Below are 57,671 nucleotides of genomic sequence, written 5' to 3'. Positions count from 1 at the left end.
GGCCTGCCGCAGCAGCTCGCCGAAGGACGCCGCCAGCTCGATCCTGGCCAGCGGTGCGCCGAGACAGAAGTGGATGCCAGCGCCGAAGGTGATGTGCGCGTTGTCGGTACGGGCGAGGTCGAGCCGGTCCGCGTCCGGGAAGCGCTGCGGGTCCCGGTTGGCCGAGCCGAACAGCAGCGCCAGTTCGGAGCCGCGGGGAAGGACCGTGCCGTCGATCTCGATGTCGTCCAGCACCCAGCGCTCGAACATCTGGAGCGGGGTGTCGTACCGCATCAGCTCCTCGATGGCGGTGGGCACCAAGGAGTGGTCGGCCCGGAGCCGGGCCAGCTGCTCGGGGTGCCGCAGCAGGGTCCACCAGCCGTTCGCCGTGGTGTTGACGGTGGCTTCGTGCCCGGCGTTAAGCAGCAGCACACAGGTGGAGATCATCTCCTGTTCGCTGAGCCGGTCGCCCTCTTCGTGGGCGGCGATCAGCGCGGAGATCAGATCGTCGCCGGGCTCCTTGCGGCGCTCGGCGATCAGCTCCCGCAGATAGGCCGAGAACTCCACCGACGCCCTCACCGCACGCTCCGCGGTCTCCGTCGAGGGACTGAGCTCGAACATGCCGCAGATATCGGCCGACCAGGGGCGCAACAGTGCCCGATCGGCTTCGGGGACACCCAGCATCTCGGCGATCACCGCCACCGGCAGCGGTTCTGCGACCCGGGCCAGCAGATCGCCGCCGCCGTCCCGGACGAAGTCCGTGACCAACTCGGCGGCCAGCCGCTGCACGGTCGGCTCCAGCCGGGCCACGGTCCGCGGGGTGAACGCCTTGGTGATCAGTCGGCGGATGCGGGTGTGGTCCGGTGCCTCCAGATCGAGGATGCCGTTGTCGTTGAGCGTGTGGAACGGCTCGTGTTCGACGGGCGGCGCGGTGCGGCCGAACTCCTCATGGGTGAAGCGGTGCAGATACGTCCGCCCCAGGCGCCGGTCGCGCAGCAGTGCGGAGACGTCCTCGTAGTGCGGTACGAGCCACTGCCGCGTGGGTTCGAACCAGTGCACGCGCCCCTGCGCCCGCAGCTCCTCGTACGCGGGGTACGGATCAGCGACGAAGGAGGGTGACCAAGGTTCGAAAAGTGCGCTCATAGCGGGACGTTAACCCCGTCGACCCCATGGGGGCCAGTGTCCGCGAGAAGGCTCAACCCGTTTGTGACCAGCCCTTTTGCGAGCTGAGCCGGTCGGTGGGCGGTGACCGGCGCTGTGGTCGCCCCTTCGGGCCCGGACCGTCCAGGCGTTGCCGGCCGTGCCCGATCTCGGCCCGTCGGGCGGGACCGTCCGGGTGTGACCACTGGCTGTGACTACCCGGGGGTGACGAGCCGTGCCTCGTAGGCGAACACGGCGGCCTGGGTGCGGTCCCGCAGTCCGAGCTTCACCAGGATGCGGCTCACATGCGTCTTGATGGTCGACTCGGCGACCACCAGGTGCGAGGCGATCTCGGCGTTGGACAACCCCTGGGCTATCAGGACCAGCACCTCGGTCTCCCGCTCGGTGAGGTCCCCCACCTGCGAGAGCGCGGGCGCCTTGGGGATGGCGCCGAGCTTGGAGAACTCCGTGATCAGTCTCCGGGTCACGGTCGGCGCGAGGAGCGCCTCCCCCGCCGCGACCACCCGGACCCCGTCCGCGAGCTGCCGGGCGGACGCGTCCTTGAGGAGGAAGCCCGACGCCCCCGCGCGCAGGGCCTGGTAGACGTACTCGTCGAGGTCGAAGGTGGTGAGCACCAGCACCTTCGACTTCTCGCCCCCTGCGACGATCTCGCGGGTGGCCTCGATGCCGTTGAGCTCGGGCATCCGGATGTCCATCAGCACCACGTCCGGAACCAGCGCGGCGACCTTCGCGACCGCTTCCCGCCCGTTGACGGCCTCCCCGACGACTTCGATGTCCGGCATCGCATTGAGCAGGACCGAGAAGCCCTCGCGCACCATCATCTGGTCGTCGACGATCAGTACACGAATCTTCGGGGCGGTCATACGGTCTCCTCGGTGGCGGTTGCGGGCACGGGGATGAAGGCGGTCACCTCGTAGCCCCCGTCCTCGGTGGGCTCGGCCGTCATCTCGCCCTGGAGCATGGTCACACGCTCCCGCATCCCGGTGATGCCGTGTCCCGCTCCCGGTGACGGCTTGACCAGGCCCTGCGGGGCGGTGTTCACGATCCGCAGTCCAAGGCCGCCGAGCACGTAGGACACCTCGACCTTCGCCGTCGATCCGGGTGCGTGGCGCAGCGCGTTGCTCAGTGCCTCCTGGATGATCCGGAACGCCGAGAGTTCGACGCCCGGGGGCAGCTCGCGCACGGCTCCGGTGATGGTCTTGTCCGTGCGCAGACCGGCCTCGCTCACATTGCCGAGCAGCTGACCTAGGTCGGCGAGCACCGGCTGGGGCGCGTCCGGGGCTTCGTAGTCCTCCGCGCGGACCACACCGAGGATGCGGCGCAGCTCGGTCAGGGCGGCGACCGCGTTCTCCCGGATGGTGGCGAATGCCTGCTCCAGTTCGGGCGGCGGGTTCTCGACCCGGTAGGGGGCTGCTTCCGCCTGGATCGCGACCACCGACATGTGGTGGGCGACGACGTCGTGGAGTTCGCGGGCGATGGTGGTGCGCTCCTCCAGGAGGGTGCGCCGATCGCGTTCGACGGCGGTGACGGTCTGCTGCGCTGCGACTTCTTCCTTGGCGTCCTTGCGGACGAGGTAGGTGGTCGCCAGCAGCATCAGTACCGCGGCTGCAAAGAGCAGCTGGGAGGTGTTGGTCGGGGCCCAGCGGTCCAACAGGGACTCGGTGAAGTACCCGGCCACCGCGGTGATCAGCCACATCCACACGGCGCAGCGGGGCCGGGTGCGCAGGGTGACGACGGTCAGCACGCAGAGATGGCCGAAGAAGAGGGTGGGCGGCCAGGGCCACGCTCCCCCGTCGTACCCGCCCGTCGCATTGACCAGGGGAACGGCCGCGATGGAGATCCAGAACCCGCCGACGGGCCGTACCAGCGTCATCGCCAGGGCGAGGATGGGCACCGCCACGCTCAGCGTGGAGCTGAAGCCGGTGACCCGTGAGGCCCCCCAGGCGAACAGGGTGAAGAAGCAGAGCATGGCCACGGCGCCATGGGGCGCCCACACGGCCAGGCGGCGTATTCGTGTCGGCAGCCGGCGGAGCAGCGGGCCTTCGGGGCTCAGTGGTGGCAGGGGTCGGTAGGCGAAGGCGTTGAGGACGAGCTCCTTGCGGAGGCCGCCCAGGGCCCCCATGGCCAGGCGGTATTCGGGGGGTCTGGTCTTCTCGGTCACCTACAGAACGGTAAGGGGAAGGGCGGACGCGGTCGTCACCATCACTATGGATTCCGCCGCGTCCGCCCCAAGGACTACCTGGGGTTCCTTACGGACGACAGGTCAGCCACGGAATTCTTCCGCATGGTCCTTCGCCCACTCGTCGAAGCTCCGCGGCGGGTGCCCGGTGACCCTCTCCACGGTGTCCACGACGGTGCGTCCGACGGCCGGGGTGTCGCGGTAGACCATGAGCAGGAAATCGATCACCTCATCCGGCTGCCCGGCCGCTCGCCACTGGGCCAGCGCCTCGTCCTCGGTCAGTTCGACGAGACGGATCGGCTTCCCGCGGGCGGCGGCGAGCGCCCGTGTCTTGTCCTCGACGGTCAGCGCCTGCGGGCCGGTGACGACGTACTCCCCACCGGCGTGGCCGTCCTCGCTGAGGGCGACGGCGGCGACCGCGCCGATGTCGGACTCGTGGACCATGGCGCTGAGCCGGTTCACGAACGGCTCGCGCACCTCGTCGTCCGTGCGGATGGAGTCGGCCCAGGACAGTGCGTTCGACATGAACTCCACCGGCATGACGACGGTCCACACGAAGTGGCTCTCGCGCACGGCGGTCTCCAGCGGTGTGGGTCCGCCGCCGTGGAGGACGGTGATGCGGCGCACCCCGGCGGCGCGGGCGAGCTCCAGGATCTGCGGACCGCTCTCCAGGTCCGCGAAGTAGGGTCCGCCGAAGGTGATCAGATGCAGACCCGTCACTCCCGCGAGGGCAGGGGCGAGGGACGCGGGATCGGTGAGGTCTCCTTGGACGACATCGACTCCGGCGGGGAACGCGGCGGTTTCGGGGTTGCGGGTCAGGGCGCGGACCAAGTGGCCGCGGTTCAACAGCTGCTGCACGATCTGAGAGCCGACGGTTCCGGTCGCCCCGGTCACTAGGTAGGTCATGGGAAGAAGGTAGGAAGGCTTGCGGTCAGCTTCCGTCCTCGATTCCCCGACCCGTTGATGTGGTCCGGGTACCGGTTCAAAAAGCCAGTTGGGCGATCTCCTCGGCGACCACCGCACAGGCGTCCGCCGCGGGGTCGATCACCGGGAAGTGCCCGACCTCCTCCAGCAACGTCAGTCCCACCGTCTCCCCCGCCTTGGCCGCCGCCGCGACGAAGGACTCGGCGAGCTCGTGGGGCACGGTGAGGTCGTCCCGTCCCTGCACCACAGCGGTGGCGATCCCGGTGGGCAGGAGCGCGGCGGGGTCGCTCTGGGCCGTGCGTGCCGTGAACTCGTCGCTGTCACCGAGGAGTTCCGCCACGGCTCCACCGCACACATCGAGCTCCACGGCGCGGGCGAAGTCGACGATCGGCGCCAGTGCCACCACCCCGCGCAGCGGTGGTGGGGCGGGCAGTCGCCAGGGGGACCCGATGGGCAACACATGCCGGGCAGCGGCCCAGAGCGCCAACTGACCTCCCGCGGAGTGGCCCGTGAGCACCGTGCGCCGGACATCGGCCTGCGGCAGTGCGGTGCGGACCAGTTCGGGCAGGGCGTCCAGCACTGCGGCGATGTCGTCGAAGGTCTCCGGCCATCGGCCCGCGACCGGGCCCTGCCCGCCCTGCTGTGGCAGGTTCCGCCCGCGTCGGTACTCCACATTGGCGACCGCGAGTCCACGACGGGCCAGGAAGTCGGCGAACGGGGTCAGGTATTGCCGGTCGTAGCGGGCCCGCCACGCCCCGCCGTGCAGCACGACGACCAACGGCACACTGTGCTGTCCGCCGCGGGGAGCGTAGAAATCGACCACCTGGTCGGGGTGTTCGCCGTACGCGATGGACACGTCCGGGGCCACGGCGGGATGCGAGAAGGCAGACTCGGTCTCGGCGGTGTCACGGGCGACGGGGTCCGGCATTGTGCTTCCAACCTTCCGAAGCTGTCTCGGAATTGACCGCGGACCCAACCGGGTCACCGCGGAAATGTGCTGACCAGCGGGGACGCTATCAGTCCCCGCTGGTCAGGTTGGCCAGGCGGATCAAGCAGTGGGATCCTCGGCGACCTCCGCCAACACCCGGGCGAGTGTGGATGCGGCTCGTTCGACGTCCGCGAAGCCCGTGTACAGCGGAGTGAAACCGAACCGCAGCACATCCGGCCGCCGCAGGTCTCCGACCACACCGCGCTCGATGAGCCGTTCCATCACCACCGGAGCCTTCGCACACCGCAACGCCAACTGGCTTCCACGCTCGGAGTGCGCCAGCGGGGTCACCAGGGAGACCGGCGAGTCCGGGCCGCTGACACCGCCCTCCACATGGGATTCGGCGCACTCCAGGAAGAAGTCGGTCAGGGCCAGGCTCTTCGCCCGTACGGAATCGATCGAGACCCCGTCCCACACCTCAAGCGCCGCTTCCAGTGCCAGCAGCGAGAGGATCGCGGGCGTACCGACCCTGCCCCGGGCCACCCCGTCCGCTGGGGTGTGTTCGGGTGCCATCGCAAAGGGGTCCACATGGGAGTGCCACCCGGGCAGCGGGCTGTCGAAGGCCCGCTGGTGGCGCTCGGCGACATAGAGGTACGCCGGTGAACCGGGACCTCCGTTCAGGTACTTGTAGGTGCAGCCGACGGCGAGGTCCACCCCGTGGGCGTCCAGGCCCACCGGCAGGGCTCCCGCACTGTGACACAGGTCCCACACGGCGAGCGCGCCGACGCTCTGGATCGCGGCGGTCAGCGACGGCAGATCGTGCAGGCGGCCGGTGCGGAAGTCGACGTGGTTGAGCAGCACCACCGCCGTCGCCGGACCCAGTGCGGACGCCAGTTCACCGGGATCGACGGCGACGATCCTGCATCCGGTCAGCCGCGCCGCGGAGGCGGCGAGATAGCCGTCGGTGGGAAAGGTGGTGGCGTCGACGACGATCTCGGTGCGTCCCGGATTCAGCCGGGCGCCCGCCACCACCGCCTTGAACACATTCACACTGGTGGAGTCGCCCACGACCACGCGGCCGGGGCCCGCGCCGACCAAGGGGGCGATCCGGTCGCCCACCCGCTGCGGCGCGTCCCACCAGCCGCTCTCCGCCCAGGAGCGGATGCGCAGTTCACCCCATTGGCGTTGGACGACATCGGCGACCCGAGCGGGCACGTGCACGGGCAGTGCGCCCAGTGAGTTGCCGTCCAGATAGACGTCCTCGTCACGATCGCCGAGTTGGAACAGGGCGCGCCGCGAGCGCAGTTCATCGGCCGCGTCCAGCGCGGCGGCCTTCTTCTTCAGGGCCTCAGACATGGCTGCGCGCCGTCCACAGCTCGGGGAATACGTTCTTGCGGGCCCGCTTCTCCAGCCAGGCGACCCCGGCCGAGCCTCCGGTGCCCGTCTTCGAACCCATCGCCCTGCGGGTGGCCACCAGATGGTCGTTGCGCCAACGCCACACCAGTTCGCCCACGTCGGTCAGCGCCTCACCGAGACGTACCGCCTCGGCATGGCCGTCCGGATCGGCGTAGATGCCCGCCCACACTGCTTCCACCTCGGTGGACGGCTCGTGCTTGAGGGCCGGATCCCGCTCCAGGACCGCGCTCGGCACGGCGAAGCCGCGGCGGGCGAGGAACCGGAGCGCCTCGTCGTACAGGCTGGGCTGCTGGAGGGCCTTCTCCAACTCCGCGTGGACGCGCGGCGCACCACGGTGGGGCACCAGCATCGACGCCGACTTGTCACCGAGGAGGAACTCCATCCGCCGGTACATGGCCGACTGGAAACCCGAGCCCTCGCCGAGGGAATCGCGGTAGGAGTTGAACTGGGCGGGGGTCAGCTGGCCCAACGGCTTCCAGGAGGAGTTCAGCGCCTCCAGTTCGCGCACGGAGCGCTTGAGCGCGTCTATGGCGGCCGGCACCCGGTCCTCGCTCAGGGCGCGGGAAGCCGTCTCCCACTCGTGCACGATGACGGTGAACCACAACTCCATCACCTGCGTGGTGACCAGGAAGACCATCTCTCCCGGGTCGTCGGAGAGGGTGTGCTGTAGATGGGTGAGGACATCCGCCTGGACGTAGTCCTCGTACGGAGTGGTGCCCGCGAAATCCAGATGCGGGGCAGCGTCATGTGACATCGCTGTCTCCTAGACGTCCGGGTAGCGGTCCGCGCCCCTTCCTGTTGGTGTGGGAGCCCCGGTCCCCAATCGCATCATAAGCCGCGGCCCGCACCCCGTGATCGTTCCGGGGGCGCGGGCCGTGTCACATCTCCCGCAGCGGGCGCGGGCGCGGGGGCTCAGCCGAGGGTGTCGGCAGCGGTCTGCGAGGAGTCCCGCAGGAAGGTGGAGCAGCGCTCGTACTCCTCCTGCTCACCGATCGTTCCGGCTGCCCTGGCCAGGGCGTGCAGGGCCCGCAGGAAACCGCGGTTCGGCTCGTGCTCCCACGGCACCGGGCCGTGTCCCTTCCAACCGCTGCGGCGCAGTGAATCCAATCCGCGGTGGTAGCCCGTACGGGCGTACGCGTAGGACTCGACGACGCTGCCACGCTCGAACGCGTCGTCGGCGAGCCGCGCCCAGGCCAGGGAAGAGGTCGGGTACTTCGCGGCCACCTCGGCCGGGGAGGTGCCGGAGGCGAGCAGCTCGCGCGGCTCGGGGTCGTCGGGGAGGTGGGTCGGGGGTGGGCCCCCGAGGAGGTTTTCATGGATGCCCATGCCCCCAGTGTCCCAGGCGGCGCCGAAGTCCACGGCGGCCCCCACCCCGATCACCGGAACGGGGGGACGACCGGTCCGACGGCACCAGGGACCGGAGGGCCGTGGTGCTCACCCCCGCTGGAGCCCCGGGGGCGCCTCAGCGGCCCGGGGCTCCAGCGGGGGTGCGCCTACTCCGCAGTTCACCCGGCATTCCGGGCGCACCTCGGTGCCGTCCGGGGTCGGCGCGGGCCGTCTGACCATCACCACGGCGATGAGCGCCCCGAGCACCAGCACCCCCGCGCACATCGGCATCGCCTTGTTGAACGTCTCCCCGAACTCATCCGCCGAGCGGTACGCCTCCGGCCCCATGCCCGCGAGCAGGGGCAGCGCCGCCACCGCCAGCAGACCGGCGGCCCGGGCCGCGGCGTTGTTGACACCACTGGCGATCCCCGCCCGGGCGGTGTCCACCGACGAGAGGACGGTCGCGGTCAGCGGGGCGACCAGCGTCACCATGCCCAGGCCCATCACGACCAGTGCGGGCAGTACGTCGGCGAGGTACGAGGCGTCCTGCCCGACCCGCAGCATGAGCAGCATTCCCGCGGCGCACAGCAGCGGGCCCACCGTCAGTGGGATCCGCGGCCCGATGCGTTCGGCGAGCGCACCCGACTTCGCCGAGAACAACAGCATCAGGACCGTCGTCGGCAGCAGTGCCAGCCCGGCGCCTAGTGCCGAGTACCCGACCACCACCTGCAACTGGAGCGCCACCAGGAAGAAGAAGCCGCCGAACCCGGCGTACACGCAGAGCGTCACCAGGTTGACCGATGTGAACAGCCGCGACTGGAAGATCGACAGGGGCAGCATCGGGTCGGGTCGCCTTCGCTCCACCGCAACGAACACCACGGCGACGATCACTCCGGCGAGCCCCGCCACCCACTGCGGTGCGATGAGCCCGTACGTCACCAGGCCCAACGCCAACGCGCCGAGCACCGCTCCCAACACATCGAAGTGGGTGTCGTGCGCCGCCGGGTCACGGGATTCGGGCACGTGCCGCAGGGCAACGGGTACGCAGATCGCCGCCAGCGGCACATTGATCAGGAACACCCATCGCCAGCCGGGTCCGTCCACGAGCCAGCCGCCGACGAACGGCCCGATCGCCGCACCGACACCGCCGAGCCCCGACCACAACCCCACGGCGCGCGAGCGGTCATCCGGGTGAAAGCTCGCCTGGATCAGGGCGAGGGACCCGGGGGTGAGCAGCGCCCCGCCGATGCCCTGGAGGGCCCGCGACAGCACCAGCATCTCGCCGCTCTGGGCGACTCCGCACAGCAGTGACCCCAGGGCGAACCAGATCACTCCGATGACGAACACCCTCCGGCGCCCGTAGCGGTCGCCGAGGGCGCCACCGAGCAGGATGAGCCCGGCGAGCGCGAGCATGTAGGCGTTGATGGTCCATTGGAGGACCGCCATGTCCGCGTTCAGGTCCTCGCCGATGCGCGGGAGCGCCACATTGACGACGGTCGAGTCCAGCAGGGCCATGCTGGAGCCGAGAACGGTCGTGAGGATCACCCAACGGCCCTTGGGGGTGGACAGCCTGATGTCTCCCGGACGGTCATCCATACGCGGATCATCGCAGCGGGGGGCACGGGCGACTACCGGGAGCGCCCGGGACCCGTGGCGGCCCGACGAGGCCGTACAGGTCTCTGGAGGCGCCGGGGCCGCTGACCTCGATGTCGGTCCAGACGCGCCCCTGCATACCCGTCTGGACGCGCTCTGCATGGCTACCCGGACGCGATCTTCGTAGCTGCCCGGACATAACGAACCCGGTGCCTCCGCGAGGGAGCACCGGGTCGTCAGCAAGCCCTTCGCCGCCCGGGGCGACGGTCAGGCCGAGGTCACTTCAGCCGGGTACCGGTGGAGCGCAGGGCGACGCACGCCTCGGAAACGCGGGTGGCCATGCCGGCCTCCGCGAGCTTGCCCCAGGTCCGCGGGTCGTAGGTCTTCTTGTTGCCGACCTCGCCGTCGACCTTCAGCACACCGTCGTAGTTGGTGAACATGTGCGCGGCGACCGGACGCGTGAAGGCGTACTGGGTGTCGGTGTCGAGGTTCATCTTCACGACGCCGTTCTCCAGCGCGGTAGCGATCTCCTCGGCGGTGGAGCCGGAGCCGCCGTGGAAGACGAAGTCGAACGGCTGGCTGCCCTGGGCCTTGCCGTACTTCTCGCTGACGCCGGCCTGGAGGTCCTTCAGCAGCTCGGGACGGAGGACGACGTTGCCCGGCTTGTAGACGCCGTGGACGTTGCCGAAGGAGGCGGCGAGCAGGTAGCGGCCCTTCTCGCCCAGTCCGAGCGCCTCGGCGGTGCGCAGCGCGTCGTCGACGGTGGTGTAGAGCTCGTCGTTGATCTCGTGCGTGACGCCGTCCTCTTCACCACCGGTCGGGGTGATCTCCACTTCGAGGATGATCCGGGCGGCGGCGGCCTGGGCCAGCAGCTCCTGGCCGATGGCGAGGTTGTCGGCGAGGGTCTCGGCGGAACCGTCCCACATGTGGGACTGGAACAGCGGGTTCTCACCCTTGGCGACGCGCTCGGCCGATACGGCGAGCAGCGGACGGACGAAGCCGTCGAGCTTGTCCTTGGGGCAGTGGTCGGTGTGGAGCGCGATCGTCACGTCGTACTTCGCGGCGACGATGTGCGCGAACTCGGCGAGCGCGACCGCTCCGGTGACCATGTCCTTGCTGTGCTGGCCGCCCAGGAACTCGGCACCGCCGGTGGAGATCTGGATGATGCCGTCGCTCTCGGCCTCCGCGAAGCCGCGCAGTGCGGCGTGGAGCGTCTGGGAGGAGGTCACGTTGATGGCCGGGTAGGCGAACTTGCCTGCCTTCGCCCGGTCGAGCATCTCGTTGTAGACCTCGGGGGTTGCGATGGGCATCTGTCCGCTCCTTGTATGTGCGGGTTGGCGATATGGGCCCTGACCTTGGGGCGACGTCATCGTCAGCCCCTATCTTTCCAGACTCCCCACGGGACTCCCGCACAGCGGGTGCCCGCCCAATCGAGACGATCTTGCGGTTTCCGCCAAAAGAGCAAGATCCTATGCATTTCCGCAGCTCAGATGTGGTCCGCAGCGGATGTGCCGGGGTGGCTGGATCGGGCCCCTCACCTTGGACGCAGCCTGGATGCGGCATCGGTGCGGCCAGAATGCAGCCCGGATACAGCCCCCGACACAGCCCGAGTACGGCGCGGATGGAGTCGGATGCGGCCCGGCATGCGGCCGGAGGAAGTCCAGGCCGCACCCTGAGCTCGGCAGTTCGGATCCGCCGGCTCAGGGGCCCCATCAGTCAGCCCGACGGATCAACCCACGAGCTCAGCCCTGACAGCTCGGACCCGTCAACTCAGATCCGTCAGCTCAGATCCGTCAGCTCAGACCGAGTTCCGCGAGGGAGTACGCGTAGAGGTAGGGCACGCCCGCCGTCTCGCTGATCTTCTCGCCGGCGCCGGTCGCCCGGTCGACGATCGTCGCCACGGCCACCACCTCGCCACCGGCCTCCCGGACGGCCTCCACGGCGGTGAGCGGCGAACCACCGGTGGTCGAGGTGTCCTCGACCACCAGACAGCGCCGGCCCTTGATGTCGGGGCCCTCGACCCTGCGCTGCATGCCGTGCGCCTTGGCCGCCTTGCGGACGACGAAGGCGTCCATGTGCCGGCCGCGGGCAGCGCCGGCGTGCAGCATCGACGTGGCCACCGGGTCGGCGCCCAGGGTGAGTCCGCCGACACAGTCGAAGTCCAGTTCGGCGGTCAGATCGGCCATGACCTGTCCCACCAGCGGCGCGGCCGTGCCGTCGAGCGTGATCCGACGAAGGTCCACGTAGTAATCGGCCTCAAGACCCGAGGAGAGGGTCACTCGGCCGTGCACCACGGCCTTGTCCTTGATCTGCTGGAGCAGCTCAGCGCGTACGTCAGTCATGCCCATGAGCTTAAGCGGCCGACAGCCGACGCCAGCGCCAGGTGGTGGAGAGCTCCAGGGGGTCGATCTGGGTGACGAGGCGCGGTGCGGTGTTCAGCCCGTTGGGCGGCCCTGACTGCGGTTCCACACAGACGGCCTCGCGCTGCTCGTCGTAGACCACGACCCACTCGGCGCGGCTGGTGACCGCCAACTCCAGCTGTCCCGGCCACGTCACGGTCGCCGATACGCCGTCGGGCATGCCGAAGCAGTCGTCCCGGGGACCGGGCAGCGGGTCGATGCGGCGCCCGGTCGGCAGATGGTCGGGGCCGCGCTCCTCCTGCCATGCGGGCGTGAAGTCGATTCGGGCGTCGAGGCCGCCGTCGCCGAGATTGCGCAGGAACCACGGATGCCAGCCGACCTGAGCGGGGAACGAGCTCTCGTACGCCTCGACGCCCAAGGTGAGGGTGAGGGAATCGGCGGTCAACTCGACGAGCTGGGTGACCCGCCCGGGATAGGGCCAGGGGGAGCCGAGTTCATAGGTGAAGGCGGCTTGGTCCTTCTCTGCCCGGGCGGTGCGCCACGCAGTATCCCGACCGGTGCCGTGGATGGCGTGGGGCGGGGAGTTGAGCGGCAGCTGATGGACGTCCCCGCCATTGCGGAACCGTCCTTCGGCGACCCGTCCGCACCAGGGCACCATCGGGAAGCAGCCGTACTGGTCGCCTTGGCGCAGTAGTTCGGTGCCGCCGACGCTCAGACTGGCGATACGGCAGCCGTTGTGGGGGTGCACGGTCAATTCGACGTCTCCGGCGGCCAGCCGGACGCTCTCTTCGCTGCTCACCCTTCGACCCTACTGGCGCCGCTGCCGGGGCACCCGGCGACCGTCCCCGGTGGACGGATCGCCGTCACGCACCGCCCGTCATGTGGCGTGCGTCGCTCGCGGCGCGACTACCGACGACGGCGCAGTGCCCTGCTGACGACGACCGCCGATGCGACGGCCAGTGCGGCAGCGGGCGCGATCCAGCGCAGCGGCAGGCCCGAAGCGCTCCCGTCGGGTGCCGGGACGGGCGCGTACCGACCGCGTGGCGGGGCGTGGTCCACCTCTTCGGCGCTACGGCCGATCATGGTGCGCCGCGCATGGGCGGCTTCGGCCGGGGGCTCCTCGGGAATCGCGGTGAAGTCCTTGAGTTCTTCGAGGGCCAGCCCTTCGAGATCGACGAACTCGACCTCGGCCCCGGCGGACGTCCCAGCCGATGTCTCAGCCGATGCCTCGCTGGCCGAGTCTGCGGAGTCAGCCGAGTCAGCGGAGTCAGGGGAATGCGATGCCCCGTCCTCGGCCTTCGCGTCCCCCTCATCGGGATTCTCGGCCTCCGGGTCGGTGGCCTTCGGACCGGCTGCCTTCGCGTCGGCCGGCTCGTCGCCCACGATCCCCAACCGCTCGGCGTCCTCACGACTCACCGGGCCCGGCCCCTCGGACCCCCGGTCCTCGATGCCGGTTGTCTGCGCGGCTTGCTGGTCCGGTGTGCCGGGTGCCTGGCCCGCGAGCCGTTCGGCGAAGCGGTCAAGGAGGCGGTGTGCGGATTGGTGCGCCGCATCGTCCGGTAGCTCCGCCAACCGGCCCTCGGCCTCGACGGAGCCGCTGAAATGGAGGGCGGTCCCCCCTTCGGCCTCGGACAGGCCGATCGTGAGGGTCGTGCGGGCGGAGCCCGTGCCCCGGACCTCGGTGCCGCTCGCCTCCACCACGAAGTCGCCTCCGCGTTCGGTGATGCGCAGGGTGCCCCGGTAGGTGATCGAGTGGTTGGCGACCCGCACTTTGAGCCGGCCGGAGATCACACCGTCGCCGGCCTCGGGTTCCGCCGTGGAGCCGGCGGCGTCCTGTTGGAGCCCGTGGACGCAGCGGGCGATGCGCGCCGGGTCCCTCAGCAGTTGCCTGACGGTCTCCACCGCAGCCGGAACGAACACCTCATGGTCCATGGGCCCGAGCGTACCCAGGGGTGCCCACCACGTCTGCGTTTCAGTCTCCGTAGCGCGGGTGGACGAGGGTCGAGGGGGCGAGTCCCGCCAAGCGGGTGCGTTGCGCGTACCCGGAGTCGGCGAGGAGTCCGTCCGGGGTGAGCGAGCGCAGCGGGGGCGCTTCGGGGGCGAGCCGCAACGGCGGTGTGCGTCCGGGTGCTGCGAGCAGGAAGCCCCAGTCGTGGGGGGCGGACGCGGTGTCGTGGGCCCGGTCGGGGCCGGCGGCGAAGCCGGAGCGCCGCCCGGTGGCCCGGTAGGCACGTGTGCCGTATCCGGCGGCCCGCAGGGTCGCCTCGACGGTCCAGTACGTACGCGGCCGGGACACGAGCGGTCCGGCGTGGACGACGATCCGTCCACCTGGGGCGATCACCGGTGCGGCGAGCCCGTAGAACTCCTGCGAGTAGAACTTGGTGCTCTGGGTGATGCCGGGGTCGGGCAGGTCCACGATCACCAGGTCGTACGTGCCGTGCGGGGCGCGCAGCCAGTCGAAGGGGTCCGCGTGCACCACGCGTATCCGGGGGTCGCGGTAGGCGTGTCGGTTCAGCTCGGCGAGCGCCGGATCGGTACGGGCGAGACGCACGACGGCGGGGTCGAGTTCCACGATGGTCACCGCTTGGACGTCGCGGTAGCGCAGCACCTCGCGGGCGGCGAGCCCGTTGCCGCCGCCGAGGATGAGCACCCGACCGCGCGGGCCGGAGGCGGCGGGGTGGACCAATCCCTCGTGGTAGCGGTACTCGTCGCGCCCGCTGACACGGAGCCGGCCGTCCAGGAAGAGTTCCAGGGAGGTGGAACGGCTTCCGGTGAGGACGACTTCCTGCACTCCGGTGTGGACGGCGACCCGCACCCGGTCCCCGTAGACCGCGGTCCGCGCGGCCTCCTCGAAGTCGTCGACGAGAACGGTCGCGGTGCCGAGGAGGCAGAGCACGACGAGGTTGGCGACGAGCAGCCAGCCGCGGGAGCGGGGGGTGAGCTCGCGGCGGAAGAGCCAGAGCACCAGCGCACCGCCGGCGAGTGCGTTGACCGCTCCGGTCAGCAGTCCGGCGGTGAGTTGGCCGAGCCAGGGCAGCAGCAGGAAGGGGAAGGCGAGCCCGCCGACGAGGGCGCCCACGTAGTCGGCGGCGAAGAGGTCGGCCACGGTGCCTTCCGCGTCCCGTCTGGAGATGCGTTGGATCAGGGACATCAGCAAGGGGATCTCTGCGCCGATGAGGACGCCGATGGCGAGCGAGAAGCCCACGAGTACGGAACGGGCCTCGCCGATCCATGCGAAGGACGCGTAGAGCACCAGTGCGGAACAGCCACCGACCAGGGCGAGGGCCAGTTCCAGCACTCCGAAGCCGACGGCCGCACGGCAGCGCAGCCTCTTGGCGAGGAGTGACCCGATGCCCATGGCGAAGACCATCAATGACAGGACCACGGAGGCTTGGGTGACCGAGTCGCCGATCAGATAGGAGGCGAGGGCGACCAGTTCGAGTTCGTAGACGAGCCCGCAGGCGGCGCACACGAAGACGGTCAGCAGGACGAGATTGCGCCCTGCCGACGGCCGCACCGGCAGCCGCACCGAGCCCTGGGGTGGTGACAGCTGCTGGGGCGGGTCGACCATGCAGTAACGCTATGTCACGTCAAGTGCGCATCTTGTCACCCACACGTGTGCATCTCGCGGGTACCGCGGCGGTGGCTCACCGCCCCACGGCCTCCGGTACCCGTTCGGCGCGGGAACCTCGCGGAACCGCACCGACCCGCGTACGAGTGACCACGAGCCGCCCTTCCTGCGGATACGCATGCCAGGTGCGCCAACGCACCTGGCCTTCCCGGTGCTGGGCCATCATCGCGGTGAAGGCGTGAGGGGAGCCGGGGAAGGTCCCGGCGAGGGAGTTGGGATGGTCGGCGACGAGGGCCAGCAACTCCTGGGCCCGGCCGGCGAAGGACCCACGCGAGAGCGTCTCGACGCGGGCGGCGAACTCGTACTCCCAGTCGCCGAGTCTCTTCGCCACGCCCAGCGGGAGCGGTGTGCTGCTGCCGGGCATGCAGGCAACGGTCTCCGAACAGCTGCCCTGTTCCTCCTCCAAGAGCACCTGGTGGGAGGCTCCGAGGAGTCTGAGTTGGAGTTTCGCCCCGGAGAGTTCCAGGTCGAGGACGGCTAGGGCAGGGAGCGGCTCCCGACCGAGCGCCCAGGCGAGGTCGTCGGCACGGGTGTCGGTATAGGCGGTACTGAGGGTCGTGAGCATGGGTCGGCTCCGCAAACACGCTTCGGCGGTGGACACGTGGACCTGGGCGCCCCTGAGCGGAAGTACAAGAAGGTGGGGGACCGCCTGCTCGGGCCCAGAAAAACCGGTCCGAGGGCTGGATGGTTCCAACAGGTTCCGTCAGCGAGGGAATCACGAAGTACGCGTCGCTCACAGTGTTTTTACCCAACTTGAAGTGGTTTCCATCCCCTAGGGGGCCTTACGGTTCAACTGTTCAACAAAGCACCCTGGTAAAAACCGTTGAAATCGGTGCGGGATGGCCAGGAAGCCTGTGAAACAGCGAGAATCCTAGGAAATCGCCAGGAAAAGAGGCGCCTGGCGAAGAGGTGCTCCGCCAGGCGCCCCGAGGGTCGCGGATCGTCCGCTGACCTGGTCACTCGATGGCGAACCTGCTGCCCCGTGTCAGCAGCCTCCGCCACCGCCCCCGCAACCGCCGCCCCCTCCCCCGCAGGACGAGCCGCCCGACGAACCGGACGAGCCACCGCCGCAGGACGAGCCACCCGACGAACCGGACGACCCTCCGCCGCAGGACGAGCCACCGGTCCACGACGAACCCCCGTCGCTCACCCACCAACCCCCCGAACTGCTCCCGCCCGCAGTGCTGCCCGCGGACGCACCGCGATACCGACGGGCCTTGACCTTCCGCGTCCTGAACACGATCGCCATCACTGCCAGCACGACGACCGGGAACAGGGCTCCCGCCACCACCAAGAGGAACGCAGTCATCGCTCCACCCTCCGTCACCTCCGAGAATCCCCGGAGTCCCCCGAAGCAGGCCCCCCTGCCCTTCGCTCGCGCTCCGGGCCCGGCCGCTTCCTGTGTGAAGTCACAATCCCCATGGCCCAAGGACGTCAAAGCAGACTTGAGCAACTCCAGAGCTTCCGCAGAGGATGGCGACCATGGATCCATCAGCGCCCGGAGCGCGACCGCTGCTCAACCGTCGGTTGACGGAGTTCGGCACGACGATCTTCGCGGAGATGTCGGCGCTGGCTGCCCGAACCGGTTCGATCAACCTCGGCCAGGGCTTCCCCGACACCGACGGCCCCGACTCGGTGCGGGAGGCCGCGGTGCGCGCCCTGCGCGACGGCCGGGGCAACCAGTACCCGCCCGGCCCCGGCGTCCCCGAACTGCGCGAGGCGATCACACAGCACCAGCAACGCTTCCATGGCATCGCCCTGGACCCCGACACGGATGTGCTGGTGACCGCGGGCGCGACCGAGGCGATCGCGGCTTCGCTGCTCGCGCTGGTGGAACCGGGCGACGAAGTCATCGCGCTGGAGCCGTACTACGACTCGTACGCGGCGTGCATCGCACTGGCCGGAGGCCAGCGGGTCCCGGTGACACTGCACCCGCGGGACGGCTCGTACCACCTCGATCTCGATGAACTCAGGGACGCGGTCACCCCCCGCACCCGGCTCCTCCTGTTGAACACACCGCACAACCCCACGGGCACGGTGCTCACCCGCGAGGAGCTCACCGCCATCGCCGAACTCGCCGTCGAGCGCGATCTGCTGGTGATCACGGACGAGGTGTACGAGCACCTGGTCTTCGACGGCGAACACATCCCGCTCGCCGGTCTGCCGGGGATGCGGGAGCGGACCGTGACGATCAGTTCGGCGGGCAAGACGTTCTCCTTCACCGGGTGGAAGGTCGGTTGGCTGACGGGGACCCCGGAACTGGTGACGGCGGTCCGGTCGGCGAAGCAGTTCCTGACGTATGTGTCGGCGGGCCCGTTCCAGTACGCCGTGGCCGAGGCGCTGCACCTGCCGGACAGCTACTTCCAAGAGTTGCGCGACGATCTGCGGGCCAAGCGGGATCTGCTCAGCGCCGGGCTGGCCGACGTCGGTTTCACCGTCTACCGCCCGGCGGGAACCTACTTCGTCACCACCGACATCCGGCCCCTGGGTGAGGAAGACGGCTTTGCGTTCTGCCGCTCGCTCCCCGAGCGCTGCCAGGTCGTGGCCATTCCCAACGCGGTCTTCTACGACCACCGCACCGAGGGAGCGCCCTTCGTCAGGTTCGCCTTCTGCAAGCGGCAGGACGTCCTGGAGGAGGCGGTGGCCCGGCTGAAGCGGCTGGCCTGACGGACGGGCCTGCTCGACGGCGCACGGGCGCCGCCCGACTCACCACCGACTCACCACGACCTCGGCAGCGGCCCGTTCGCCCGCTTGATCGGCCCGCCCACCTCCCTGTCCCGCACGGACGGGGGTGCGGCGGGCCTTCGCGTACGCCCATCACGCCCCGGGCGGCGCACAGGAGTGGCCCGTCGGCCGTCCGCCCTCAATCCTTTCGACGGGCTCGCCCGCGAGTCGCTGGAGCACCGTGCGCAGTGCCGTACGGGCCGGGGCGTCCAGGTCCGCGAGCAGCTCGCTCTCGATGGCCTCGACGTCGCGGCGTGCGGCATTGAGGGTGCGGTGCCCCTGCTGGGTGGCCTCCACAATGCGGGCCCTGCGGTCGGACGGGTCCGGCCGCCTGCGGACCAGCCCGGCCGTCTCCAACTCGTCGAGGACCAGGACCAGTTTGCTCTTGTCCACCGATACGGCTCGGGCGAGGGTCAGTTGGCTCCGCGCGGGGGACTCCGCGACGGCGATCAGAACCGTGTATCCCCAGTGGCTCATGCCGTGTTCGCGCACGGCCGCGGTCGCCGCGGTGGCCAGCCCCTGTTTGATCCGGGCGAACAACCAGTGCAGATCGTCATGGATCCCACTGCCGGACGGCCGACCGGAGGCGGGAGGAGGGGGAGGGGCCATGGCTGCACGATAACAAAACCCTGAGATCGTCTTGACTTGAGACGATCTGACTCTAATCTGGTTTCTGAATCAGATCATCTCGAAGGCAGGGGAACACCATGACCCAGCTGCCGCATGAGGCCCGGTCACCCCTGGCCACCCGCCCGTTCGCGCAGACCTCCGGAGCCTGAACCGGCCTCGCTCGACGAACCCCCGGTATGCAGTCACGCACGACGAGAGGACAGCCCAGCGATGGACACCGCACTCAAGGACCGTGTGGTCCTGGTCACCGGAGGGTCGACCGGCATCGGTGCCGCGACCGCCCTCGCATACGGCCGGGAGGGCGCACGGGTCGCCCTCACCTACCGCAGCAAATCCCGATCGGGGGATGAGGTCGCCTCCCGGATCGAGGCCGTCGGCGGTCGAGCCCTCACCACCCACCTCGACCTGGAGGGCCTGGACACCGTCGAACGAGCCGTGGGCGCGGTCGTCGACCGGTGGGGCGGCATCGACGTCCTCGTGGCCAACGCGGTGCACTGGGGCGGCGACGGCCCGCCGCACCCGGACATCCGGTTCGAGGACGTGCCCCTGGAGGAGTGGCAGTCCATGATCGGCGCCAATCTGATCGGCGCTGCGGCCCAGGTCAAAGCAGTCTTACCGGGTATGCGCTCCCGCGGGTGGGGACGCATCGTGCTGATCTCCTCCAGCGTCGCCGAAGAGGGGGTCCCGGGGCCCGGGCCCTACGGAACCGCCAAGTCCGGCCTCCATGGACTCGCCCGCTCACTGGCCTGGGAAGCCGGCCGGGACGGAATCCTGGTCAATGTGGTGGCCCCCGGCCTCACCCTGACCGACAGTCGACCGCCCCTGCCCGCGGCGGTCGTGCACGGCTTCGCCACGAGAACGCCCACCCGACGGCTCTCCGACGCGGACGACGTGGCCAAGCTGGTGGTGTTCCTCGGCTCGGGAGCCAATGGCAACCTCACGGGCGAGGTGATCCGCGACGGCTCTGCCGCGGCCCGTGCGCCGCACCCGGGCGGATGAGCCGCACCACGCGCCCACCACCCTTGAGCGCCCCTCACCCACCGTCTTCTCGCCGCGGTCGTGCGCGCCCGAGTTCGCGGACGGAGGACTACCGGGAACGGCCTTGACCTCAACCATTGTTGAGGTTTTACGGTTTCCTCACCAGCCAAGCGCTCCAAGGGGGAACCCCAGATGACGACCGACTTCTCCGACGCCGAACTCGCCGCACAACCGGCCGCCTACTGGACCGGAACGGCCTATGAGGCCCTCATCTCGTTCACCCGGGCCCGACAGGGCGAACACGGCTTCACCCAGCCGCAGTTCTGGCTGCTGCGCAATCTGTCGAAGCACGACATCTCACCCGACGGCCACGGCATGACCATCCCCGAACTCCAGCAGGCCATGAGCTCCTACCTCAGGCCCGAGGACGACCTGACGGCAGAAGCGGAGGTCCTGTTGCAGCGCGGCTGGCTGACCCGGGACGCCGAGGCGCGACTGTGGATCACCGAGGCGGGAGAGAAGGCCCGTACCGATCTCAAACAGCACGCCCCGGCCATCCGCGCCCGCATCCACGAGGGCATCGACGACGCCGACTACGTCACCGCGCTGAGGGTGCTCCAGCGGATGATCCAGAACACGGCCTAGCCGTACTGATCACGAGCCTTGTCGACGGGCGGCACCCGCTCCGGCCGGACCGTTCGGACCCCGCCCATGCCCCGTACTCACCTCCGCACCCGTCCCGGCCGAGACCAGACATACGCCGGGCGGGTACGGGGCCGACTCAGGGCCGGCGTCCATCGCGGTGTCAGCCGACCGGGTGGGAACACGGGCCTGTCGGCCGGTCGCCGCCCATAGGAGAGGGCCGGTCCGATCATGGTCGGGTTGTCCGACTCGTATGCGTGCCCGGAGGTGCCCCCTGTCCGCCGAGACGTCCGCCGAGCCCACCCGGAGCCTCACCGTCGCCGCGGGCAATGAGCCCACCCCCCGTCTGCGCGCCGCACTGCTGCGCGCCGCTCCCGCCCTGGGCTTGTTCGCCGCGGCCCGTCTCACCGGGCTGCTGACGATGGCGCTGTGGGCCTGGCACATCGACCGACAACCACGACGCATCCTGGCCCGCGCCTGGGACTCCGACTGGTACATGCTGATCGCGGAACACGGCTACGGCCGCGTCCTGCGCTGGCCGGACGGCGCGGTCCAAAGCGATGTGGCGTTCTTCCCGCTCTATCCCGGGCTCGTCCGGGCGATCACCTCGATCGCGCCCGTGACCAGCGGCAGCGCCGGACTCCTGGTCTCCTGGACCGCCGCAGGCGCCGCGGCCTGGGGCATCTACGCGATCGGCGAGCGACTCTACGGGCGCCGGACCGCGACCGCCCTGGTGGTGCTGTGGGGACTACTCCCCCACTCGGTGGTGCTCTCCATGGCGTACACCGAACCCGTGCTCACGGCGCTGGCCGCCTGGTCGCTGTACGCCGTGCTCACCGACCGCTGGCTCTGGGCGGGAACCCTGTCCGCACTCGCAGGACTGTCCCGGCCCAATGCGGTGGCGGTGGCACTGGCCGTGCTGGTCGTCGCCGGCTGGGCGCTGGTACGGGCCCACCGCACCCCGCCAGCAGCCGGCCCGCCCCGCTGGCGGATCTGGGCAGCGGCGGCACTCGCACCCCTCGGCTGGTGCGGCTATGTGCTGTACGTCGGGGTGCGCACCGGCGATCCGTTCGGCGGCTACTTCGCCGTACAGCGCGGCTGGACCTCAAGATTCGACTTCGGAGCCGGCGCCCTGCGGGTGGTGCGCGACATCGTCCTGCGCCCGACACTGCTCTCGCTGGTGATGGCGCTGCTCGTCGTCGCCGTGTCGGTGGTGCTGTTCGCCCTGCTGGTCCTGGAGCGACCACCGGCGGCGTTGCTCGTCTACACCGCGGTACTCGTACTGATCACCGTCGGCGGCTCGGGGTTCTTCGAGTCGAAGCCGCGGTTCCTGCTGCCGGCGTTCCCCCTGCTGATCCCGGCCGCCCGGGCACTGACGAAAGCCCGGCCCAGCACGGCGGTCGTGGTGACCGTCGCCCTGGCCGGGCTGTCGTTCGCCTATGGAACGTACCTGCTGACGCTCTCGCCCATCGCACTCTAGGGACGCTCCTGAGCGCCTGGTGCGACGCGCCGCCCGAACACGGACGGCGTTCGGCTACCGGCGCCAACGAACCCCGGGGGGCTCAGGCGTCGTCGGAGGGCTTCTCGTCCTCGGGCTTGAGGCCGAGCGCCTCCGCGAACCAGTTCTCGAACTCCATCGCCGCGCGCACCCAACTGACGGTGGACGAGACGAAGTGCTCCAGGCTGACGCCGGTGCCGATGAGCATCTGCGCCTCACCGATGAGCCGGATGGTGGCGCCGCCCTCCTCGTCCTCGTGGAGGTGGGTGTAGACCTTGGGCCACAGGGTGCGGCGGTTCCAGTCGTCGATCAGATCGAGGATCTGGGACCGGTCCTCCACCGGCAGCGGCCGGTCGTAGAAGGTCCGCACCGAGAAGACCTGCTGCTCGTCTTCGCCGCGGAACATGAAGTACGTGCGGAATTCCTCCCACGGCGCGGCGAGGTCTCCCTCGTCGTCGACGACGTACTTCAGCTCCATCTGGTCGAGGAGCTGCTTGACCAGGTCCTGGTCGGGAACGACGGGGCCCGCCGGTCCTGCGGCCTGAGGCTGGGGCTGGCCCCCGAAATTCGGAATCGAGGACGGATCGATGGTCACCGTGGATTTCCCTTCGTACGGATGCCGCCATCCTCCCCCATGGCAGGGCCGGGGTGGCAACCCCGCCCCCGCTATCCACAGGTATCCGCTCTGAGCTGACCTGCGCAGTAAGTGTGCGTGTCAGGGCACGACAGACAGACGGGACCTTGCAGACACGACCTAGAGGCTCTTGACCGGGACCGGTCCCACGATCAGGCCGTCGTCGACACGGTCCACCCGCACGGTGTCCCCATCCGTGACCTCCCCCGAGAGGATCTCCTTGGCCAGTCGGTCCCCGATGGCCGTCTGCACCAGCCGGCGCAGCGGGCGTGCCCCGTATGCCGGGTCATTGCCCTCGTCGGCCAGCCATGCGAGCGCGGCGTCGGTGACCTCCAGGGTGAGTCGGCGCTCCGCGAGACGCTTGGCGAGCCGTTCGATCTGGAGCTTCGCGATCAGTTCGAGCTCGTCGCGGTTTAGCGCCGAGAAGACGACGAGATCGTCCAGCCGGTTGAGGAACTCGGGCTTGAACGAAGCGCGTACGACCTCCAGGACCTGGCGCTTCTTCTCGTCCTCGCTGGTCGAGGGCTCCACCAGATACTGGCTGCCCAGGTTGGAGGTCAGGATGAGGATCGCGTTGCGGAAGTCGACCGTGCGGCCCTGGCCGTCGGTGAGGCGTCCGTCGTCGAGCACCTGGAGCAGGATGTCGAAGACCTCGGGGTGCGCCTTCTCCACCTCGTCGAGCAGCACCACGCTGTACGGGCGACGGCGCACCGCCTCGGTGAGCTGGCCGCCCTCCTCATAGCCGACGTAACCGGGCGGGGCACCGACCAAACGGGCCACGCTGTGCTTCTCGCTGTACTCGGACATGTCGATGCGGACCATGGCCCGCTCGTCGTCGAAGAGGAAGTCAGCGAGGGCCTTCGCCAACTCGGTCTTGCCGACACCGGTGGGGCCTAGGAAGAGGAACGATCCCGTCGGCCGGTCGGGGTCGGCGATGCCGGCACGGGTGCGCCGTACCGCATCGGAGACCGCACGGACCGCCTCGGACTGGCCGATCAGCCGTCGGCCGAGTTCGGACTCCATCCTCAGCAGCTTCTGAGTCTCCCCCTCCAGCAACCGCCCGGCCGGAATGCCGGTCCAGGAGCCGACGACGTCGGCGATGTCGTCCGGGCCGACCTCCTCCTTGACCATGGTGTCCTTGGCCGCCTCGCGCTCCGCCTCGGACGCCTCGGCGAGCTCCCGCTCCAGGGTCGGGATCTCCCCGTACAGCAGCTTGGAGGCGGAGTCGAAGTCGCCGTCGCGCTGGGCCCGCTCGGCCTGTCCGCGCAGTTCGTCGAGCTTCTCCTTCAACTCGCCGACACGGTTGAGGCCCTGCTTCTCCTTCTCCCAGCGGGCGGTCAGCCCACGCAGTTCCTCCTGCTTGTCGGCGAGGTCGCGGCGCAGCTTCTCCAGCCGCTGCTTGGACGCCGGGTCCGACTCGTTCTTGAGGGCCATCTCCTCCATCAGCAGCCGGTCCACGGACCGCTGGAGCTCGTCGATCTCGACGGGCGAGGAGTCGATCTCCATCCGCAGCCGGGAGGCCGCCTCGTCGACGAGGTCGATGGCCTTGTCGGGCAGGAACCGCGAGGTGATGTACCGGTCGGAGAGGGTCGCGGCGGCCACCAGCGCGGAGTCCGCGATCTGGACCTTGTGGTGGGCCTCGTAGCGGCCCTTGAGCCCGCGCAGGATCGCGATGGTGTCCTCGACGGTCGGCTCCGCGACCAGCACCTGCTGGAAGCGGCGCTCCAGCGCCGGGTCCTTCTCGATCCGCTCCCGGTACTCGTCGAGCGTCGTCGCACCCACCATCCGCAGTTCACCGCGGGCCAGCATCGGCTTGAGCATGTTGCCGGCGTCCATGGCCGAGTCACCGCCGGCGCCCGCGCCGACGACCGTGTGGAGTTCGTCGATGAAGGTGATGATCTGGCCGTCGCTGCCCTTGATCTCGGACAGGACGGTCTTCAGCCGTTCCTCGAATTCACCGCGGTACTTTGCACCTGCGACCATCGCCCCGAGGTCGAGCGAGACCAGCCGCTTGTTCTTCAGCGACTCGGGCACATCACCCTTGATGATGCGCTGGGCGAGTCCCTCCACGACGGCGGTCTTGCCGACACCGGGTTCGCCGATGAGGACCGGATTGTTCTTGGTGCGTCGGGACAGCACCTGGACAACCCGGCGGATCTCCTGGTCACGGCCGATGACCGGGTCGAGCTTGCCCTCCCGGGCAGCCGCCGTGAAGTCCGTACCGAACTTCTCCAGCGCCTTGTACTGGCCCTCCGGATCCGCGGTGGTCACGCGCCTGCCTCCCCGTACGGTTTCGAATGCATTGAGCAGCCGCTGCGCGCTCGCGCCCTGTGCGGCCAGCACCTCGCCTGCCTGTCCGCCCTTGACGGCGAGGCCGATCAGCAGGTGCTCGGTGGAGAGGTAGTCATCGCCGAGTTCCTTGGCCTGCTTGGCCGCATCCGCGATGACGGCGAGGAACTCACGATTGGGCTGCGGGGGCGCGACGGTGGAACCGGTGACGCTCGGCTGTCCGGCCAGCAGCCGTTCGGCCCCGGCGCGCACGGCGGCCTGGTCCGCCTCGACCGCGACCAGCAGATCGATGATGTTCTCGTTCTCCTGGCCGGCGAGCAGGGCCAGCAGCAGATGCGCCGGCGTCAGATCGGGGTGCCCATCGGTCACGGCCCGACTGGTGGCGTTGTTGATCGCTTCCCGGCTCTTGTTGGTCAGCTCGGCGTCCACGCGCGCTCTCTCCTCCGTGCAGGTATCGCTTCATCCCTAACAGCCACTAGCACTGACTCATACAACCTGCATAAAGTTGAGCGTATTCCACTCAACCTCGTTGCGCCAGCCATCTGCTATCCCGCCATCCCGAGCCATGGTCGATCACGGAGCGCAACTACGCTGTACGCATGGCCCATGACCTATCCCACCTCAGCCCCGAGTATCTGGCGTTCTGGCAGGAGCGCCATCTGTGCACCCTGACGACCTTGCGACCGGACGGTAGTCCTCATGTCGTACCGGTGGGCGTGACCTACGACCACGATCAGCGCCTGGCACGAGTGATCACCAATCGCCAGAGCAGAAAGATCGCCCATGTCCTCCGATCAGCGGAAGAAGCGGAAGCCGGCGGAGGTGCGGACGGGGCCCGGGTGGCCGTGTGCCAGCTCGACCACGCCCGCTGGGCGACCCTGGAGGGCCTGGCCCGGGTCCGTACGGAACCGGAGCTGGTCGCGGACGCGGTACGGCGGTACGCGGAGCGCTACGGGCGCACACCCGGGCCCAACCCGGACCGGGTGCTGATCGAGATCGCCGTGGACAAGGCGCTCGGGCGCGCCTGACGTCCGCCGCCACTCTTGGCCCCCGCCGCTCCTGTTCCCGCTGTTCCTGTTCCCGCTGTTCCTGTTCCCGCTGTTCCTGTTCCCGCTGTTCTTGAACGAGCCGCCGCCCATAGGGCCGACGACCGTCCATGAAGCCCGCTGACGACTCGATTGAACGCCCGGCCCGCCCGGTGCGTGCCAGAAGGTAGGACCACCGGGATCACACCCGGCTCACATCGGGGGGCGCATGCTCGCACCCGGCCAGCAGGCATCGACGGCTTCCGCCGTTCGGAACCATCCACCCCGGGCACCCGGGCGACCTCTACATGGCCGTTGCACGGCCTGTGCACAGCCAACGGGCCCACGAAGGCGGTACGGAACGCACCGTGGGCCCGTCCTTTGGCGGACGGGCCCACGGGAAAAGCACAGTGGTGCCATCGCGTTTCAGGTCCGCGATGGCACCACTGTGTGGGGGAAGTACCCGAGCGATCTTTTTCGACGGGGGAATCGCTCAGGCACTGCGGGGGGTGGCGGTGGTGGTGTCGGGCTCGACCATCTGCTGGTCGCGCTGGTCGAGGTTGACAAAGATCATTCCGTACCGGATGGCGCACCGGACGGGCTGCGGCGCTCCGCGGGGCCTGCGCAGGCACCGGTATGCGCGGACGTCCTCGTCCTCCTCGCGCGCCACGACGATCGGCTCTCCGAACAAAGTGACCATCAACGAGTCGCCACGGTGGGGGATTGCCGTGACGAGGTCGATGAAATGCCACCCCGAGCGGTATGCCGTAGCCATCTCACGCCGGAAGACCCGGTCGTCCGGTGGAACGGTCATGCTTCTGTGCCGTTGTTCGAAGTGACACTCCGAGAGGACACACCAGCGACAGCCGGTGGTTTGCCGCCCCAAGAGGGCTCACCAAGAGTGACCGCACCACTGGGTGGAGCAGCACCCCAGGAGGGCTCCGCGTGGGTCACCGCGGTACCCGGCTTGTCCCAGGAGTATTCACCGGAGGCCACCGCGCCTAGCGTGGCCGCCGTTATGGCAAGAGCACAAAGAGCACGTAGCGTCCTAGACATGGGTGATCTCCACCTCTTTTGATCATTCCTCCTCCCCCGCGCATAAGACGATGTCTCACTCCGAACGCTTGCACCAGCGACGGCAGGCATCATGTTCCTGAATTGCAGGAGCCTGAGGGGGTGCATATGACGTCGAATGGGGGCGAATCCGGACACCCTCACACAGACGGTGAGCTGTGCGAGGTGGGGAAACGTCTGTACATCACCGCTCTGCGCACCGGGAGAATCGCCCGGTCAGAAGCGGAACCCGCACCTTGTCTCTTTGACCTCGCCCTGCTGCACCCTGATCCCGACGACGCTCAATGGCTGCGCCCGGTCCCACCAACGACCGCGCTGACACAGCTGATACACCCCATTGAGCGTGAGATCCAAGAGCGGCGACGACGAACGGTCGCTCTGACCGACGCACTTGAGCCATTCATGGCCTTCACCGCTCAGAATTCCACCGTGCCGCAAGGGATAACCGTCCTTGAGGGCCTCAACCGCATCAACACGACCCTCGACCAGGTCACTGCGGACTGCACGGAGGAGCTGCTGACGGTGCAGCCCGGGAGCGGCCGACAGCCGCACATCCTGGAGAAGGCGTTGCGCAGGGTGGAGCCCCTGATCGAGCGGGGAGTACGGATGCGCACGCTCTACCAGCACACCGCGCGCCACCACCCCGCCACGCTCGCCTACATGGAGAAGGTCGGGCCGTCGGGCGTGGAGGTGCGCACGCTGGAGGAGATAATCGACCGGCTGATCATCGTGGACCGCAAGGTGGCGTTCATCCCGGCGAGCAGCGATCGGCTCTCGGCACTTGAGCTGCGACACAAGGGCATCGTGGAGTACCTGGTCGGGGTGTTCGAGCAGTTCTGGCTGCACGGACTGCCGTGGGAGGAGCCCGTGTCCTACGGTCCCGACCTGGACGGCATCACCGGCGTCCAGCGCTCCATCGCCAAGCTCCTGGTGGAGGGCCACGTGGATGAGGCCATCGCCCGCCGCCTGGGGATGAACGTGCGGACCTGCCGGGCCCACATCGCCAAACTCGGGTCGTCGCTCGGGAGCGGTAGCCGTACGCAACTCGGCTTCTTGATCGCCCAATCGGGGATTCTGGATCACGATTCCTGATGAATGTCCGATATATGGGCGCGTAAGAGGAGGACAAGGTCTTCATAGTTCGACCTGAAACCATCGCTCCCCGGCTCAAGAATGACGGGCGCGACGGATGAGTCGACGGGCACCGGCCGAGCGCTTCTCGCGACATCGCGAGGGGCGCTCGGCCGGCCGCCGAAGAAGCGCGGCAAACATCAGCGGACGGGGGCCAAACGGGGGAAGGACCGGGCGAAGCCGGCACCGACCGAGCCGAAGGAGCCTAAGGAGCCAACGGCGGGGTCGTCCGTTGCACCGCCCGGGCGCCGTGCCGATGGGCATACGGCCGCAGACCGGCCCCTTGGGGCAGCCAATGGCTCCTATGGGCACGGAGGTTGCATCCAGGGGCTTAGGCGCCCTTCTGAGGGCCTATCGGGCAGGGCTACCACCCGGGGGCGCCCCAATGCGGGCAAGCCCGGTGGAACCCGCAGGGAAGCCCTCCACGGGGCCTTCTCGCCCCGGGCCCTCCTACTCTCCGCGAACAACGCCCGTCGCGGGGCCGGCCGGCGTGAGAACCACTCGCTGCCACCCTCCGTGACGGAAGCCGCCCCCAAGGCCGCTCTCAACCAGGCACACGGCCCCGTGCGTGACCCGTGCGGAACGACCGTCAACGAGCGGTTGGGCGGTCGAGATGCCGTGGAGGTGGCGCACCCGCTCGTGCGCTCCGTACGAAGCCCCGCTGGCCTCACGTACCCACGGACGGCCCGTACAACAAACGCCACACCGGCCGCCGACCTCTATGGCCCACGCGCCCAACGTTCGAAGCCCGCCCCCCCCACGCCATCTATTCGCCAACGCAAAAGCCCGGCCCCGGGGGCGAACCCCTCAAGGAACCGGGCGAAAGCGGCCACGACTGAGCAGCCACGACTGATGGACGGCAACGGCAATGTGGGCCGCACCTGAGCCCCGCCGTGGGCAACGGGACAGCGCCGTGACGCCGTACCCGTACCCAAAGGGCTAGTCGACCCGCTTGGGTCGCCACACCACCAGGGCACTCGCCTGCTGGACGTCCTGATACGGCACCAGATCGCGCCGGTACGAAGCATGGACCTGGGCCTCGCGCTGCTGCATCGCCGCCGCAGCGCCCTCGACCGCGGCGGACAGCTCCGCCACGCGGGACTGGAGCGCCGCGACCTGGTTCTCCAGCTCGATGATGCGCTTGATCCCAGCCAAGTTGATGCCCTCGTCCTGCGACAGCTGCTGGACGGTGCGCAGGAGTTGGATGTCACGGGCGGAGTAACGACGGCCCCGCCCGGCCGTGCGGTCGGGCGAGACCAGACCCAGCCTGTCGTACTGCCGCAGGGTCTGCGGATGTAGACCGGAGAGCTGGGCTGCAACGGAGATCACGTATACGGGTGACTCGTCGGTCAGTTGATACGGGTTACGACTGCGTCCGGCCCGGCCGTCCATCTCATGCTCCCTTCGCGGCCTGGAACAGCTCGGCCCGCGGGTCCTCGTCCACGGTGGCTTCGCGGTAGGCCGTCAGCGCTTCCTTCGCCTTGTCGCTCAGCTCCTCGGGAACCGCGACCTCGACGGTGACCAGCAGGTCCCCGCGGGTGCCGTCCTTGCGGACCGCTCCCTTGCCGCGTGCTCGCATGGTCCGCCCGTTAGGTGTCCCCGCGGGCAGTTTCAAGGTGACCGGAGGGCCGCCCAGCGTGGGCACCTTCACCTCACCGCCGAGCACCGCCTCCGGGTAGGTGACGGGCACGGTGACCGTGAGGTTGTCGCCCTTGCGGCCGAAGACCGGGTGGTCGCCGACGTGCACCACGACGTAGAGGTCTCCCGCGGGACCGCCCCGCTCTCCGGGTGCGCCCTTGCCGCGCAGCCGGATGCGCTGCCCGTCCGAGACGCCCGGGGGAATCCTGACCTGCATGGTGCGCGAGGAGCGGGCCCGCCCGCTGCCCTTGCAGACCTCGCAGGGGTCCTGGGCGATCAGCCCGCGACCCTTGCAGTCCACGCACGGGTCGGTCAGCGAGAAGGACCCGCTGCCGCCGCGTGAGACCTGCCCGGTGCCGACACAGGTCGGGCACACCCTGGGTGAGCCGTTCTTGTCGCCGGTGCCCGCGCACGCCGCACAGGCGGCGGAGCTGGACATCCGCAGCGGAACCGTGGCCCCGTCGACCGCCTCGGTGAAGCTCAGCGTGACCTCGGACTCGATGTCCTGGCCGCGGCGCGGCTGGACCCGGGTGCCCGGGCCGCCCGCCCCGCGGTTGAACAGACCGCCGAAGACGTCTCCCAGCCCGCCGCCGAAGCCACCGGCTCCACCGGCCCCGGGCTGTTGTCCGCCCTGGGCGCCCCCGAAGAGGTCACCCAGGTCGAAGTTGAACGAGCCACCGGCAGCGCCGGGCCCGGGTCGGAAGCCACCGTTGCCGAAGAGGGCGCGTGCCTCGTCGTACTCCTTGCGCCGCTTGGGGTCGCCGAGGATGTCATTGGCCTCGGAGATCTCCTTGAAGCGCTCCTCCGCCTTGACATCGCCCTTGTTGGCGTCCGGGTGGAACTCGCGGGCGAGCTTGCGGTACGCCTTCTTGATCTCGGCTTCGGTGGCGTCCTTGGGGACGCCGAGAACCTTGTAGTAGTCCTTCTCGACGAAGTCCTTCGTGCTCATCGACGTCCCTCCTTCCGAACCGTCACTGCTGTCAACGCGTCAGCCCTCGTCCGGGCCACCGCTCTCCTCGTCGCTCGCCGCCTCGTCCTTGCCGCCGGCCGCTCCCGGCTGGGGCTCGGCCACCGCGACCCGAGCGGGCCTAATGGTCCGCTCGCCGATGCGATACCCCGGCTGGAGCACCGCGACGCATGTGGTCTCGGTGACGTCCGGCGCGTAGCTGTGCATCAGCGCCTCGTGGATCGTCGGGTCGAAGGGCTCGCCCTCCTTGCCGAACTGCTGGAGTCCCATCTTGGCGACCGAGGTCTCCAGGGACTCGGCGACGGACTTGAAGCCGCCCACCAACTCCCCGTGCTCCCGGGCACGCCCGATGTCGTCCAGGACCGGAAGCAGTTCGGTCAGCAAGGACGCCATGGCGATCTCCTTGACCGTGATCCGATCCCGATCCACCCGACGGCGGTAGTTCTGGTACTCGGCCTGGACCCGCTGGAGGTCGCCCGTGCGCTCGGTGAGCGCGGTGCGTGCCTGGTCCAGCTGCGCGGTCAGGGCCGTGACCTTGGCTGCGTCCCCCGCCGGGGCCGACGCACCCGCCTTGTCGGCGGGAACGTCGGTCCCGGTGGTGTCGTCGGACGCGGCGCCGTCTGCCTCGGTGCCGGCGGAATTCGCCTCGCTCGGGTCGTTCACTTCGTGCTCGTCGTGCTCACCGTGCTTGTCGAATCCCGGAGTCTCCTCCGTCACGCGGCACCACCCTTGGTGTCCTTGTCGTCGTCGATGATCTCGGCGTCGACGACGTCGTCCGCGCTGTCCGCAGTCGCGCCCGCGGCGTCACCCTGGGCACCGCCGGCGGCCTGCTGCGCCTGGGCGTCGGCGTACATGGCCTGCCCCAGCTTCTGCGAGACGGCCGCGACCTTCTCGGTGGCGGTGCGGATCTCCGCGACGTCCTCGCCCTTGAGCTTTTCCTTCAGCTCGGTGATCGAGGTCTCCACCTCGGTCTTCACATCGGCGGGGACCTTGTCCTCGTTGTCCTTGAGGAACTTCTCGGTCTGGTAGACCAGCTGCTCGCCCTGGTTGCGCGTCTCGGCGGCCTCGCGGCGGCGGTGGTCCTCCTCCTGGTACTGCTCGGCCTCCTGGCGCATCCGGTCGACCTCGTCCTTCGGCAGCGAGGAGCCGCCGGTGACGGTCATCTTCTGCTCCTTGCCCGTGCCCAGGTCCTTCGCGGTCACGTGCATGATGCCGTTGGCGTCGATGTCGAAGGAGACCTCGATCTGCGGGACGCCACGCGGGGCCGGCGGCAGACCGGTCAGCTCGAACATCCCGAGCTTCTTGTTGTACGCCGCGATCTCGCGCTCGCCCTGGTAGACCTGGATCTGCACGGACGGCTGGTTGTCCTCGGCCGTCGTGAAGATCTCCGAGCGCTTCGTCGGAATCGTGGTGTTCCGCTCGATGAGCTTGGTCATGATGCCGCCCTTGGTCTCAATGCCGAGGGACAGCGGGGTCACGTCGAGGAGCAGGACGTCCTTGACCTCGCCCCTGAGGACACCGGCCTGGAGCGAGGCGCCGATGGCGACGACCTCATCCGGGTTCACACCCTTGTTGGCTTCCTTGCCGCCGGTCAGCTCCTTGACGAGCTCTGCGACGGCGGGCATCCGGGTGGAACCACCGACGAGCACCACGTGGTCGATCTCGGACAGGGCGATGCCCGCGTCCTTGATGACGTTGTGGAACGGGGTCTTGCAGCGGTCCAGCAGGTCAGCGGTCAGCTGCTGGAACTGGGCGCGCGTGAGCTTCTCGTCCAGGTGCAGCGGGCCCTCGGCGGACGCGGTGATGTACGGGAGGTTGATCGACGTCTCCGTGGAGGAGGACAGCTCGATCTTCGCCTTCTCCGCCGCCTCGCGCAGACGCTGGATGGCCATCTTGTCCTTGGCCAAGTCCACGCCGTGACCGTTGGCGAACTGCTTCACCAGGTAGTCGACGACACGCTGGTCCCAGTCGTCACCACCGAGGTGGTTGTCACCGTTGGTGGCCTTCACCTCGACCACGCCGTCGCCGATCTCCAGCAGCGAGACGTCGAAGGTGCCGCCACCGAGGTCGAAGACGAGGATGGTCTGGTCGTCCTTGTCGAGGCCGTACGCCAGGGCTGCGGCGGTCGGCTCGTTGACGATGCGCAGGACGTTGAGGCCCGCGATCTCACCGGCCTCCTTGGTGGCCTGACGCTCGGAGTCGTTGAAGTACGCGGGAACGGTGATCACCGCGTCGGAGACCTTGTCGCCCAGGTACGCCTCGGCGTCACGCTTGAGCTTCTGCAGAATGAAGGCGCTCATCTGCTGCGGGTTGAACGTCTTGCCGTCGATCTCGATCTTCCAGTCAGTGCCCATGTGGCGCTTGACCGATCGAATGGTCCTGTCGACGTTGGTAACCGCCTGGCGCTTGGCGACCTCGCCGACCAGCACCTCACCGTTCTTCGCAAAGGCGACGACGGACGGCGTGGTCCTGGCACCCTCGGCGTTGGTGATGACGGTGGGCTCGCCGCCCTCCAGAACGCTGACGACGGAGTTAGTCGTGCCCAGGTCGATGCCGACCGCACGTGCCATGTCAATTCCTCCAGCTGACTACTTGAGTGGATCTGGCTCAAGGATGCACGAACCCTGCGAACGAGTCAACAGACCTGAGTCCACCCCACTCAACTTTTATCCAGCACTTATGTGCAGCTTCCCTCTCCCGACCTTCATAGGCGTGGCGCAGCAACCCCTCCCGCACCATCTGCAAGAGTCATGCCCGCAATATCCATAAATGATCCGATAGTGGCGACCGAACGGCCACAGCTCATGGACGGGCCGGCAGCCTCAGGGACGGACCGGCAGTAACGCCCCGGGCCGGGCCACCGAACGAGGGGGAAAGGCGCGCCATGCCCGACCGACAGACGGTGGCACCTGCGAAGCGGGCCCTCGACCTCCTCGGCGCCCTGACCCTCCTGATCCTCCTATCCCCCCTACTGCTCGCCGTCGGCGCGACCGTTCGGGTGAGCCGCCCCGGACCCGCCCTCGTCCGCAGACGCCGGGTCGGACTGGGCGGCACACCGTTCGACATGCTGGCCTTCCAGGCATCGCCGTCGACGCCGCTCGGACGGAGGTTGCGCCACCACTTCCTCGACCAGCTCCCCCAGCTGGTCAATGTGGTCCGCGGCGAGATGTCCCTGGTGGGCCCGCGCCCCCTCTCCCCACAGAAGGCGGCGACCTGCCCGGATCGCGCCCGAATGGCCGTACGTCCGGGAATCACCGGCCTCTGGCAGATCAGCGGGCGCTCAGGGCTGCCCTGGGAGGAGATGGCGATCCTCGATCTGCACTACGCGCAGGAATGCTGGCTGGGCCTGGACCTGATGATCCTGCTGCGGACCGTGCCCGCCTGCGTACGCGGTCGAGGCCCGCGCATCGCCCCCGACCATAGGGAACACAGTCGGGCAAGGCTTGCCTGAGCGACACAGATCACCGACCCGGTAACTACAGTGCGACGGCAGAACTGGGTACGCTCAGCACGAATCGAATAAGTTACCGCTTAGTAGTATGCGGGTACCTGTCCCGTGGGCCGCCCTCCGCGGTCGTCCCGCTGGACCTTTCCAGACCTCGCAGGCCCGAGGAGTCCCGAAATGCAACTCGCCGCGATCATCGTGTCGCTGGTCCTGACCGTGGTTGGCGTTGCGCTCATCGCCCGAGCCGTCGCGCAGATCTACCACTTCGTCAAACTCGGCCAGCCCGTGCCCGCAGGCAGCCGCACCGACAACCCCCGAGGGCGCACGATCACCCTGGCCAAGGAGTTCCTGGGGCACACCCGGATGAACCGGTGGGGCATCGTGGGCTTCGCCCACTGGTTCGTCGCGATCGGCTTCCTCACCCTGCCGCCGACACTGGCCCAGGCGTACGGCCAACTCTTCCAGGCCGATTGGATGCTCCCCGTCCTCGGCGGCTTCGTGCCGTTCGAGATGTACATCGAGTTCATCGGTCTGATGACCGTCGTCGGCATCCTGACGCTGATGGCGATCCGGTTGCTCAACCTCCCCTCGCGCGCCGGTCGCAAGTCCCGCTTCGCCGGCTCCAAGGCGTGGCAGGCGTACTTCGTCGAGTACGTCATCCTCACCATCGGCCTCGCCATCCTGGTCCTGAGGGGGCTCGAAGGCGCGATCCACCACGTGGACGGCTACGAGGCCGCGTACTTCGTCTCGTACCCCCTCGTCCTCGCGTTCGACGGGTTGAGCGTCCCCACGCTCCAGACGCTGATCTACTTCACCGCGATGATCAAGATCGGGACCTCGCTGATCTGGATGATCACGGTCTCGCTCAACACCAACATGGGCGTCGCCTGGCACCGCTTCCTCGGCTTCCCCAACATCTGGTTCAAGCGCAACGCCACCGGCGCCTCCGCGCTCGGCCCGCTCCAGCCGATGGTGTCGCACGGCAAGGAGATCGACTTCGAGACGGTCTTCGACGACGAAGAGGGCGCGGAGGAGGCCGTCTTCGGCGTCTCCCAGGTCGAGCACTTCTCCTGGAAGGGCATCCTCGACTTCTCCACGTGCACCGAGTGCGGTCGCTGCCAGTCCCAGTGCCCCGCGTGGAACACCGGAAAGCCGCTCTCCCCCAAGCTGCTGATCATGTCCCTGCGCGACCACGCGCACGCCAAGGCCCCCTATCTGCTGGCCGGCGGCGGCAAGACCATGGAGGGCGAGGAGAAGGCATCAGCCGAGGCCCTCAAGGACGTACCGGCCGCTGCGCTCGCGGAGGCCGAACGCCCCCTGATCGGCACCCTCGAAGAGAACGGCGTGATCGACCCGGACGTGCTGTGGTCCTGCACCACCTGCGGTGCCTGCGTCGAACAGTGCCCGGTCGACATCGAGCACATCGACCACATCGTCGACATGCGCCGCTACCAGGTGATGATCGAGTCCGCGTTCCCCTCCGAGGCGGGCACGATGCTCAAGAACCTGGAGAAGAAGGGCAACCCCTGGGGTCTGGCGAAGAAGCAGCGCGTCGAGTGGACCAAGGAGGTCGACTTCGAGGTGCCGATCGTCGGCCAGGACATCGAGGACCTCACCGAAGTCGAGTACCTCTACTGGGTCGGCTGCGCTGGCGCCCTGGAGGACCGCGCCAAGAAGACCACCAAGGCGTTCGCCGAACTGCTGCACATGGCGGGCGTCAAGTTCGCGATCATGGGCGGCGAGGAGAAGTGCACCGGCGACTCACCGCGCCGCCTCGGCAACGAGCCGCTGTTCCAGCAGCTCGGCCAGGAGAACGTCGCGATGCTGAACATGGCCTTCGGCGAGGATGACGAAGACGATTCGACGCTCAAGCCCAAGTCGGCGAAGAAAATCGTCGCCACCTGCCCGCACTGCTTCAACACCATCGCCAACGAGTACCCGCAGCTGGGCGGCGAGTTCGAGGTCGTCCACCACACCCAGTTGCTCCAGCACCTCATCGACGAGGGCAAGCTGCTGCCCATCACCCCGGTCGACGGGCTGATCACCTACCACGACCCGTGCTACCTCGGCCGGCACAACAAGGTCTACACCCCGCCGCGGGAGATCATGTCCGCCGTCCCCGGCCTGCGCCAGCAGGAGATGCACCGCCACAAGGAACGCGGCTTCTGCTGCGGTGCAGGTGGCGCGCGGATGTGGATGGAGGAGCGCATCGGCAAGCGCATCAACAACGAGCGCGTGGACGAGGCCCTCTCCCTCAACCCGGACATCGTCTCCACCGCCTGCCCCTTCTGCCTGGTCATGCTGAGCGACTCGATCAACGGCAAGAAGAACAGCGGCGAGGCCAAGGAGAGCCTCCAGGTCGTGGATGTGGCACAGCTGCTCCTCGACTCCGTGAAGGCTCCCCCGTCCGACCCACCGGCAGCCCCGAAGGCACCGACGGACGCACCGGAACCGGAGCCGGTGCAGTAAGGCCGCGGCCTGATCGCCGTTGGCTCCAGTTGTTGCCATTCGCTGTCGAGTTCCGCTGGTGTGGAGCGGCCGGCACTGCCTCAGGGCGGTGCCGGCCGCTCTTCGTGTGCCCCGGCACCGATCGGGCGAGCGGTATCGCGGTGCCCACCCCGGCGGAACAATGTTGGCCCCGCCCTCCCTACCACTCAGCACAAAGCCCACCTCACTCAATAAAACTCACAATCAACCCACTTCACCCGTAACAGATCCCCTCCACCCAGAACGACAGCCGCCCACGCATCCATGGCCTCCCGGCTGTACGGACGTTCGCACGACGGAGCATCATGGGGCGGCGAAACGGAGATGGGACGGATGTCGTGGCAACAGGTGCAGGAGCTCGGTGGACCGGGGTGCGTACGAGGGAAGGGCGGTCGGCCGGTGCGTTGATCCACTACCGTCCCACCCCCACAACACGGGCGAAAGCCATGGTCCGGGCTGTCGCCCCGGCCCTCTGCCTCACCCTTCTGGTGGGCTGCTCGGCGACCGACGACCCTGATCAATCGGCCAAGAACGGCGACGCACCACCGACCGCAAGCCGGACACCCGCACCCCAACTACCGATCCCCCAGGGCAAGGGCAGCAAGCTCCCCGACGACTTCAACGGCGACGGCCACCGCGACCTCGTCCTGAATGACCTGGTCAAGGACGAACAAGACAGCCACGGAGACGATGCGGGCATCGGCATCGTCTACGGCACCGAGGGGCCGCGCGCCCTCGATCCGGCCGTGAACCGTCTGCTCACCGTGCGGGAGAACGCGGCACCCATCGAAGGCGTGCTCCCCGCCGCGTTCGACGCCGAAGTCTCCTGCGACCTCGACGGGGACGGCTTCGCGGACCTCGTGGTCGCCACCGACCCCCCGTACAACGGAGTCGGCCGCCCGCCCGTACCGCTGCAACTGCTCTTCGGCTCCCCGGACGGCATCGGCGGCAAGGCCGTGGTCCTGCGCATCCCGGACCGCGCGCGCTACGGCGACGAGTGGCCCGACAACCCGGTCTGCGGCGATTTCGACGGGGACGGCAGCGCGGACCTCGCCGTCACCGCATCGGCCGGCCGCATCAGCTATCTGCGCGGCCCCTTCACCAGGGCCGGGGCCCCCAAGGCCGCACCCGCACCGATCCCCGACGGTGGCGCCGCACTCGCCGCACCGGCCGGCGACGCCGACGTCAACGACGACGGCTACGACGATCTCGTGATCACCCAACGCCCCCCGCAGATGGGCCAGGCATTCACCGGCACCCTGCTCCTGGGCGGCCTCCGCGGCCCTGCCGAAGCAGGCGGCCCCTACCGTACGAAGGCACTCAAGCCCCCCGCCGCGCCCGCGCCGGCGGGCGGGGAGACGGACTTCCTGCGCTACGCCGACTTCGACGGGGACAAACGCCGCGATGTGGTGGTCCGTACCCATCAAAAGGAGCGGACGGACGTGGTCGCGCTCTACGGAACGCGAAGGAAGGCCACGGAGCCGCTCGTGACTTTCAGTACCGCGATCTTCCTCCGCTGAGGCCCGCGCGCACCCCGGGGACCTGGGGCAGGCCCCCCAGGGTTCCCCTAAGGGATGTCACAGGTCGGCCGCAAAGGGTGCGCTCACCACTGTGCGCCGGTACTCCGCACGGATCGAACGGGTACGTTCAAAGGCGTGGCTGGATTCAGGATCGGACGCGGCCGGGACAACCGCACGCAGCAGCAACCTCGACAGGCACCACCACCCCACCCGGGTGGCGGCGGCCAGCCGCCGTATGCGCGGCAGCCACAGCAGCCGCCGCAGTGGCCCCAAGGCGCAGGCCCGCAGGGCCATCAACCGCAGTACGGCGAGCCGGAGTACTTCGGTGACCCGCACCACGGCGGTCAGCACGGTGGGCCCCCTCAGCACGACCCGTACGCGAACAGCGCGGGTCACACCCAGGCGTTCAGCATCGACGACCCCTACGGCGACGGAGCGACCTACCAGGCGGGCAGCTCGCCCGCGCCCCCGGCGGGTCCCCGGCTGCACTGGAAGCAGTTGCTGAGCGGGATCGTGCTGCGCCCCAAGGCGACGTTCTGGCAGATGCGGGACTACGCGGTGTGGGGTCCGGCGCTGGTCGTGACCTTCGTATACGGCCTGCTCGCCATCTTCGGCTTCGACAAGGCCCGCGAAGAGACGATCAACGCAACGCTCTCATCGGCGGTCCCGTACGTGCTGACCACGGGTGTCGCGTTGGTGATCGCCGGCTTCATCCTGGGCGCGGTCACCCATACGCTCGCACGCCAACTCGGCGGCACCGGAGCCTGGCAGCCGACCGTCGGGCTCTCCATGTTGATCATGTCGATCACCGATGCGCCGCGACTGCTGTTCGCGCTCTTCCTGGGCGGCGAGAACTCCCTGGTCCAACTGCTGGGCTGGGCTACCTGGTTGGGCGCGGGCGCCCTCTTCACCCTGATGGTGAGCAGGTCGCACGACCTGCCCTGGCCGAAGGCACTGGGCGCGGCTTCGATCCAGCTCATCGCGCTGCTGTCGATCATCAAGCTGGGAACCCTCTGATCCCTCGCAGAAACCGCTGAAAGGGCCCGTCCGATTCACCGGACGGGCCCTTTCGTGTTCGCTGTCTCTGGTGAATCCCGCTCAGGCCCTACCGCCCTTAGCCGTTGGGGCGGTGGCCCTCAACAGGACCGACACTCATGAATCGAGAACCTGCCCCTGCCTGCGAACGACGGGCTTCTCCACGCTCCAGGGGAAATTGATCCAGTCGTCCGTACGCTTCCAGACGTACTCACACTTCACGAGCGAGTGCGACTTCTCGTAAATCACGGCGGAGCGAACCTCCGCGACATGGTCGACACAGAAATCGTGAACGAGCTTCAGCGTCTTACCGGTGTCCGCGACATCGTCGGCGATCAGAACCTTCTTGTCCGAGAAGTCGATCGCGTTCGGCACGGGAGCGAGCATCACGGGCATTTCCAGAGTGGTTCCCACTCCGGTGTAGAACTCGATGTTGACCAGATGGATGTTCTTGCAATCGAGCGCGTAGGCCAGCCCACCCGCGACGAAGACACCACCCCGGGCAATAGAGAGCACGATGTCGGGCTCGTAGCCGTCATCCGCGATGGTCTGCGCCAGCTCCCGGACAGCGCCGCCGAACTTCTCGTACGTCAGATTCTCTCGCACGTCACCCACGGCTCACACCTGCGTCCGGTGGAAGTTCTGGAACGAACGGGACGCCGTCGGCCCACGCTGTCCCTGGTAGCGCGAGCCATAGCGCTCACTGCCGTACGGGAACTCGGCGGGAGAACTCAACCGGAACATGCAGAGCTGCCCGATCTTCATCCCGGGCCAGAGCTTGATGGGCAGCGTCGCCAAATTCGAGAGTTCCAGGGTCACATGCCCGGAGAATCCCGGATCGATGAAGCCCGCGGTGGAATGGGTTACCAGCCCCAACCGACCGAGAGAACTCTTCCCCTCCAAACGAGAGGCGAGGTCGTCGGGCAGCGAAATGACCTCATAGCTCGATGCGAGCACGAATTCACCGGGGTGGAGGATGAACGCCTCGTCCCCCTCCGGCTCGACGGTACGCGTGAGGTCGATCTGCTCAACAGCGGGGTCGATATGGGGGTAGCGGTGATTCTCGAACACCCGGAAGTAGCGGTCGAGCCGCACATCGATGCTGGAGGGCTGCACCATAGATTTGTCGTAGGGATCGATACGCACACGACCTGCGTCGATCTCGGCCCGGATGTCCTTGTCTGAGAGAAGCACCCCCCGAGGATACGCAGAGCGCGCGGACCCGCCCCACTCGGACGACTCCGCGCGCCTACCCTCATGGCCATCTACCGCTTGGCGGCGGACTCCACCAGCACGACACTCCGCAGCCGCGCACACCGCGGACACCGCACAAGCCGCCCGGGCCCGATCCGCGCAGCACCGAGCTGCTGCATCGGAAACGAGGCGGTGGCAAACACATGCCCTTCGGCACAGCGGACGACGGTGCGCTCCATCAAGTCCATCGAGTCCCTTCCCCAGAGAATGCGGACGAACGACCACATTAGGGGATCAACCACCCGGCACTACGACCGGCACTCCGAGCCGCCACGGTACGCCCCAACTCCCGCGCCCCGCATCCCGATCACCCCCACCGACCCACAAAGAGCCCACCGGCTTCACACGCCGGGGGCCGGGAATGGGGTAGAGTGAGCGGCGTTGCGACTGCGAGTGAGCGGTCGATTGCGCGGGTGTAGTTTAATGGTAGAACATGAGCTTCCCAAGCTCAGAGCGCGAGTTCGATTCTCGTCACCCGCTCTTTACCGAAGGCCCTGGTCAGAGACCGGGGCCTTTCTTGTTGTCTAGACCAATTTCGGGTGCCGTGCCATTCGCGTGCCATAAGGGACCGTCAGCCGTGCCCGAACGGGCCTCGCCGCCGACCACGCGAAGCGCTGACGCTCCGCCGACCCGTACCGCGAGATCGACTTCCTGTGGCGTGCACCACTCGCGCCTGACGGTGCGGGTGTACGCGGGCGCGGAGCAGCCGGAGATGGCAAAGCGCCGGACCATCTGGCCGAGGTCCGGCGCTTCGATCGAACATCTGGTGAGTCACCGCCTCCTGGCTGCCGGGGGAGCGGCGGCGGGCGGGCGGGGGATGAACGGGTGGACCGTCGCACCGCCCGGTGTCGCCGCGGCTCGCTGCCGGCGGACATCGACGTCGATGTCCGCGGCGAGCCTGCGCTGATGTTCCTTGGTGGAGTGCTGATAGATCAGCTGTGCCTTCTCGGACGACTGACCCGCCCGGACCATGAGGTCCTTCAGCTTGGCGCCGGTGTCGGCGGCGAGCGTGTTGCCCGTGTGCCGGAGGTCGTAGAAGCGAAACTCTTCCGGCAGCCCGACCTTGTCCCGGGCCCTGCGCCACTTGCGCCCGAAGGTGGTCCCGCGCAGAGCCGCGCCCCTCTCTCCCACGAAGACGAGCCCGTCGGGTCCCGGCTCGGCGAACCACTCCAGGTGCTGACGCACATCGGCGTGGACAAAGGCCGGCAGCACGATCTCCCTCTTGCCTGCACGGGACTTGGGATCACCGATGACACGGCGGCCGGTGTTCAGTTCAGGCGCGGCCCGGCGCACCCGGACCGATCCTGCGTCAAGGTCGACGTCGACGCGGCGGAGCTCGGCGAGTTCCTCGGGACGCATCGAGGCGAAGGCGCCCAGCAGGACCATCAGTCGCCACCGCAGCCCGATCGCCTCCGCGAGGTCGAAGACCTGCGCGACCGAGGCGACGGGGCGCTCGTCCGCTTCCTCCCGGCCGGCTCCCCGGATGCGGCACGGGTTCTTGCGGATCATGTCGTCCTCGACGGCGGTCTCCATGACGGCTTTGAGCAGTCGGTACGCCTTGGCCGTCGTCGTCGAACCCGTGGCCCTGAGCCGCTCGGCCCGCCAGGTGCGGACTCGGGCCGGGCTGATCCTGTTCACGTGCAGCGCGCCGAACGTCGGCTCCAAGTGCAGCCGCAGGAGCCTGCGGTACAGCTCGTCCGTCGTCGGCGCGACGCCCCGTTCGCCGATCCAGCGCGTCGCGTACTCGGCGAACAGCACCTCCCCGGCGGTCGGGTCGATCCAGTCACCGCGTGTCTGGTCGGCCTGGACCTGGGAGAGGAAGACCTCGGCGTCACTCTTCGTCTCGTATGTCTCGGGGGCCGCGCGCAGCACACCGTCAGTGCCGGGATAGCGCGCCTGGTACCGGCCGGAGGGCAGCTTCCGTATCGCCCCAAAGCTGCGACGTGGAGCTCGCTTGCGCGGTCGAGCCATCAGGCAGCCCTCCCGTAGCGGGAGCGCCGGACGCGAACGGGTTCGACGGTCCGTTCCTCCACGAAGGCGGTGAGGACGCTCTCCGGGATACGGACGTATTTGCCGAGCTTGACGTAGCGGATACGCCGCTCGGAGATGAGGCGCCGGACGAAACGCACACCTGTACCGAGTCGTTCGGCGGCCTCGTCGGCGGTGAGCAGGCGGTCGGTCTGATGGATCACCTCCCCTGCGGAAGGCTTGGTGAGCGCGGCGGCGGAGATTGGGGCGGTTCTGCGCAAGGAGGTTCCACTTCTGGCGCGCGTAGGGGGCCTGGCAGCCCGTGCGTCACCATGAATCGCTGGTCGCGGAAGGGCGAATCGGTTCTGCGAGAACCGGGCTACGAGGCGGTCCCCCGTCGCGGGGACCCCGGCAACGGGACCCTGAGGTCCATGGCGATGTCGGTGAGCCCGACGGCATGGCGGCGATGCCGAGAGCGCTGAACGCGTGAGGGAATCGGGTTGCCGGGCGCGGCGCCGTGGCCGCCCAGCCGGCATTGACCAACGCTTCGCCGGATGAGGATGGCTTCGATGGTGAGGGTGGCCGGGATTACTGCTGGACTGAATTGAATGGGTCGTTTCGCCATACCCATTTTTGTAGCTCCGCATCCCCGATTTCGTTAACCGGGGATCGTGCGCTATATATAGCGGCCCTTCATCGCGCAGTCGGCGGTCCAGGACTTCCATGGGCCCTGGACCGGGGCGAGCGAGGAGGTCAATCACGGCTCTGATCTGCGGCTTGTGACCCATCGGGACACTGACCCGTGGACGGGGCGCCGCGATACGCGGTGTCGGATGCGCCCGCCGAGAGGCGCTATTTCGTCAACAGCGGATCGCCGATTACAGTTTTGATCACCACCCGAAATCCACCTCGCCAGAAAGTTGTACAGCGGTTCAGAGCTATGTCTGGACTTTCGCGGGATGGTGTGGCTGTGTGTACGTGCGCCTGGAAATGAACCGGCTCCCGGCACATTCGCACCGGGAGCCGGGTGTCCCCTACCGATTCGCCCTTCCGCGACGAACAAGACGGTGAGCGATGGTGCCAGCCATCAACCACCGGGTGAGGAACGCCTGTGCCCGACCCTACGGCCGCCACTGCCGTAGCAGCATCCCTGTCCATCCGCGCCCTGTCGACGAAGGCGGGGCGATAGACATGGCACGGATACGGACCATCAAGCCTGAAGCTTTCTCCTCCGAATCGCTCGCCGAGGTGACCGTCACCGCCGAGCGGACCTTCTTCGGCCTGCTGACCCAGGCCGACGACCACGGGCGTTTCCGTGACCAAGCCGCCGTCATCGCCGGACTGCTCTGGTCCCTGCGGCCCGAGCACGGCCCCGTAGGCGTCGAGGACGACCTCAATCAACTCGACACGGCTGAGCTGATCTGCCGGTACGAGGGCAGCGACGGCAAGCGGTACCTGCACATCGTCACCTTCGCCAAACATCAGAAGATCAACCGTCCGAGCGGGGTTCGTCACCCCGGCTGTCCCCACCATGACGGTGGCCGACCCGGCACGGTCTCACGGCAGGATCACGGACCCGCCCCGGAGGCCGCAGTGAAGGCTCAGGAAGGACTCAGCGAGCCCTCACGCTCACTGCCGGAGGCTTCCGTGAATGAAGAAATCCCAGGCCAAGGCGGCTTCAGTGAGCCTTCGCGGAAGCCTCAGGGAGGACTCCGGGACCTCTCCGTGAGCCCTCACGGTCCGGATCTAGGACCTAGGAACAGGGATCTAGGAACTACTCCGTTGGGGGGCGCGAGCGCCCCCATCCACCCGGCCGTCTCCACCAAGGAGCTCATCGCCGAGTACACCGCCGCCTGCACCCACCGCCCACCGAGCAGCGTTCTCGGCCACCTCGGCCGGGAGGTCGGAAAGCTCCTCACCGAGGGCATCGACGCCGACCACATCCGGGCCGGACTCGACCGACTGCGGACCAAGAGCCTGCATGCCAGCCTGCTGCCGAGCCTCGTCAACGAGGCCATGAACACTCCGCGACCCACCGCTTCCGATGCCATCCACCGGACCTACACGAACCCGACCGACGTCGAAGCCGCGTACGGCGGTGAGCTGTGACCACCGCCATCCGAGAACCCCAGCAGGTCGGCGCTCTGGCCGACCGGCTCGCAGCCATCCTCGCCGCCCGGGGTATCGACCCCGACACCACTCCGACGGAGCCCGCTTCGGCGCCCGTGACCGCCCTGGAGCTGGCTGCCGCCCGCATCCCACCCCGCTACCAGCACGCTCTCGCCGACAACTCCGCGGTGACCGCCTGGGTGGATCAGGTCGCCCACGCCGGCCGAGCCGGCCCCAGTGGCACGCGCGGCATCGCCCACGGGCCCTCGCTGCTGATCACAGGCCCGACCGGCACCGGAAAGACCCACCAGGCATACGGAGCGGTCCGCTCGCTCCTCGCCACAGGCGTCCGCCTGCGCTGGGAAGCCATCACCACCGCCGACCTCAACGCTCGCCTGCGCCCCCGCCCCGGCCAGGACCCCGAAGCGGAACTCCAGGTGCTCGGCCGCTGCCCACTGCTGATCCTGGACGACCTCGGCGCGGCCAAACAATCCGAGTGGACCGAGGAGCTGATGTACCGGCTGATCAACCGCCGCTACGTCCAGATGCTCCCCACCCTCATCACCACCAACCTGCCCACCGACGTCCTCCGCGCCGCAGTCGGCGACCGGGTCGCCTCCCGCCTCGCGGAGATGACCAGCCGGGTCATCCTCAGCGGCCCGGACCGCCGCCGGTCAGCGTCGCCCGCTCGCTGAGCGGATCTGTCTGCCCAACGCACTGAAGGTGGTCCGCCGCCACTCTGAACCGGCGGACCACCTTCCACGGGATGCCCAGTCCGCAAGGGGAACGGTCCGGGACCAAGCAGGAGACCGTCCCGAGGGCTGGTCCGGGGGCGATCAGGGACCGGTACGTACAGCAGTACACAACTGGTCCGCGCGGACCGGACCGGTCTGCGGACCGCGTTTTCCGCAGGTCAGGGCGGTGGTCCCAGCCCGGTCCCGAGGACCGTCGACCTTGGTCCGCAAGGTGGGCAGACCGTCCCCGCCATCGCGGACCACCTCACGGGGACCGGAATCGGGACCGTCCAACCCCTCATGGTCCCTGCCTCGTCTCTTCCGATGCGGTCCGGTCCGCACACCCGGCAGCGGACATCCCGCAGGCCCAAGCCACCAGTCCTTCGATGGCCACCACACGGAGAAGCCGACATGCACGATCAGCCCAGCGAACACTCCATCGACCGCGAGCAGATGAGCACCACCACAGCCACCAGCGCAGCAAGTTGGAGGTTCGGACACTCCCCCGCAGGGGGTGCGTCCGAACCAGAACCCGCCCCGGGAGTGGCGGGCCCCGTCCCGCGCCAGGGGGCGCAGGACGGGGCGGCGGCGACCGGGGGCGGACCGCAGCCGGGCAGGCGCCGGGGCAAGCCCCGTATCCGAGCGCGCAAGCAGCGTCGTGCTCACAGCGTCCGCCTCAGCGAACCCGAGTACCAGCGCATCGCCGCCGGCGCCCAGGCCGTCGGCATGAGCGTCGCGGGCTTCCTCGCCACCTCCAGCCTCGCCGCCGCCCGCGACCTCGACCGCACCGCAGCTGCCATCTCCTCCGAGCAGGACATCCTCACCACGCTCTTCGCCCTCCGACGCCAGCTCGGACACGCCAACAACAACCTCAACCAGGCCGCCCGCGCCCTGCACCTCGGCCTCGCCCCTGACGATCTCGACACGACCATCACCGCCGTCCACCGCGCCGCCGACGGCATCCGCCAGGTCACCGCCCGCATGACCAACCCCGCTGAAGGAACCCAAGCCGCTTGATCCCGTCCATCCACAAACAAGGCACCAGTACCGCCGGCTTGATCGCCTACCTGTACGGCCCTGGCCGCAGCGAGGAACACACCGACCCGCACCTCGTCGCCTCCTTCGACGGCCTCGCCCCCGACCCCGGCCGCGACCCGAACGCCACCGAGAAGGACCTCCAGCAGCTCCTCGACGAACCCCTCTGCCTTCGCACCGCGGACACGCGGCCGGACAAGCACGTCTGGCACGCCTCCGTCCGCGCCGCCCCCGGCGACCGAACGCTCACCGACGCCGAGTGGGCGGACATCGCCCACCGAGTCATCGCCGCCACCGGAATCGACCCAGGCGATGGCGCGGGCTGCCGGTGGGCGGCGATCCGCCACGCGGACGAGCACATCCACCTCATCGCCACACTCGTACGCGAAGACGGGCGCAAGCCCAACCACCACCGCTCCGGCCAGCGCGCCCAGACCGAGTGCCGCAGCATCGAGGCCGACTACGACCTGCACCGCGTGGCGCCCGGGGACGGCACCGGTGCCAAGCGCCCCACCAGCGCCGAACGCCACAAAGCCCAGCGCCGGGGTCGAGACCGCACCGCCCGCGAGGAACTGCGCGAGACCGTCCGCCGAGCCGCGGCGGGCACCGCCTCGGAGACGGAGTTCTTCGACCGGCTCGCCTCCGCCGGACTCCTCATCCACCGTCGCATCGCCCCCTCCGGCGACGCCCTCGGCTACACCGTCGCCCTGCCCGAAGACCGCAACAAGGACGGGGCACCCGTCCACTACTCCGGATCGAAGCTCGCACCCGACCTCTCCCTGCCCCGCCTTCGCGAACGCTGGACCGGCGCACCCACCCAGCCGCCGTCCGTGCGTGCGAGCACTCCTGCGTCCGCCCGCCTCGACGCCACCGGAGCCATCTGGCAGGCCGTCCTCTTCATCGATCAGGCCGACGACGGGACCGTGGCCGCCCAGATCGCAGCCGCCGGCGAAGTCCTCGACGCCCTCGCCAAGACCTCCGCGGCCCACACCCGCCGCCAGCTGAATCAAGCGGCCACCGTGTTCGAGCGGGCAGCCCGCTCCCACGTACGCGCCGAACGCGGCCACGACCGAGCCCTACGCCAGGCCGCCCGCGACCTCATCCACAGCGGACCGGCTCTGGGCCGAGGCGAGGACGGCGCCACCACCGCGATGCTGATCGACATGGCGTTCTTCTTCGCCGTAGCGGTGGCCGCCTGGCATGCGAAGAGGAATCACGCCCAGCAGGCCGTTGCCGCGCTGCAAGCCGCCGAACATCTCCGCGTCGCCTACCGAGCAGCAGCCGCCCAACCCATGGCCGTCCTCCGGCAGCAAGGCCAACGTCTGGCCCCGCATGTTCGGCAACGGCAGGCCGGCTTCGTCCACCAGGCGCTGCCTGAACTGGCCGAAAGCGTTCTGGCCGAACCGGGCTGGCACGCCTTGGCCGCCACTCTCGCCGATGCCGAGAGCGTCGGACACGACCCGACTGCCCTGCTCGCCGAAGCCACCAGCCGCCGAGAGCTCGACACCGCAACATCGATCAGCGATGTCCTCGTCTGGCGCCTGCGCCGCAGCGCCAACCTGCCCACCATCCCAAGAACCCCACACGATCCGGCTGCCCGAGGTAGCCGGCGCAACCCGCTCCCGGCTCCTGCCATGGAGCTGACGGCCAAGGCAGCGAGCGACTCCGCCCGACGGCTCTGATCAAGGGCGAGCGGCGAAACATAACCGACGATCCCCGGTCAGCCGAACCGGGGATTTTCCAGACCATTGATACGTCGCCCTTCCCACACCCCTTCGAGGAGCACCCGCATGCCCGAAACTGAAATCCGACCCCACATCGTCGCCCTCCTCTGCGACGCGGACTTCACATACCGACCCGACACCAACACCTGGTCCCACCGCGACGGCCGCCCCTTCACCAAGGAGGAGCAGGCCACCGCCTTGCAGGCAACCCGTGCCGAGCTCGAAGAGCTGAAGGCGCAGCACTCTCGCTACATGGAGTACAAGCGTACGAAGGACGAAGCGTTGGATGCCCTGCAACGCTTCCTCGCCCCATTCATGGAGCAGCTCGCCACGAAGAACCTCGGCAACGCCGTCAACCTCATGAACAAGGATGAGAGGGCCGAATTCGACCGGCGGTTTCGTTTCATGACCGAGCCCATCCGCCCCTTCACACCGCACACCTTCTGAGCAGGGCCGCCGGGGCCGACGCGACTCAGCGTTGGCCCCGGCGGCATGTCCGCATGGCCGTACGGCTGAGCCGCGACTGGCGAACCGGCGTGGCGGGCGCCCGCGGTAAAAGGGGCAACGGGTGGCGCCGACACCGCGAAGCCGCACAGCGGGCTGACGTGGCCCTACCCCGGGCCGCAGAGGTCTGGGCACGGCTGGGAGACAACGCGCCGCTGGCCGGCGCACGGTGGAAATCGCCGTAGCCCGGCGCTACATGATTCCGTGCCAGCGCCATGGCCGAGGCCCAGCTCTCTCTCGCAGACAGTCGACGCGGTATTGCGCCTGGGCCGTCCACTCCGGATGCCTGGCGGCGTGGAAGGCCGCATAGGTGACCATACGGAGCTCCCGAATACTGGCGAGGAGGGGATATCCCTCCCACTCAGTGACATCCGTTCCGTAGGCCCGGCAGAACTCGGCGTACTCGGCGGCCGCGATCGTGCCGGTTGTCGTCCGCTTCACCGCGGTCGAGACAAGGTCCCATTCCGGCGGTCCGACGGAGAACCGCTCCAGGTCCATGAGCATGGGGCCGGAAGAGGTGCGGACGACATTGCCGACCCACGCGTCGCCGTGGACGGGACAGTCAGGACGACCGGAGGGTCGGGCGATCCACTGGGCATGGAGACCCTCGCGGCGCTGGTGCAGCCACCCCCGGTCATCTGCCGTCAGGGTGTTCGCGGCGTCGATACGTTCTTCAAGGCGGACGAACGGGTCCAGCAGGCCCAGGTCAAAGCCCTCGGGGACGGGCAGGGCGTGGATCCGCGTGAGTATTCTGACGACGTCCATGACCGTGCCGGGCTCGTACGGTGGCAGCTCCGCCCAGAAGGTAACCGGGTGGCCCGATGCCTCCACGGGCTGCTCGACCTCGACCGGTTTCACCACCGGGATGCCACTGCCCGCGAGCCACCGGGCCACGCCTATCTCCCTGACCGCCGCCGGCATCTGGCCCGGCCGGGAGATCCGCGCGATCACACGGCCCGGCAGTCGCCAGACCTGGTTCTCGGCGATCCGCAGGGGCTCCGCGCCAGTCGCCTCGAAGCCGACAGCGGAGCACGCCTCCTCCAGTACCGCCCGACCGGTCGTCGCTGTGGCCGTCATGCGGGCAGTGCGGCGGCGATGCGTTCCCTCAGGGCAGCCGCCTCGCCGATCGTCGGATGCTTGCCCGCGTACCGGGCCAGTTCGCGCAGATCGTCGGCAGCGCGCCGCGAGGTGAGCCGACCGGACTCATCCAGCGCCCTGTGCCCGATGGCCGCCGCCTCGCTGGGATCACCCTTGACCATGATCAAAGAGGCCAGTTTGGTGCACGAGATGGCACGGGAGCGGGCGAAGGCATCACCGTGACCACGGACGGCGGACTGGAACCGTTTGCCCGCCTCTGCCGGGTCCTGGCCGACGAGTGCGAGATCGAAGAGGGCGTGGGCGGTGTCCCCCGCGTGCTGGGCGGCGTCGTAGTACGCCATCCACGGTGGGTCCTCCTCCGGGCGCGAGTGCGCGAAGGCGTCGTCGGCCGCACCGACGGCGGAGAGTGCGGCCTGGACATTCCGCATCTTCGCGAACGCGCGGGCGCGGGCAGTGTGCAGCATCGCCTGCTCGGTCGCGGTGATCCGGTCGGAGCGGACCAGACCCTTCTCCGCCTGGGTCAGGCCGTCGTCGGGGTCGCCGATCCACACGGCCTGACGGGCGAGGAAGGAGTACGTCTTGGCACGAAGGTGCCAGTTGCCGGCTTCCTCAGCGCAGTCAGCGGCGACCTTGAAAGCGACCCGGGCGTCGTCATGGGCGTACATGTCGAAGTGGGTCGCACCGACGACCATGCCCAGCCGTGCCACGGCGGCCAGCAGCTCAGTGCGCAGGGTCGAGGGGCAGGAGACGGAGAGCAGGCCGACCGCACACTCCAGAGCGCGGCTTCCCATTTCGCCGATCAGTCCTCCGCCGCCGAACCGGTTGTCCCAGATGTGCAGGTTGGAAGCTACGGCGATGATCTGGTCCACATGGGCCGGGGTGATGGTGGACGGCAGCTCGTACGGGGTGGTCGGCGCGACGAGCCGGGCGAGGTCGAGTGGGGCGAGGGCTGCCAGGGTGCTGACAGAGAGAAAGGCACGGCGATCCACTGGCTCAGGACTCCCGTTCGAAACAGGCGAGACGGCTCTCCCCAGGATGCGCCCTCCACCCCCGTGAACGCCTTCCTCACCAGCCCTCCGACGCTGTTCCTCGGCATCAATGGCCTTCTTCTCGGCATCCGGTTTCCGGAAGGCCATCGGCCAGGCGCGCTCGAATGTCCCTCCGGTCTCCAGGATCCGGTCGAGCGACTGGGCGAGTTCGAGGCGGCAGTGGGGGTACTTCCCGTGCTCGATCTGCAGGATGACGTCGTCACTGACCTGCACTAAGCGGCCCAACTGGCGAGCGGAGAGGCGGGCCTGCTTCCGCAGGTGCCGCAGCTCGCTCCCGAACCACTCCCGGGGAGACTCCGCAGGATTCAGCTTCTTCTCTGGTTGCGGCATACCTCTGCCCCCGAGTCGTGATGCCGAGGCACGGAACCCTCGGCATCGGGATCTGCACATTCCTTCGCCGTGCTGACTGAATGGTGGCTGACCGATTCGAGACCAGTACACACCGCAACCGAAATTTGGTGCTGTGCTTCTGGCAGAGCGGAGTACATCAGGATGGCCGACCTCCTCACAGCGACACCGCCCGTGCCCGGCACGCGTGCCGGCACCACCAGCCGGCCCGGCACGCTCGACATAGACCTGACGGTGACCCCGCAGTCACTGGGAATCGTCCGGTCCATCGTCGGCGCCCATCTGGTGCTGTGGGGAGTCTCCAACCTCGAAGACATACGCGACCGGATGGTGCTGGCGATCGATGAACTCCTCGCCAACGTCCTTGACCACGCGGTGGATCCGCGCGACGCCACGGCGAAGGATGCCAAGCTGCTGGTCCTGAGAATTCCGGGCGCGCTGGTGGCGGTGGTGACCGACGCGGACACGACCGTACCGAATGACTCCACCGAGCCGGACGAAACCTCGGAGGATGGGCGGGGACTGCTCCTGGTCAAGTCCATCTCCGACGACTTCGGGGTCTCGGTGAACAAGGACGGCAAAGACATCTGGGCTAAGTTCCTCTGCCCGGAAACAGGAGTGGCCGCTGAGGGGGGACTGCGGTGAGCCTGCCGGCCGAGTTACTGGCCTTGCCTCCGCAGGATGCCGTCAGCGACATGGATGCTCTCGCCGTGCGGATCCGGCTCTTCCAGGACCGCCATGTGCAGGAGCGGGACGCGTGGACGGTCGATGTCTCGTTCGACATCGTCTTCACGACGAGTGGCATGGACGGCCGGGCGCTGCTTCGGTGGATGGACCGGCACCAGCAATACGGCTGCGGTCCCGTCCACACGGATGCCCGCTGGCCGTACCTCCTCTGGCATGTTCCGCCCGGCACTGCCCGCGAGTGGCGTCACCCGCTGGCCATCTGCCGGGGCCGCGGCAAGGTTGTGCTCCCCGGCCAAGGGGGCTCCTCGGGCCAAGGCCCGTACTGGTTAAGGCCGTACAAGGACGACCGTTTCGTCGACCCCGACCTTCTCCGCCGGGCTCTCGACTGGCGCTGGCCGCTGCCGCCGTTGATCCACCCGCTGCTCTTGCAGCAATGACCTCACCGCCCGGTCCGCCCGGCCCCGTGGGGAGGGACAGCGAAGGACCGAGGTTCCTGTCCGGCTTTCACTCCGTGCGTCTTCAGGAACCACAGAGTCCTTCCCGGCTTCTCTTCGGCCTGATCACCTCCACGGCCAGGAAGCGAGCCGAGGAGGGCTGCCGCAAGCAATCGACAACTCGCCACCCATGGGGATCCATGAACCTGCACCAACTGCCCGCCCCGGCGATCGATGCGCCTCCGAGCAAGAGGGCCGGTACGAAGCTCCGCGCCGTGACCTGGAACCTCTACTGCGGCGGCGTGGACGGAACCTCCGAGGAGCGCCTGCACACGCAGGCGGAGATCCTGGCTGGTCTCAAGCCCGACGTTCTCGCCCTCCAGGAGTGCACCGGGTGGGACGAGCAGGAGGAGCGCCGCCTGCTCTGGATGGCTCGCACATTGGGCATGGCACCCGTCCGCATGGCCCGCTCGTTCATCGGGGACGGCCGCAACTTCACCGCCCTCCTGTACCGCCCATCCACCCTGCACCTGGTCGGGCGAAGAATTCTGGGCGTGGAGGTCTTCCACCACGCCTTGATCCGCGCACGCCTCCGTCCCGTCGGCGCCGAGGATGGCAGTCGAGACCTTCTCGCCTTCGCCACCCATTTCACCCACACCGACGGCGAGACCCGGCTACGTGAGGCCCGCTGGCTGACCGACTACGCCGGAGCGTTTCCCGGCATGCCGTCCCGGGCGATGCTGCTGGGCGATCTCAACTGCTCCGGGGCGTACGACACCGACCCGGAGGACTGGGATCTGGTGCCGCGAAATCTCCACTCGCGCTACCGGCAGGTCGACGACGCTGGCCGATTCGGTGCCATGGACCGACGGGCGATCCAGGTCCTGATCAATTCTGGCTGGGCCGATCCCCAATCCCTCACCGGGGAGGATCGAGCGGCGACCGTCGGCTACGCCTACGCGAACGAGCCCGTACCCCTTCGACTGGACCACATCTTCATCCGCGGTCTGCCCGCGACCGTATATCGGACGTACGACAGCCCCGCTGTGCGCGCCCTCTCCGATCACCTTCCCGTCATCCTCGACACAGAGGTCAGGACGGAGACTCCCGGGAAGGCCGTGATGGCCTCATGACCACCGGTGCCCTCAACCTCAAGACGATCACGATCGCCGAGGTGCCCGTCGAAGAGATCAACCGGCGAATGAGCGCAGTCGCTCCGTTGTCGGACTGGCCGGCACGCGCCCATTCGGTTGCCTCTCTCCTTCGAACTCAGGATGGAATCAGGCCGCCGGATCTCGTGAAGACGGCCGGACATACTCCTCTGGCCGCCGCTCAACCGTGCCACGATCCACGGATCCTGAGGTTCGAGCGGCAACACGTCCCCGGCGCGGGACAAGCGGCACACGCCTTCTCGCGTGGAGCAGGGCACCCCGCGCCGGTACTCGCCCAGCGCCGCCCTACCGATCAGAGCGCACAGCACAAAGGAGATACCAGGTGACCGACCTGTCCCGTACGACGGAACCCGGCGAAGGCCAGTCCGCCACCAGCATCGAGCAACTTCGCGAGGAGATGATCGAGAAACTGCGGGAGCTGGAGGCCGTCCGTACCCCCGGCGTCGAGGCCGCGCTCCGGAAGGTCCCGCGCCACGTCTTCGCGCCCGAGGTGCCGCTGGAGAAGGCGTACGCCGCCGAGTACGCGGTGATCACCAAGAAGGACAAGGACGGCGTCCACATCAGCTCGGTCTCCGCCTCGCGGGTGCAGGCCCTGATGCTGGAGCAGGCGGAGATCGGCCCTGGTGACCGTGTCCTGGAGATCGGTTCCGGAGGCTTGAACGCCGCGTACATCGCCGAGCTGGTCGGCGAGTCCGGCGAGGTCACCACGGCGGACATCGACCCGGACATCACCGCCCGCGCCGAACGGTTCCTCACCGAGGCCGGGTACGAGCGGGTCAACGTCGTCCTGGCCGACGGCGAAGGCGGCGTTCCGAAGCACGCACCGTACGACAAGATCATCGTCACCGTCGGGGCCTGGGACATCCCGCCCGCGTGGGTGGACCAGCTCGCCGAGGGCGGACGGATCGTCGTGCCCCTGCGGATGCGCGGCCTGACCCGGTCGGTCGCCTTCAACCGGGTCGGCGACCGTCTCGTCAGCCGGGAGTACGAGCTGTGCGGCTTCGTGCCGATGCAGGGTGTCGGCGAGAACCGGATGCGGCTCGTTCCCCTCCATGACGAGGAGGGCGCGGAGGTCGCGCTGAAGCTGGACGACGGTCAGCAGGTGAACGGGGGCCGCCTCCGGGACGCCCTGCACCAGCCGCGCACCGAGGTGTGGACGGGCGTGACCATCGGCGGTTTCGAGTCGAACGACAACCTGGATCTGTGGCTGGCCACCGCCTTGGACGGCTTCACGCTCCTCAGCGCCAAGCTGGGTGCCCGCGAACGCGGCATCGTCGCCTCCGTCTCCCCGATCGGCGTCGCCACGCTCGTCGACGGCGACAGCTTCGCCTACCGGACCGTACGACCGACGAGCGAGGAACGAACCCTGTTCGAGTTCGGGGTGTATGGGCACGGTCCCGACGCCAGCAAGGTCGCGCAGCGCCTGGCCGAGGAGATCCAGACCTGGGACCGCGAGCACCGTACCGACCGGGCGCGCATCGAGGCGTTCCCCGCGGCAACAGCCGACGACCTTCTCCCCGCCGGCCGCGTGATCGACAAGCGGCACACGCGGGTCACGATCTCCTGGCCCTGACAGCCGATCCAGGCTGTGAGGACAGGAAGCCCAGCACCACCCGTCTGAAAGAAGGGAACCCCGAGATGGAAGCAAGCACCACTGCGCTGTCCCCGTCGGACTTCGACTTGGACATCAGCATCGTCGCGCAGGGCCGGATCATCCCCGAGCTGATGAACGACACCAGCGACAACTGCACCAGCACCTGTGAGAGCGCCTGCTCCAACAGCACTTGCTTGAACGGCTGACACCCGGCCGGTGCCCGAGTCTCGTGAGGCTCGGGCACCGGCCCCCGCACCCCTGAGGGGAGGACGTTTGTACCACTCCACAGATGCCGCGCTGATCCGCGCCGCCGTGTACCAGGACGGATTGGAACTGTCGCCGTGGCCAGACGCACAGGGCAACACGCCTGCGGACAGGGACCAGTGGCGGGACTGGCTGACCACCGCCTGGTCCGAGGGGCCGGTAGCGGAGGCCATCGAAGTGGCGAGCCCTCTTCTCGCCCGCCGGTTACGTGCGATACGGGCGGGTGAGATCGAAAGGCCACGCCAGATCCGCAAGGCCGGGATGTCCCTCGCCCGCTACCTCCTGCGGATGCGGCACCGGGCCACCCCCTTCGGCCTCTTCGCCGGCGTCGCCCCCGCCCGTTTCGGTGCCGAGACCTCGTTGCGCTGGGGCGATCAGCACCAGGCCGTCGCACGGGCCGACGCCGTCTGGCTGTCGGACGTGATCACCTCCTTGGAGTCGTGCCCCGAGCTGCTGCGCCGTCTGCCGGTCTTGGCGGACAACACCTGCCTCGTACGTGACGGGCAGCTCGTCGTGCCTCACCAGCAGCAGCCTCAAGGGCAGGGGGACGGGCCCGCCGAGGTGAGCCTGCGCCACACCAGGGCCGTCGATATCGCTCTGAACGCCGCCCGGTCACCGCTGCTTGTGGGCACCCTGGCGGAGAAGATCGCCGCCGAGTATCCCGGAGTACCGGCCACGACGGTCGACGAGCTGCTCAACGAACTCGTCGCCCGTCGCGTACTGATCACCAGCCTGCGGTCGCCGATGACGGTCACGGACGCGCTCGGTCATGTGACGGAACAACTGATCACCGTACGGGCGCACACCATCCCCGAGGTGGAAGAGCCGGTCCGTCACCTCTACGAGATCCAGGAGGCGCTCGCACGCCACAACCGCGTCGCGCCTGCCGCACGATCCGCTGTCCGGGCGTCCGTCACCGAGCGGATGACGTCCCTGAGCCATGTCGTGGAGCAGCCGCTGGCCGTCGATCTCCGGCTGGACTGCGATGTCGTCCTTCCCCTGGAGGTGGCGCGAGAGGCAGAGCAGGCGATGGGGGCCATCGTCCGTCTGAGCCCCTTGCCATCGGGGCCGCCCGTGTGGCGCGACTACCTCGGCAGATTCCTGGAACGGTACGGGCCAGGCGCCCTCGTCCCCGTACGGGAACTCATCGATCCGACCCGGGGGCTCGGCTTCCCCGCCGGATACCGCGGATCGCTGCTGGAGAAGCCCGCCCCGCACCTGACCGATCAGGACGAGCAACTCCTCGCTCTGGTGCAACGGGCCACCGCCGAGGGAGCCCGCGAGGTCGTGCTCACCGACCACGACCTCGGCCGACTATCGGTCGGCACTCCAGCCGAACTGCCTCCCCACACCGAACTGTCCTTTCACGTCCACGCTCCGACCCGCGCCGCGCTGAACAGCGGCGACTTCCGGCTCGTATTGAAGGGGCTCTCTCTCGGAGCCGGGACCGTCACCGGACGCTTCCTCGACCTCCTCGACGGAATGGACCGCGACCGCGTAGCCACCACATACTCGACGCTGCCCACGCTCACCGTCGGCGCGCTGCGAGCCCAGGTATCCAGTCCACCGCTGTGGCCACGCACCGAGAACGTCGGCAGGACACCCGAGGTCCTTCCGGCGGTGATCTCCCTCGCCGAGCACCGGCCCGGACTCCCCTTGGACGACCTGGCCGTACGAGGCGACATCCAGGGCCTGCGCCTCGTCTCACTCTCCCGCGGCCGAGCCGTCGAACCCGCCCTGCTCAACGCGGTGCAGCTGACCAACGTCACCCACCCCCTGGCGCGCTTCCTCTCCGAGCTTCCCCGCTCCCACGCCGCCGTCCTGTCCCCCTTCTCCTGGGGAGCCGCCAACCGCCTCCCGTACCTCCCCCGCATTCGCTACGGCCGCACCGTGCTCTCCGCCGCGCGGTGGCGAGTGACCACACAGGATCTGGTCGACGGCAACTCCTGGCGAGCCCGGTACGGCCTACCGGAGACCGTCTGCCTCGGGGACTCCGACCAGCGTCTGCACGTGGACCTGAACACGGAGAGCCATCTCCAGCTCGTGAGGGATGAGCTAGGCCGCACCGGCCACGCCACCCTGTATGAGGCACCGGAGCCGACCGCGTACGGATGGTTCGGCGGACGCGCCCACGAGATAACCCTGGCGCTCGCCTCCACCCAGGCACCCACTCCTCCCCCTGCCGCCGGAACGGTCAGCAGCTCCCACGGGCACCTCCCAGGAAGCAGCCCTTGGGCCTACGCCAAGCTGTACGCCCACCCGGATCGCTTCACCTCCCTCCTGGTAGCGCACCTGCCCCGGCTCTTCGAGACGTGGCCGGACCCGCCCGAGTGGTGGTTCGTGCGCTACCGCGACCCGAACCCGCATCTACGCCTCCGTTTCCGCCTCTCCGGAGCGAAGGACTTCGGTGCGACCGCCGAACGCGTCGCCGCCTGGGCCGAGGCGCTGCGACAAGACGGCCTGCTCAACCGTCTCCAGTGGGA

Annotated in this window: 51 protein-coding genes, 1 tRNA gene and 1 pseudogene (2 of these 53 running past the window's edge); 23 read left to right on the top strand and 30 right to left on the bottom strand. The window is 68.7% G+C overall.

Annotated features, from left to right (window positions below):
• The 15 genes from OID54_RS20865 to OID54_RS20795 form a co-directional block, all read right to left on the bottom strand.
• A protein-coding gene (locus OID54_RS20865) for a cytochrome P450 (RefSeq protein WP_329021600.1) crosses the window boundary here: on the bottom strand, positions 1-1,122 show its 5' portion. Its footprint begins 84 nt before the window's first position; only the first 1,122 of its 1,206 coding nucleotides appear in the window; it begins with the start codon at positions 1,120-1,122; the stop codon falls past the left edge of the window.
• 212 nt (positions 1,123-1,334) lie between these two features.
• Entirely contained in the window at positions 1,335-2,003 is a 669-nt protein-coding gene (locus OID54_RS20860; RefSeq protein ID WP_329021599.1) for a response regulator transcription factor, read from the bottom strand.
• On the bottom strand, positions 2,000-3,301 hold the full coding sequence (locus OID54_RS20855) for a histidine kinase (protein ID WP_329021598.1): 1,302 nt from the start codon (positions 3,299-3,301) through the stop codon (positions 2,000-2,002). Before OID54_RS20855 ends, OID54_RS20860 begins: the two co-directional genes overlap by 4 nt.
• Before the next feature lie 102 nt (positions 3,302-3,403).
• Positions 3,404-4,225, bottom strand: coding sequence for an NmrA family NAD(P)-binding protein (locus OID54_RS20850; protein ID WP_329021597.1), 822 nt, complete (start codon positions 4,223-4,225; stop codon positions 3,404-3,406).
• Positions 4,226-4,301: 76 nt separating this feature from the next.
• Positions 4,302-5,171, bottom strand: coding sequence for an alpha/beta hydrolase family protein (locus OID54_RS20845; RefSeq protein ID WP_329021596.1), 870 nt, complete (start codon positions 5,169-5,171; stop codon positions 4,302-4,304).
• Between the two features lie 120 nt (positions 5,172-5,291).
• Positions 5,292-6,527: a kynureninase gene (gene kynU / locus OID54_RS20840; RefSeq protein WP_329021595.1), complete on the bottom strand. Its 1,236-nt coding sequence runs from the start codon at positions 6,525-6,527 to the stop codon at positions 5,292-5,294.
• The gene (locus OID54_RS20835) at positions 6,520-7,341 is read right to left on the bottom strand and encodes a tryptophan 2,3-dioxygenase family protein (protein WP_329021594.1); all 822 of its coding nucleotides are present in this window, start codon (positions 7,339-7,341) and stop codon (positions 6,520-6,522) included. The genes kynU and OID54_RS20835 overlap by 8 nt, the downstream gene beginning before the upstream one ends.
• Positions 7,342-7,499: 158 nt before the next feature.
• Positions 7,500-7,913 carry a DUF3151 domain-containing protein gene (locus tag OID54_RS20830; RefSeq protein ID WP_329021593.1) on the bottom strand — a complete coding sequence of 138 codons (414 nt, stop codon included), beginning with the start codon at positions 7,911-7,913 and terminating at the stop codon, positions 7,500-7,502.
• 108 nt (positions 7,914-8,021) lie between these two features.
• The gene (locus OID54_RS20825; protein ID WP_329021592.1) at positions 8,022-9,509 is read right to left on the bottom strand and encodes an MFS transporter; all 1,488 of its coding nucleotides are present in this window, start codon (positions 9,507-9,509) and stop codon (positions 8,022-8,024) included.
• Positions 9,510-9,784: 275 nt separating this feature from the next.
• Positions 9,785-10,816 carry a class II fructose-bisphosphate aldolase gene (gene fbaA / locus OID54_RS20820; RefSeq protein ID WP_329021591.1) on the bottom strand — a complete coding sequence of 344 codons (1,032 nt, stop codon included), beginning with the start codon at positions 10,814-10,816 and terminating at the stop codon, positions 9,785-9,787.
• Positions 10,817-11,299: 483 nt separating this feature from the next.
• Complete coding sequence (gene pyrE / locus OID54_RS20815; protein WP_329021590.1) at positions 11,300-11,848, bottom strand: orotate phosphoribosyltransferase; 549 nt, start codon at positions 11,846-11,848, stop codon at positions 11,300-11,302.
• A gap of 10 nt (positions 11,849-11,858) precedes the next feature.
• A complete protein-coding gene (locus OID54_RS20810) occupies positions 11,859-12,665 on the bottom strand; it encodes an aldose epimerase family protein (RefSeq protein WP_329021589.1) in 807 nt (268 codons plus the stop codon).
• Positions 12,666-12,772: 107 nt separating this feature from the next.
• On the bottom strand, positions 12,773-13,798 hold the full coding sequence (locus OID54_RS20805; RefSeq protein WP_329021588.1) for an SRPBCC domain-containing protein: 1,026 nt from the start codon (positions 13,796-13,798) through the stop codon (positions 12,773-12,775).
• 40 nt (positions 13,799-13,838) lie between these two features.
• The gene (locus OID54_RS20800) at positions 13,839-15,437 is read right to left on the bottom strand and encodes a polyamine aminopropyltransferase (RefSeq protein ID WP_329021587.1); all 1,599 of its coding nucleotides are present in this window, start codon (positions 15,435-15,437) and stop codon (positions 13,839-13,841) included.
• Between the two features lie 76 nt (positions 15,438-15,513).
• Positions 15,514-16,062, bottom strand: coding sequence for a DUF2617 family protein (locus tag OID54_RS20795; RefSeq protein ID WP_329021586.1), 549 nt, complete (start codon positions 16,060-16,062; stop codon positions 15,514-15,516).
• Positions 16,063-16,970: 908 nt separating this feature from the next.
• On the opposite strand from OID54_RS20795, the gene OID54_RS20790 reads away from it, so the two are divergent.
• On the top strand, positions 16,971-18,164 hold the full coding sequence (locus OID54_RS20790; RefSeq protein ID WP_443055650.1) for a pyridoxal phosphate-dependent aminotransferase: 1,194 nt from the start codon (positions 16,971-16,973) through the stop codon (positions 18,162-18,164).
• A gap of 150 nt (positions 18,165-18,314) precedes the next feature.
• Here the strand turns inward: OID54_RS20790 and OID54_RS20785 are convergent, their stop codons facing one another.
• A complete protein-coding gene (locus OID54_RS20785; protein WP_329021584.1) occupies positions 18,315-18,830 on the bottom strand; it encodes a MarR family winged helix-turn-helix transcriptional regulator in 516 nt (171 codons plus the stop codon).
• A gap of 231 nt (positions 18,831-19,061) precedes the next feature.
• Here OID54_RS20785 and OID54_RS20780 point away from each other — a divergent pair, with 231 nt between their 5' ends.
• The 3 genes from OID54_RS20780 to OID54_RS20770 all read left to right on the top strand — a co-directional run bounded on the left by OID54_RS20780 (position 19,062) and on the right by OID54_RS20770 (position 21,951).
• Positions 19,062-19,850, top strand: a complete 789-nt coding sequence (locus tag OID54_RS20780; RefSeq protein WP_329021582.1) for an SDR family NAD(P)-dependent oxidoreductase — start codon at positions 19,062-19,064, stop codon at positions 19,848-19,850.
• A 171-nt stretch (positions 19,851-20,021) separates the two neighbouring features.
• The gene (locus tag OID54_RS20775) at positions 20,022-20,474 is read left to right on the top strand and encodes a MarR family winged helix-turn-helix transcriptional regulator (RefSeq protein WP_329021580.1); all 453 of its coding nucleotides are present in this window, start codon (positions 20,022-20,024) and stop codon (positions 20,472-20,474) included.
• Positions 20,475-20,724: 250 nt separating this feature from the next.
• Positions 20,725-21,951, top strand: a complete 1,227-nt coding sequence (locus tag OID54_RS20770) for a glycosyltransferase family 39 protein (RefSeq protein ID WP_329021578.1) — start codon at positions 20,725-20,727, stop codon at positions 21,949-21,951.
• Between the two features lie 82 nt (positions 21,952-22,033).
• Here OID54_RS20770 and OID54_RS20765 read toward each other — a convergent pair whose 3' ends face one another.
• Positions 22,034-22,564: a YbjN domain-containing protein gene (locus tag OID54_RS20765; RefSeq protein WP_329021577.1), complete on the bottom strand. Its 531-nt coding sequence runs from the start codon at positions 22,562-22,564 to the stop codon at positions 22,034-22,036.
• A gap of 159 nt (positions 22,565-22,723) precedes the next feature.
• A complete protein-coding gene (gene clpB / locus OID54_RS20760) occupies positions 22,724-25,321 on the bottom strand; it encodes an ATP-dependent chaperone ClpB (RefSeq protein ID WP_329021576.1) in 2,598 nt (865 codons plus the stop codon).
• A 170-nt stretch (positions 25,322-25,491) separates the two neighbouring features.
• Here clpB and OID54_RS20755 point away from each other — a divergent pair, with 170 nt between their 5' ends.
• Complete coding sequence (locus OID54_RS20755; protein WP_329021574.1) at positions 25,492-25,920, top strand: pyridoxamine 5'-phosphate oxidase family protein; 429 nt, start codon at positions 25,492-25,494, stop codon at positions 25,918-25,920.
• A 490-nt stretch (positions 25,921-26,410) separates the two neighbouring features.
• On the opposite strand, the gene OID54_RS20750 is transcribed toward OID54_RS20755, so the two are convergent.
• Positions 26,411-26,731, bottom strand: a complete 321-nt coding sequence (locus OID54_RS20750; RefSeq protein WP_153486448.1) for a (2Fe-2S)-binding protein — start codon at positions 26,729-26,731, stop codon at positions 26,411-26,413.
• A gap of 368 nt (positions 26,732-27,099) precedes the next feature.
• Here OID54_RS20750 and OID54_RS20745 point away from each other — a divergent pair, with 368 nt between their 5' ends.
• Positions 27,100-28,083, top strand: a complete 984-nt coding sequence (locus tag OID54_RS20745; RefSeq protein WP_329021573.1) for a helix-turn-helix transcriptional regulator — start codon at positions 27,100-27,102, stop codon at positions 28,081-28,083.
• 978 nt (positions 28,084-29,061) lie between these two features.
• Here the strand turns inward: OID54_RS20745 and OID54_RS20740 are convergent.
• From OID54_RS20740 to dnaK, 4 genes are read right to left on the bottom strand one after another with little or no spacing between them, the layout of a single operon-like run.
• Positions 29,062-29,514: a heat shock protein transcriptional repressor HspR gene (locus OID54_RS20740; RefSeq protein WP_329021572.1), complete on the bottom strand. Its 453-nt coding sequence runs from the start codon at positions 29,512-29,514 to the stop codon at positions 29,062-29,064.
• A 1-nt stretch (position 29,515) separates the two neighbouring features.
• Entirely contained in the window at positions 29,516-30,709 is a 1,194-nt protein-coding gene (gene dnaJ, locus OID54_RS20735) for a molecular chaperone DnaJ (RefSeq protein ID WP_329021570.1), read from the bottom strand.
• Positions 30,710-30,748: 39 nt separating this feature from the next.
• Positions 30,749-31,444 carry a nucleotide exchange factor GrpE gene (grpE, locus tag OID54_RS20730; protein WP_329021568.1) on the bottom strand — a complete coding sequence of 232 codons (696 nt, stop codon included), beginning with the start codon at positions 31,442-31,444 and terminating at the stop codon, positions 30,749-30,751.
• Positions 31,441-33,297 carry a molecular chaperone DnaK gene (gene dnaK, locus OID54_RS20725; protein WP_329021567.1) on the bottom strand — a complete coding sequence of 619 codons (1,857 nt, stop codon included), beginning with the start codon at positions 33,295-33,297 and terminating at the stop codon, positions 31,441-31,443. The genes grpE and dnaK overlap by 4 nt, the downstream gene beginning before the upstream one ends.
• Positions 33,298-33,611: 314 nt before the next feature.
• On the opposite strand from dnaK, the gene OID54_RS20720 reads away from it, so the two are divergent.
• The 4 genes from OID54_RS20720 (at position 33,612) to OID54_RS20705 (ending at position 39,196) form a co-directional block, all read left to right on the top strand.
• Complete coding sequence (locus tag OID54_RS20720) at positions 33,612-34,178, top strand: sugar transferase (RefSeq protein WP_329021566.1); 567 nt, start codon at positions 33,612-33,614, stop codon at positions 34,176-34,178.
• A gap of 171 nt (positions 34,179-34,349) precedes the next feature.
• Positions 34,350-36,641, top strand: a complete 2,292-nt coding sequence (locus OID54_RS20715; RefSeq protein WP_329021565.1) for a (Fe-S)-binding protein — start codon at positions 34,350-34,352, stop codon at positions 36,639-36,641.
• 389 nt (positions 36,642-37,030) lie between these two features.
• Positions 37,031-38,179 carry an FG-GAP repeat domain-containing protein gene (locus tag OID54_RS20710; RefSeq protein WP_329021564.1) on the top strand — a complete coding sequence of 383 codons (1,149 nt, stop codon included), beginning with the start codon at positions 37,031-37,033 and terminating at the stop codon, positions 38,177-38,179.
• A gap of 135 nt (positions 38,180-38,314) precedes the next feature.
• Positions 38,315-39,196 carry a Yip1 family protein gene (locus tag OID54_RS20705; protein WP_329021563.1) on the top strand — a complete coding sequence of 294 codons (882 nt, stop codon included), beginning with the start codon at positions 38,315-38,317 and terminating at the stop codon, positions 39,194-39,196.
• A gap of 135 nt (positions 39,197-39,331) precedes the next feature.
• On the opposite strand, the gene OID54_RS20700 is transcribed toward OID54_RS20705, so the two are convergent.
• Positions 39,332-39,829, bottom strand: a complete 498-nt coding sequence (locus tag OID54_RS20700) for a phosphoribosyltransferase (RefSeq protein WP_329021562.1) — start codon at positions 39,827-39,829, stop codon at positions 39,332-39,334.
• Positions 39,830-39,832: 3 nt separating this feature from the next.
• On the bottom strand, positions 39,833-40,408 hold the full coding sequence (dcd, locus tag OID54_RS20695; RefSeq protein WP_329021561.1) for a dCTP deaminase: 576 nt from the start codon (positions 40,406-40,408) through the stop codon (positions 39,833-39,835).
• A 469-nt stretch (positions 40,409-40,877) separates the two neighbouring features.
• On the opposite strand from dcd, the gene OID54_RS20690 reads away from it, so the two are divergent.
• Positions 40,878-40,948, top strand: a tRNA-Gly gene (locus OID54_RS20690).
• A 291-nt stretch (positions 40,949-41,239) separates the two neighbouring features.
• On the opposite strand, the gene OID54_RS20685 is transcribed toward OID54_RS20690, so the two are convergent.
• Together OID54_RS20685 and OID54_RS20680 are read right to left on the bottom strand one after the other, a co-directional pair.
• The gene (locus OID54_RS20685) at positions 41,240-42,439 is read right to left on the bottom strand and encodes a tyrosine-type recombinase/integrase (RefSeq protein WP_329021560.1); all 1,200 of its coding nucleotides are present in this window, start codon (positions 42,437-42,439) and stop codon (positions 41,240-41,242) included.
• Positions 42,439-42,657 (bottom strand): helix-turn-helix domain-containing protein, encoded by a 219-nt coding sequence (locus OID54_RS20680; protein ID WP_329027670.1) that lies wholly within the window; start codon positions 42,655-42,657, stop codon positions 42,439-42,441. The genes OID54_RS20685 and OID54_RS20680 overlap by 1 nt, the downstream gene beginning before the upstream one ends.
• Before the next feature lie 970 nt (positions 42,658-43,627).
• On the opposite strand from OID54_RS20680, the gene OID54_RS20675 reads away from it, so the two are divergent.
• The 5 genes from OID54_RS20675 (at position 43,628) to OID54_RS20655 (ending at position 48,485) form a co-directional block, all read left to right on the top strand.
• Positions 43,628-44,545 (top strand): hypothetical protein, encoded by a 918-nt coding sequence (locus OID54_RS20675; protein WP_329021559.1) that lies wholly within the window; start codon positions 43,628-43,630, stop codon positions 44,543-44,545.
• A complete protein-coding gene (locus OID54_RS20670; protein WP_329021558.1) occupies positions 44,542-45,240 on the top strand; it encodes an ATP-binding protein in 699 nt (232 codons plus the stop codon). Before OID54_RS20675 ends, OID54_RS20670 begins: the two co-directional genes overlap by 4 nt.
• 450 nt (positions 45,241-45,690) lie before the next feature.
• Positions 45,691-46,296 carry a plasmid mobilization protein gene (locus OID54_RS20665; protein ID WP_329021557.1) on the top strand — a complete coding sequence of 202 codons (606 nt, stop codon included), beginning with the start codon at positions 45,691-45,693 and terminating at the stop codon, positions 46,294-46,296.
• Entirely contained in the window at positions 46,293-47,996 is a 1,704-nt protein-coding gene (locus tag OID54_RS20660) for a relaxase/mobilization nuclease domain-containing protein (RefSeq protein ID WP_329021556.1), read from the top strand. Before OID54_RS20665 ends, OID54_RS20660 begins: the two co-directional genes overlap by 4 nt.
• 108 nt (positions 47,997-48,104) lie before the next feature.
• Positions 48,105-48,485, top strand: a complete 381-nt coding sequence (locus tag OID54_RS20655; RefSeq protein ID WP_329021555.1) for a hypothetical protein — start codon at positions 48,105-48,107, stop codon at positions 48,483-48,485.
• Between the two features lie 249 nt (positions 48,486-48,734).
• Here the strand turns inward: OID54_RS20655 and OID54_RS20650 are convergent, their stop codons facing one another.
• Positions 48,735-49,619 carry an aminoglycoside phosphotransferase family protein gene (locus tag OID54_RS20650; protein WP_329021554.1) on the bottom strand — a complete coding sequence of 295 codons (885 nt, stop codon included), beginning with the start codon at positions 49,617-49,619 and terminating at the stop codon, positions 48,735-48,737.
• Complete coding sequence (locus OID54_RS20645; protein WP_329027668.1) at positions 49,616-50,629, bottom strand: hypothetical protein; 1,014 nt, start codon at positions 50,627-50,629, stop codon at positions 49,616-49,618. The genes OID54_RS20650 and OID54_RS20645 overlap by 4 nt, the downstream gene beginning before the upstream one ends.
• Before the next feature lie 63 nt (positions 50,630-50,692).
• Between OID54_RS20645 and OID54_RS20640 the strand changes: the two genes are divergently transcribed.
• Positions 50,693-50,905, top strand: a complete 213-nt coding sequence (locus tag OID54_RS20640) for a hypothetical protein (protein ID WP_329028036.1) — start codon at positions 50,693-50,695, stop codon at positions 50,903-50,905.
• Here OID54_RS20640 and OID54_RS20635 read toward each other — a convergent pair.
• Positions 50,855-51,019, bottom strand: a pseudogene (locus tag OID54_RS20635) (helix-turn-helix domain-containing protein); the annotation flags it as partial. The gene OID54_RS20640 and the pseudogene OID54_RS20635 sit on opposite strands and share 51 nt — an antisense overlap.
• 162 nt (positions 51,020-51,181) lie before the next feature.
• Between OID54_RS20635 and OID54_RS20630 the strand changes: the two are divergent.
• The 6 genes from OID54_RS20630 to OID54_RS20605 all read left to right on the top strand — a co-directional run.
• A complete protein-coding gene (locus tag OID54_RS20630) occupies positions 51,182-51,682 on the top strand; it encodes an ATP-binding protein (protein ID WP_329021553.1) in 501 nt (166 codons plus the stop codon).
• Entirely contained in the window at positions 51,679-52,161 is a 483-nt protein-coding gene (locus OID54_RS20625; protein ID WP_329021552.1) for a hypothetical protein, read from the top strand. Before OID54_RS20630 ends, OID54_RS20625 begins: the two co-directional genes overlap by 4 nt.
• A 197-nt stretch (positions 52,162-52,358) precedes the next feature.
• Positions 52,359-53,291 (top strand): endonuclease/exonuclease/phosphatase family protein, encoded by a 933-nt coding sequence (locus OID54_RS20620; RefSeq protein WP_329021550.1) that lies wholly within the window; start codon positions 52,359-52,361, stop codon positions 53,289-53,291.
• Between the two features lie 361 nt (positions 53,292-53,652).
• Positions 53,653-54,903: a methyltransferase, FxLD system gene (gene fxlM / locus OID54_RS20615; protein ID WP_329021547.1), complete on the top strand. Its 1,251-nt coding sequence runs from the start codon at positions 53,653-53,655 to the stop codon at positions 54,901-54,903.
• A gap of 65 nt (positions 54,904-54,968) precedes the next feature.
• Positions 54,969-55,130, top strand: coding sequence for an FxLD family lanthipeptide (locus tag OID54_RS20610; RefSeq protein ID WP_329021546.1), 162 nt, complete (start codon positions 54,969-54,971; stop codon positions 55,128-55,130).
• Positions 55,131-55,197: 67 nt separating this feature from the next.
• Positions 55,198-57,671, top strand: the 5' portion of a protein-coding gene (locus OID54_RS20605; RefSeq protein ID WP_329021545.1) for a lantibiotic dehydratase. 520 nt of this gene lie beyond the right edge of the window; the window shows 2,474 of its 2,994 coding nt (coding positions 1-2,474); the start codon lies at positions 55,198-55,200; its stop codon lies beyond the right edge, outside the window.

Source organism: Streptomyces sp. NBC_00690 (assembly GCF_036226685.1).
Lineage (GTDB): Bacteria > Actinomycetota > Actinomycetes > Streptomycetales > Streptomycetaceae > Streptomyces.
Note: the sequence above shows the minus strand (reverse complement) of the source record. Positions and strands in the feature narration are given on the sequence as shown.

Bases quoted from the DNA above. Each gene is read 5' to 3' on its own strand.
- OID54_RS20860 (WP_329021599.1), bottom strand. From the start codon at position 2,003: ATGACCGCCCCGAAGATTCGTGTACTGATCGTCGACGACCAGATGATG.
- OID54_RS20850 (WP_329021597.1), bottom strand. From the start codon at position 4,225: ATGACCTACCTAGTGACCGGGGCGACCGGAACCGTCGGCTCTCAGATC.
- OID54_RS20845 (WP_329021596.1), bottom strand. From the start codon at position 5,171: ATGCCGGACCCCGTCGCCCGTGACACCGCCGAGACCGAGTCTGCCTTC.
- kynU (WP_329021595.1), bottom strand. From the start codon at position 6,527: ATGTCTGAGGCCCTGAAGAAGAAGGCCGCCGCGCTGGACGCGGCCGAT.
- OID54_RS20835 (WP_329021594.1), bottom strand. From the start codon at position 7,341: ATGTCACATGACGCTGCCCCGCATCTGGATTTCGCGGGCACCACTCCG.
- OID54_RS20830 (WP_329021593.1), bottom strand. From the start codon at position 7,913: ATGGGCATCCATGAAAACCTCCTCGGGGGCCCACCCCCGACCCACCTC.
- OID54_RS20825 (WP_329021592.1), bottom strand. From the start codon at position 9,509: ATGGATGACCGTCCGGGAGACATCAGGCTGTCCACCCCCAAGGGCCGT.
- fbaA (WP_329021591.1), bottom strand. From the start codon at position 10,816: ATGCCCATCGCAACCCCCGAGGTCTACAACGAGATGCTCGACCGGGCG.
- pyrE (WP_329021590.1), bottom strand. From the start codon at position 11,848: ATGACTGACGTACGCGCTGAGCTGCTCCAGCAGATCAAGGACAAGGCC.
- OID54_RS20805 (WP_329021588.1), bottom strand. From the start codon at position 13,798: ATGGACCATGAGGTGTTCGTTCCGGCTGCGGTGGAGACCGTCAGGCAA.
- OID54_RS20800 (WP_329021587.1), bottom strand. From the start codon at position 15,437: ATGGTCGACCCGCCCCAGCAGCTGTCACCACCCCAGGGCTCGGTGCGG.
- OID54_RS20795 (WP_329021586.1), bottom strand. From the start codon at position 16,062: ATGCTCACGACCCTCAGTACCGCCTATACCGACACCCGTGCCGACGAC.
- OID54_RS20790 (WP_443055650.1), top strand. From the start codon at position 16,971: ATGGCGACCATGGATCCATCAGCGCCCGGAGCGCGACCGCTGCTCAAC.
- OID54_RS20785 (WP_329021584.1), bottom strand. From the start codon at position 18,830: ATGGCCCCTCCCCCTCCTCCCGCCTCCGGTCGGCCGTCCGGCAGTGGG.
- OID54_RS20780 (WP_329021582.1), top strand. From the start codon at position 19,062: ATGGACACCGCACTCAAGGACCGTGTGGTCCTGGTCACCGGAGGGTCG.
- OID54_RS20775 (WP_329021580.1), top strand. From the start codon at position 20,022: ATGACGACCGACTTCTCCGACGCCGAACTCGCCGCACAACCGGCCGCC.
- OID54_RS20770 (WP_329021578.1), top strand. From the start codon at position 20,725: ATGCGTGCCCGGAGGTGCCCCCTGTCCGCCGAGACGTCCGCCGAGCCC.
- OID54_RS20755 (WP_329021574.1), top strand. From the start codon at position 25,492: ATGGCCCATGACCTATCCCACCTCAGCCCCGAGTATCTGGCGTTCTGG.
- OID54_RS20750 (WP_153486448.1), bottom strand. From the start codon at position 26,731: ATGACCGTTCCACCGGACGACCGGGTCTTCCGGCGTGAGATGGCTACG.
- OID54_RS20745 (WP_329021573.1), top strand. From the start codon at position 27,100: ATGACGTCGAATGGGGGCGAATCCGGACACCCTCACACAGACGGTGAG.
- OID54_RS20740 (WP_329021572.1), bottom strand. From the start codon at position 29,514: ATGGACGGCCGGGCCGGACGCAGTCGTAACCCGTATCAACTGACCGAC.
- dnaJ (WP_329021570.1), bottom strand. From the start codon at position 30,709: ATGAGCACGAAGGACTTCGTCGAGAAGGACTACTACAAGGTTCTCGGC.
- dnaK (WP_329021567.1), bottom strand. From the start codon at position 33,297: ATGGCACGTGCGGTCGGCATCGACCTGGGCACGACTAACTCCGTCGTC.
- OID54_RS20720 (WP_329021566.1), top strand. From the start codon at position 33,612: ATGCCCGACCGACAGACGGTGGCACCTGCGAAGCGGGCCCTCGACCTC.
- OID54_RS20715 (WP_329021565.1), top strand. From the start codon at position 34,350: ATGCAACTCGCCGCGATCATCGTGTCGCTGGTCCTGACCGTGGTTGGC.
- OID54_RS20685 (WP_329021560.1), bottom strand. From the start codon at position 42,439: ATGGCTCGACCGCGCAAGCGAGCTCCACGTCGCAGCTTTGGGGCGATA.
- OID54_RS20675 (WP_329021559.1), top strand. From the start codon at position 43,628: ATGGCACGGATACGGACCATCAAGCCTGAAGCTTTCTCCTCCGAATCG.
- OID54_RS20665 (WP_329021557.1), top strand. From the start codon at position 45,691: ATGCACGATCAGCCCAGCGAACACTCCATCGACCGCGAGCAGATGAGC.
- OID54_RS20655 (WP_329021555.1), top strand. From the start codon at position 48,105: ATGCCCGAAACTGAAATCCGACCCCACATCGTCGCCCTCCTCTGCGAC.
- OID54_RS20650 (WP_329021554.1), bottom strand. From the start codon at position 49,619: ATGACGGCCACAGCGACGACCGGTCGGGCGGTACTGGAGGAGGCGTGC.
- OID54_RS20630 (WP_329021553.1), top strand. From the start codon at position 51,182: ATGGCCGACCTCCTCACAGCGACACCGCCCGTGCCCGGCACGCGTGCC.
- OID54_RS20620 (WP_329021550.1), top strand. From the start codon at position 52,359: ATGAACCTGCACCAACTGCCCGCCCCGGCGATCGATGCGCCTCCGAGC.
- OID54_RS20610 (WP_329021546.1), top strand. From the start codon at position 54,969: ATGGAAGCAAGCACCACTGCGCTGTCCCCGTCGGACTTCGACTTGGAC.